General features: G+C 45.9%; 60 protein-coding genes, 3 tRNA genes and 1 pseudogene (2 of these 64 cut by a window edge). 27 read left to right on the top strand and 37 right to left on the bottom strand.

What is annotated here, in order from left to right; all coding sequences use genetic code 11:
- Together BCF55_RS03015 and BCF55_RS03020 are read right to left on the bottom strand one after the other, a co-directional pair.
- Positions 1 to 375, bottom strand: the 5' portion of a protein-coding gene (locus tag BCF55_RS03015) for a lipoate--protein ligase family protein (protein ID WP_121009801.1). 240 nt of this gene lie to the left of the window's left edge; only the first 375 of its 615 coding nucleotides appear in the window; the start codon lies at positions 373 to 375; its stop codon lies beyond the left edge, outside the window.
- 48 nt (positions 376 to 423) lie between these two features.
- Positions 424 to 1,509 carry a DEAD/DEAH box helicase gene (locus BCF55_RS03020; RefSeq protein ID WP_121009804.1) on the bottom strand — a complete coding sequence of 362 codons (1,086 nt, stop codon included), beginning with the start codon at positions 1,507 to 1,509 and terminating at the stop codon, positions 424 to 426.
- Between the two features lie 95 nt (positions 1,510 to 1,604).
- On the opposite strand from BCF55_RS03020, the gene BCF55_RS03025 reads away from it, so the two are divergent.
- A complete protein-coding gene (locus tag BCF55_RS03025; RefSeq protein ID WP_121009807.1) occupies positions 1,605 to 2,153 on the top strand; it encodes a DUF996 domain-containing protein in 549 nt (182 codons plus the stop codon).
- Here the strand turns inward: BCF55_RS03025 and mqnE are convergent.
- The gene (gene mqnE / locus BCF55_RS03030) at positions 2,150 to 3,265 is read right to left on the bottom strand and encodes an aminofutalosine synthase MqnE (RefSeq protein ID WP_121009810.1); all 1,116 of its coding nucleotides are present in this window, start codon (positions 3,263 to 3,265) and stop codon (positions 2,150 to 2,152) included. The two genes, BCF55_RS03025 and mqnE, sit on opposite strands and share 4 nt — an antisense overlap.
- 47 nt (positions 3,266 to 3,312) lie before the next feature.
- Here mqnE and BCF55_RS03035 point away from each other — a divergent pair, with 47 nt between their 5' ends.
- Positions 3,313 to 4,293 carry an ADP-ribosylglycohydrolase family protein gene (locus BCF55_RS03035; protein ID WP_170144735.1) on the top strand — a complete coding sequence of 327 codons (981 nt, stop codon included), beginning with the start codon at positions 3,313 to 3,315 and terminating at the stop codon, positions 4,291 to 4,293.
- A gap of 5 nt (positions 4,294 to 4,298) precedes the next feature.
- Positions 4,299 to 4,541: an RNA chaperone Hfq gene (hfq, locus tag BCF55_RS03040; protein ID WP_121009816.1), complete on the top strand. Its 243-nt coding sequence runs from the start codon at positions 4,299 to 4,301 to the stop codon at positions 4,539 to 4,541.
- A 10-nt stretch (positions 4,542 to 4,551) separates the two neighbouring features.
- Here the strand turns inward: hfq and BCF55_RS03045 are convergent, their stop codons facing one another.
- From BCF55_RS03045 to purE, 4 genes are all read right to left on the bottom strand, one after another.
- Entirely contained in the window at positions 4,552 to 4,884 is a 333-nt protein-coding gene (locus tag BCF55_RS03045; RefSeq protein ID WP_121009819.1) for a (2Fe-2S) ferredoxin domain-containing protein, read from the bottom strand.
- Between the two features lie 70 nt (positions 4,885 to 4,954).
- The gene (locus BCF55_RS03050) at positions 4,955 to 5,638 is read right to left on the bottom strand and encodes an N-glycosylase/DNA lyase (protein WP_121009822.1); all 684 of its coding nucleotides are present in this window, start codon (positions 5,636 to 5,638) and stop codon (positions 4,955 to 4,957) included.
- Positions 5,635 to 6,729 (bottom strand): 5-(carboxyamino)imidazole ribonucleotide synthase, encoded by a 1,095-nt coding sequence (locus BCF55_RS03055; protein WP_121009825.1) that lies wholly within the window; start codon positions 6,727 to 6,729, stop codon positions 5,635 to 5,637. The genes BCF55_RS03050 and BCF55_RS03055 overlap by 4 nt, the downstream gene beginning before the upstream one ends.
- A 1-nt stretch (position 6,730) precedes the next feature.
- Positions 6,731 to 7,213: a 5-(carboxyamino)imidazole ribonucleotide mutase gene (gene purE, locus BCF55_RS03060; protein WP_121009827.1), complete on the bottom strand. Its 483-nt coding sequence runs from the start codon at positions 7,211 to 7,213 to the stop codon at positions 6,731 to 6,733.
- Positions 7,214 to 7,228: 15 nt separating this feature from the next.
- Between purE and BCF55_RS03065 the strand changes: the two genes are divergently transcribed.
- The 10 genes from BCF55_RS03065 to hypD all read left to right on the top strand — a co-directional run bounded on the left by BCF55_RS03065 (position 7,229) and on the right by hypD (position 15,276).
- Positions 7,229 to 7,807, top strand: coding sequence for a hypothetical protein (locus BCF55_RS03065; RefSeq protein WP_121009830.1), 579 nt, complete (start codon positions 7,229 to 7,231; stop codon positions 7,805 to 7,807).
- A gap of 4 nt (positions 7,808 to 7,811) precedes the next feature.
- Entirely contained in the window at positions 7,812 to 8,699 is an 888-nt protein-coding gene (gene murB / locus BCF55_RS03070; protein ID WP_121009833.1) for a UDP-N-acetylmuramate dehydrogenase, read from the top strand.
- Complete coding sequence (locus BCF55_RS03075) at positions 8,680 to 9,531, top strand: D-alanine--D-alanine ligase (protein ID WP_245960384.1); 852 nt, start codon at positions 8,680 to 8,682, stop codon at positions 9,529 to 9,531. Before murB ends, BCF55_RS03075 begins: the two co-directional genes overlap by 20 nt.
- Positions 9,532 to 9,548: 17 nt before the next feature.
- On the top strand, positions 9,549 to 10,256 hold the full coding sequence (locus tag BCF55_RS03080; protein WP_121009839.1) for a cell division protein FtsQ/DivIB: 708 nt from the start codon (positions 9,549 to 9,551) through the stop codon (positions 10,254 to 10,256).
- A gap of 6 nt (positions 10,257 to 10,262) precedes the next feature.
- Positions 10,263 to 11,516, top strand: coding sequence for a cell division protein FtsA (gene ftsA, locus BCF55_RS03085; RefSeq protein WP_121009842.1), 1,254 nt, complete (start codon positions 10,263 to 10,265; stop codon positions 11,514 to 11,516).
- 12 nt (positions 11,517 to 11,528) lie between these two features.
- Positions 11,529 to 12,620, top strand: coding sequence for a cell division protein FtsZ (gene ftsZ / locus BCF55_RS03090; protein WP_121009844.1), 1,092 nt, complete (start codon positions 11,529 to 11,531; stop codon positions 12,618 to 12,620).
- Positions 12,621 to 12,629: 9 nt separating this feature from the next.
- Entirely contained in the window at positions 12,630 to 12,896 is a 267-nt protein-coding gene (locus BCF55_RS03095; protein WP_121009847.1) for a hypothetical protein, read from the top strand.
- Positions 12,893 to 13,825 carry an Hsp33 family molecular chaperone HslO gene (gene hslO, locus BCF55_RS03100; protein ID WP_121009850.1) on the top strand — a complete coding sequence of 311 codons (933 nt, stop codon included), beginning with the start codon at positions 12,893 to 12,895 and terminating at the stop codon, positions 13,823 to 13,825. Before BCF55_RS03095 ends, hslO begins: the two co-directional genes overlap by 4 nt.
- Before the next feature lie 61 nt (positions 13,826 to 13,886).
- Entirely contained in the window at positions 13,887 to 14,171 is a 285-nt protein-coding gene (locus BCF55_RS03105) for a HypC/HybG/HupF family hydrogenase formation chaperone (RefSeq protein WP_121009853.1), read from the top strand.
- Positions 14,128 to 15,276: a hydrogenase formation protein HypD gene (hypD, locus tag BCF55_RS03110; RefSeq protein ID WP_121009856.1), complete on the top strand. Its 1,149-nt coding sequence runs from the start codon at positions 14,128 to 14,130 to the stop codon at positions 15,274 to 15,276. Before BCF55_RS03105 ends, hypD begins: the two co-directional genes overlap by 44 nt.
- Here the strand turns inward: hypD and ligA are convergent.
- Positions 15,273 to 17,420, bottom strand: coding sequence for an NAD-dependent DNA ligase LigA (gene ligA, locus BCF55_RS03115; RefSeq protein ID WP_121009859.1), 2,148 nt, complete (start codon positions 17,418 to 17,420; stop codon positions 15,273 to 15,275). The genes hypD and ligA overlap by 4 nt on opposite strands.
- Before the next feature lie 16 nt (positions 17,421 to 17,436).
- On the opposite strand from ligA, the gene BCF55_RS03120 reads away from it, so the two are divergent.
- Positions 17,437 to 18,327, top strand: coding sequence for an FAD:protein FMN transferase (locus tag BCF55_RS03120; protein ID WP_245960385.1), 891 nt, complete (start codon positions 17,437 to 17,439; stop codon positions 18,325 to 18,327).
- A gap of 102 nt (positions 18,328 to 18,429) precedes the next feature.
- Positions 18,430 to 19,719 (top strand): DUF3373 domain-containing protein, encoded by a 1,290-nt coding sequence (locus BCF55_RS03125; protein ID WP_338033024.1) that lies wholly within the window; start codon positions 18,430 to 18,432, stop codon positions 19,717 to 19,719.
- Between the two features lie 60 nt (positions 19,720 to 19,779).
- Here the strand turns inward: BCF55_RS03125 and ahcY are convergent, their stop codons facing one another.
- The 3 genes from ahcY to BCF55_RS03140 form a co-directional block, all read right to left on the bottom strand.
- Positions 19,780 to 21,036, bottom strand: a complete 1,257-nt coding sequence (ahcY, locus tag BCF55_RS03130) for an adenosylhomocysteinase (RefSeq protein WP_121009861.1) — start codon at positions 21,034 to 21,036, stop codon at positions 19,780 to 19,782.
- Between the two features lie 28 nt (positions 21,037 to 21,064).
- Positions 21,065 to 21,142 (bottom strand) — tRNA-Asp (locus BCF55_RS03135).
- A gap of 48 nt (positions 21,143 to 21,190) precedes the next feature.
- Positions 21,191 to 22,039 carry a YicC/YloC family endoribonuclease gene (locus BCF55_RS03140; protein WP_245960386.1) on the bottom strand — a complete coding sequence of 283 codons (849 nt, stop codon included), beginning with the start codon at positions 22,037 to 22,039 and terminating at the stop codon, positions 21,191 to 21,193.
- Positions 22,040 to 22,059: 20 nt separating this feature from the next.
- Between BCF55_RS03140 and BCF55_RS03145 the strand changes: the two genes are divergently transcribed.
- Together BCF55_RS03145 and BCF55_RS03150 are read left to right on the top strand one after the other, a co-directional pair.
- A tRNA-Ser gene (locus tag BCF55_RS03145) sits at positions 22,060 to 22,150 on the top strand.
- Positions 22,151 to 22,261: 111 nt separating this feature from the next.
- A complete protein-coding gene (locus BCF55_RS03150; protein ID WP_121009867.1) occupies positions 22,262 to 23,338 on the top strand; it encodes a DUF763 domain-containing protein in 1,077 nt (358 codons plus the stop codon).
- Here BCF55_RS03150 and aroA read toward each other — a convergent pair.
- The 5 genes from aroA to moaC are packed head-to-tail and all read right to left on the bottom strand — an operon-like array spanning position 23,318 to position 27,516.
- Complete coding sequence (gene aroA / locus BCF55_RS03155; protein WP_121009870.1) at positions 23,318 to 24,625, bottom strand: 3-phosphoshikimate 1-carboxyvinyltransferase; 1,308 nt, start codon at positions 24,623 to 24,625, stop codon at positions 23,318 to 23,320. The genes BCF55_RS03150 and aroA overlap by 21 nt on opposite strands.
- The gene (locus BCF55_RS03160; protein WP_121009873.1) at positions 24,622 to 25,470 is read right to left on the bottom strand and encodes a prephenate dehydrogenase; all 849 of its coding nucleotides are present in this window, start codon (positions 25,468 to 25,470) and stop codon (positions 24,622 to 24,624) included. Before BCF55_RS03160 ends, aroA begins: the two co-directional genes overlap by 4 nt.
- Before the next feature lie 11 nt (positions 25,471 to 25,481).
- On the bottom strand, positions 25,482 to 26,186 hold the full coding sequence (locus tag BCF55_RS03165) for a FecR domain-containing protein (protein ID WP_170144736.1): 705 nt from the start codon (positions 26,184 to 26,186) through the stop codon (positions 25,482 to 25,484).
- Positions 26,183 to 26,761: a UbiX family flavin prenyltransferase gene (locus tag BCF55_RS03170; RefSeq protein ID WP_121009878.1), complete on the bottom strand. Its 579-nt coding sequence runs from the start codon at positions 26,759 to 26,761 to the stop codon at positions 26,183 to 26,185. Before BCF55_RS03170 ends, BCF55_RS03165 begins: the two co-directional genes overlap by 4 nt.
- A complete protein-coding gene (moaC, locus tag BCF55_RS03175; RefSeq protein WP_121009881.1) occupies positions 26,758 to 27,516 on the bottom strand; it encodes a cyclic pyranopterin monophosphate synthase MoaC in 759 nt (252 codons plus the stop codon). The genes BCF55_RS03170 and moaC overlap by 4 nt, the downstream gene beginning before the upstream one ends.
- A 19-nt stretch (positions 27,517 to 27,535) precedes the next feature.
- Between moaC and hypE the strand changes: the two genes are divergently transcribed.
- Positions 27,536 to 28,534 carry a hydrogenase expression/formation protein HypE gene (gene hypE, locus BCF55_RS03180; protein WP_121013133.1) on the top strand — a complete coding sequence of 333 codons (999 nt, stop codon included), beginning with the start codon at positions 27,536 to 27,538 and terminating at the stop codon, positions 28,532 to 28,534.
- 38 nt (positions 28,535 to 28,572) lie between these two features.
- Complete coding sequence (locus BCF55_RS03185) at positions 28,573 to 29,427, top strand: MBL fold metallo-hydrolase (RefSeq protein ID WP_121009885.1); 855 nt, start codon at positions 28,573 to 28,575, stop codon at positions 29,425 to 29,427.
- Here the strand turns inward: BCF55_RS03185 and BCF55_RS03190 are convergent.
- Positions 29,417 to 32,932, bottom strand: coding sequence for a valine--tRNA ligase (locus BCF55_RS03190; RefSeq protein WP_121009888.1), 3,516 nt, complete (start codon positions 32,930 to 32,932; stop codon positions 29,417 to 29,419). The genes BCF55_RS03185 and BCF55_RS03190 overlap by 11 nt on opposite strands.
- Positions 32,933 to 33,034: 102 nt before the next feature.
- Positions 33,035 to 34,135 (bottom strand): PilZ domain-containing protein, encoded by a 1,101-nt coding sequence (locus BCF55_RS03195; protein ID WP_121009891.1) that lies wholly within the window; start codon positions 34,133 to 34,135, stop codon positions 33,035 to 33,037.
- Positions 34,136 to 34,162: 27 nt separating this feature from the next.
- Here BCF55_RS03195 and rimO point away from each other — a divergent pair, with 27 nt between their 5' ends.
- Together rimO and BCF55_RS03205 are read left to right on the top strand one after the other, a co-directional pair.
- Positions 34,163 to 35,458 (top strand): 30S ribosomal protein S12 methylthiotransferase RimO, encoded by a 1,296-nt coding sequence (gene rimO / locus BCF55_RS03200; RefSeq protein WP_121009894.1) that lies wholly within the window; start codon positions 34,163 to 34,165, stop codon positions 35,456 to 35,458.
- 91 nt (positions 35,459 to 35,549) lie between these two features.
- A complete protein-coding gene (locus BCF55_RS03205; protein ID WP_121009897.1) occupies positions 35,550 to 36,860 on the top strand; it encodes an OmpP1/FadL family transporter in 1,311 nt (436 codons plus the stop codon).
- 39 nt (positions 36,861 to 36,899) lie between these two features.
- On the opposite strand, the gene BCF55_RS03210 is transcribed toward BCF55_RS03205, so the two are convergent.
- On the bottom strand, positions 36,900 to 37,313 hold the full coding sequence (locus BCF55_RS03210) for a secondary thiamine-phosphate synthase enzyme YjbQ (RefSeq protein ID WP_121009900.1): 414 nt from the start codon (positions 37,311 to 37,313) through the stop codon (positions 36,900 to 36,902).
- Positions 37,310 to 37,759: a hypothetical protein gene (locus tag BCF55_RS03215; protein WP_245960387.1), complete on the bottom strand. Its 450-nt coding sequence runs from the start codon at positions 37,757 to 37,759 to the stop codon at positions 37,310 to 37,312. The genes BCF55_RS03210 and BCF55_RS03215 overlap by 4 nt, the downstream gene beginning before the upstream one ends.
- Between BCF55_RS03215 and trpE the strand changes: the two genes are divergently transcribed.
- Positions 37,758 to 39,239: an anthranilate synthase component I gene (gene trpE, locus BCF55_RS03220; protein ID WP_121009903.1), complete on the top strand. Its 1,482-nt coding sequence runs from the start codon at positions 37,758 to 37,760 to the stop codon at positions 39,237 to 39,239. The genes BCF55_RS03215 and trpE overlap by 2 nt on opposite strands.
- On the opposite strand, the gene BCF55_RS03225 is transcribed toward trpE, so the two are convergent.
- From BCF55_RS03225 to BCF55_RS03245, 5 genes are read right to left on the bottom strand one after another with little or no spacing between them, the layout of a single operon-like run.
- Positions 39,236 to 39,778 carry a hypothetical protein gene (locus BCF55_RS03225; protein WP_121009906.1) on the bottom strand — a complete coding sequence of 181 codons (543 nt, stop codon included), beginning with the start codon at positions 39,776 to 39,778 and terminating at the stop codon, positions 39,236 to 39,238. The genes trpE and BCF55_RS03225 overlap by 4 nt on opposite strands.
- Positions 39,775 to 40,134, bottom strand: coding sequence for a holo-ACP synthase (acpS, locus tag BCF55_RS03230; protein WP_121009909.1), 360 nt, complete (start codon positions 40,132 to 40,134; stop codon positions 39,775 to 39,777). Before acpS ends, BCF55_RS03225 begins: the two co-directional genes overlap by 4 nt.
- On the bottom strand, positions 40,131 to 40,829 hold the full coding sequence (locus BCF55_RS03235; RefSeq protein WP_245960388.1) for a transglycosylase SLT domain-containing protein: 699 nt from the start codon (positions 40,827 to 40,829) through the stop codon (positions 40,131 to 40,133). Before BCF55_RS03235 ends, acpS begins: the two co-directional genes overlap by 4 nt.
- Positions 40,826 to 41,914 (bottom strand): flagellar basal body P-ring protein FlgI, encoded by a 1,089-nt coding sequence (locus BCF55_RS03240; protein WP_121009912.1) that lies wholly within the window; start codon positions 41,912 to 41,914, stop codon positions 40,826 to 40,828. Before BCF55_RS03240 ends, BCF55_RS03235 begins: the two co-directional genes overlap by 4 nt.
- Positions 41,875 to 42,534, bottom strand: a complete 660-nt coding sequence (locus tag BCF55_RS03245) for a flagellar basal body L-ring protein FlgH (protein ID WP_245960389.1) — start codon at positions 42,532 to 42,534, stop codon at positions 41,875 to 41,877. The genes BCF55_RS03240 and BCF55_RS03245 overlap by 40 nt, the downstream gene beginning before the upstream one ends.
- Positions 42,535 to 42,598: 64 nt before the next feature.
- Here BCF55_RS03245 and fabG point away from each other — a divergent pair, with 64 nt between their 5' ends.
- From fabG to rnc, 4 genes are read left to right on the top strand one after another with little or no spacing between them, the layout of a single operon-like run.
- Positions 42,599 to 43,342, top strand: coding sequence for a 3-oxoacyl-[acyl-carrier-protein] reductase (gene fabG, locus BCF55_RS03250; protein WP_121009918.1), 744 nt, complete (start codon positions 42,599 to 42,601; stop codon positions 43,340 to 43,342).
- Between the two features lie 28 nt (positions 43,343 to 43,370).
- Positions 43,371 to 43,604, top strand: a complete 234-nt coding sequence (gene acpP, locus BCF55_RS03255) for an acyl carrier protein (RefSeq protein WP_121009921.1) — start codon at positions 43,371 to 43,373, stop codon at positions 43,602 to 43,604.
- Positions 43,604 to 44,854 carry a beta-ketoacyl-ACP synthase II gene (gene fabF / locus BCF55_RS03260; protein ID WP_121009924.1) on the top strand — a complete coding sequence of 417 codons (1,251 nt, stop codon included), beginning with the start codon at positions 43,604 to 43,606 and terminating at the stop codon, positions 44,852 to 44,854. Before acpP ends, fabF begins: the two co-directional genes overlap by 1 nt.
- Entirely contained in the window at positions 44,847 to 45,515 is a 669-nt protein-coding gene (gene rnc, locus BCF55_RS03265) for a ribonuclease III (protein ID WP_121009927.1), read from the top strand. Before fabF ends, rnc begins: the two co-directional genes overlap by 8 nt.
- Here rnc and BCF55_RS03270 read toward each other — a convergent pair.
- The 11 genes and pseudogenes from BCF55_RS03270 to thiE form a co-directional block, all read right to left on the bottom strand.
- Positions 45,500 to 46,207, bottom strand: a complete 708-nt coding sequence (locus tag BCF55_RS03270) for an ATP-binding cassette domain-containing protein (protein WP_121009930.1) — start codon at positions 46,205 to 46,207, stop codon at positions 45,500 to 45,502. The genes rnc and BCF55_RS03270 overlap by 16 nt on opposite strands.
- Complete coding sequence (gene modB, locus BCF55_RS03275; protein ID WP_170144737.1) at positions 46,192 to 46,851, bottom strand: molybdate ABC transporter permease subunit; 660 nt, start codon at positions 46,849 to 46,851, stop codon at positions 46,192 to 46,194. The genes BCF55_RS03270 and modB overlap by 16 nt, the downstream gene beginning before the upstream one ends.
- The gene (gene modA / locus BCF55_RS03280) at positions 46,851 to 47,564 is read right to left on the bottom strand and encodes a molybdate ABC transporter substrate-binding protein (RefSeq protein WP_121009936.1); all 714 of its coding nucleotides are present in this window, start codon (positions 47,562 to 47,564) and stop codon (positions 46,851 to 46,853) included. Before modA ends, modB begins: the two co-directional genes overlap by 1 nt.
- 36 nt (positions 47,565 to 47,600) lie before the next feature.
- Positions 47,601 to 48,278: a RadC family protein gene (radC, locus tag BCF55_RS03285; protein ID WP_121009939.1), complete on the bottom strand. Its 678-nt coding sequence runs from the start codon at positions 48,276 to 48,278 to the stop codon at positions 47,601 to 47,603.
- Positions 48,275 to 49,507 (bottom strand): hemolysin family protein, encoded by a 1,233-nt coding sequence (locus BCF55_RS03290; RefSeq protein ID WP_121009942.1) that lies wholly within the window; start codon positions 49,505 to 49,507, stop codon positions 48,275 to 48,277. Before BCF55_RS03290 ends, radC begins: the two co-directional genes overlap by 4 nt.
- The gene (gene prmC, locus BCF55_RS03295; RefSeq protein WP_121009945.1) at positions 49,498 to 50,313 is read right to left on the bottom strand and encodes a peptide chain release factor N(5)-glutamine methyltransferase; all 816 of its coding nucleotides are present in this window, start codon (positions 50,311 to 50,313) and stop codon (positions 49,498 to 49,500) included. Before prmC ends, BCF55_RS03290 begins: the two co-directional genes overlap by 10 nt.
- A complete protein-coding gene (secG, locus tag BCF55_RS03300; RefSeq protein WP_121009948.1) occupies positions 50,219 to 50,569 on the bottom strand; it encodes a preprotein translocase subunit SecG in 351 nt (116 codons plus the stop codon). The genes prmC and secG overlap by 95 nt, the downstream gene beginning before the upstream one ends.
- Positions 50,570 to 50,614: 45 nt before the next feature.
- Positions 50,615 to 51,796, bottom strand: a complete 1,182-nt coding sequence (locus BCF55_RS09855; protein WP_425480286.1) for an LAGLIDADG family homing endonuclease — start codon at positions 51,794 to 51,796, stop codon at positions 50,615 to 50,617.
- A pseudogene (gene folE / locus BCF55_RS09745) lies at positions 51,770 to 52,207 on the bottom strand (GTP cyclohydrolase I); the annotation flags it as partial. The gene BCF55_RS09855 and the pseudogene folE, both read right to left, overlap by 27 nt.
- Before the next feature lie 43 nt (positions 52,208 to 52,250).
- Entirely contained in the window at positions 52,251 to 52,814 is a 564-nt protein-coding gene (locus BCF55_RS03315) for a TetR/AcrR family transcriptional regulator (RefSeq protein WP_121009950.1), read from the bottom strand.
- Positions 52,789 to 53,376, bottom strand: coding sequence for a thiamine phosphate synthase (thiE, locus tag BCF55_RS03320; RefSeq protein ID WP_121009953.1), 588 nt, complete (start codon positions 53,374 to 53,376; stop codon positions 52,789 to 52,791). Before thiE ends, BCF55_RS03315 begins: the two co-directional genes overlap by 26 nt.
- Positions 53,377 to 53,404: 28 nt before the next feature.
- Here thiE and BCF55_RS03325 point away from each other — a divergent pair.
- A tRNA-Leu gene (locus BCF55_RS03325) sits at positions 53,405 to 53,491 on the top strand.
- Positions 53,492 to 53,495: 4 nt separating this feature from the next.
- On the opposite strand, the gene BCF55_RS03330 is transcribed toward BCF55_RS03325, so the two are convergent.
- A protein-coding gene (locus tag BCF55_RS03330) for a hypothetical protein (RefSeq protein ID WP_121009956.1) crosses the window boundary here: on the bottom strand, positions 53,496 to 54,568 show its 3' portion. Its footprint extends 73 nt past the window's final position; only the last 1,073 of its 1,146 coding nucleotides appear in the window; the start codon falls outside the window, past its right edge; its stop codon occupies positions 53,496 to 53,498.

Genomic DNA, 54,568 nt, shown 5'->3' on the forward strand with positions numbered 1-54,568 from the left:
AGTGAGCTCTCCCAGCGTGGGAACCCAGAAGCAGAAAAAGTTGTCAATATATCTTCCCCTGAAACGCTCAAGGGTTACCTCAATTCCAAGATTGGAGAAGGAGTTTATAAAAACCTCAGCCACTTTTCTGTATATTCTTGAGGGTGTTAAACCCCACCTCTCTCTGAGGTCAACTATTGAGAAGGATACATCCCAGCCGTGGAGTAGAGCTCCGCCGCCCGTAGGTCTACGAACCGTGGGAACCGTTAAAAACGGTTTTTCCTTTTGGAAGTAACCAAGGCTCAGGCATATTCTGTCCCACTTATACAGACGTACCGAGGGTTCTCTAAAGGGTGTATGTTCAAAGGAGAGGAGGGCTTCTTCGTCCCTCCTCATATTTTCCTCCGGAGAAAGGGTTTCTACCTTAATCTCCCACACCTTGCTTTAGGCTGTTTGCTCTTTGTGCTTTTCTATTCTCCAGAGGTTCCTCTTCTCGGAGGGGGATACAAGGCTTATAGCCGTACCTTCCCTTCCAAACCTTCCGGTCCTTCCTATTCTGTGGGTGTAAACCCTTGGGTCTTCAGGTAGGTGGAAGTTAATTATTATGCTCACACCCTCAATATCCAGACCTCTTGATGCCACATCAGTAGCTACAAGCACTTTTACATTTCCGTTCCTGAAGAGCCTCATAACGGTTTCCCTTCTCTTCTGGGTCATGTCTCCGTGAAGGGCTTCTACGTTGTAGCCCTTCCTTCTGAGCTGATAAGCCAGCTCTTTGGCGTTCTTCTTCATCTTAACGAAGACTATTACCTTTTCGTCCTTGTTTTCCCTAAGAATCCTCTCCAGCTCTTCTGTCTTATGAATTTCCGAGCGTGTTCTGACAACTATCTCGTTTATTCTTGGCTTTAGCTCTTCTGACTCAATGCTCACATGTTCAAAGCCCGGCTTCATGAACTTTCTTGCTATTTCCTTTATCTCTCTGGGAACCGTTGCGGACACGAAAAAGGTCTGTCTCTCTTCAGGGAGTTTAGAGACTATCCATTCAATATCCTCTCTAAAACCCATATCCAGCATTATGTCCACTTCATCTAAAACCAGATATCTGAATGTATCAAGCTTTAAGGCACCCCTCTCTATCAGGTCCTTAACTCTTCCGGGTGTTCCCACCACAATATCCGGAATCCTCTTCTCCAGCAACGACAGGTCTCTGCCTACAGATGTCCCTCCGTAGAAAGCAAACACGCTTACCCTTGAGAACCTTGTAAGTTCCCTTAGGTGGTCTTTAATCTGGATCGCCAGTTCCCTTGTCGGTGCAAGAATAAGAGCCCTTTCTCCCCTCTGAAGTTTCTCAATTATAGGTATACCGAAGGCTCCCGTCTTACCTGTTCCCGTCCTTGCCTGAATCAAAATGTCCTTACCCTCAAGAGCTACGGGAATAGCTGACTCTTGAATGGGTGTTGGTTTCACAAATTCAATTTCCTCAAGGGCATTTTGAATCCTCTGACTGAGTTGTCTGAATGTGAACTGCATATGTTCCTCCTTTAGTTTTTATGGTGTCTTGAATTTAATTGCTTTTTTCCCTTTTGCAAGTTAGATTTTAGAATAACGTAAATAGGAGGTGAGGGATGAGTAAGCAGACTAAACAACTTGGAGGCTGGGGATTGGTTGGAGCCTTGGTTGCCTCAATACTAAGTGCAGCCATTCCCTTTATAGGGATACTCGCCCTTGTAGGTTGGATACTGGCGGTTATCGCTTATATCAAGGCTTCGGAAGAGCTTGGGGAACCTGAGATAAAGGCTAACGTCATAAAAGCGATAGTTGCAGGTGTAGTTGCTCTCGTTGTCTTCATACTTGGTGGGGGGACTATGGCTGCGGGAATGCTCTCCCAGATGCGTGAAGGTGGTGGCATGCACATGGGAGGTACAGGGTTACTGATCATGGTCGTCGCTTGGGTTATAGGTCTTGTGGCAGCATGGTTTTGGTACAAAGCCAACTCCTACATGACCGAGAAAACTCAAGTGGGTTTATTTAAAACCGGTGGACTGCTTATGTTTGTGGGTGCAGTCCTGGCAATAATCCTGATCGGAGGACTCATATCGCTGATTGGCGAGATACTGCTTATAGTCGCCTGGTTTAGTGTGCAGGAGAAGGTGGAAGAACCTCAAACCGTCTAATTGTAAACCTTAACCACCCTGTAAAAGGTGTCCCTCTCAACGGGCACCTTCCCTGCCTTTTTTATAAGAGAAACGAGCCTGTCTATGGAGTGACCGTAAGCTGCCATCGTACCTGCAGAGTGGACTATCTTCTCCTCCTCTATGGTACCATCAAGGTCATCAGCTCCAAAGTTTAAAGCTATTTGGGCCACCTTTTCTCCAAGGGTCACCCAGTAAGCCTTTATATGGGGAAAGTTATCCAAAAATATCCTTGATATAGCTATCGTCTTAAGGTCATCCACAGAGGAGGTTCTCCTTCCTCCGAGTCTGGTTCCTTCAGGCCAGTATGCTAGAGGTATGAAAACCTGAAAGCCTCCTGTCTCGTCCTGAATCTCCCTCAACCTTGCAAGGTGTTCAACTCTTTCCTCAATGGTTTCTACATGTCCGTAAAGCATCGTAGCATTGGTAGGTATTCCGAGCCTATGAGCAGTTCTGTGGACCTCCAGGTACTCCTCAGCGTTTGCCTTGTTTGGTGCTATTATACGTCTTGCCCTGTCTGAAAATATCTCAGCACCTCCCCCAGGAAGGGCTTCAAGACCAGCCTCCTTGAGCTCTCCGAGCACCTCTTCGTAGCTCTTCTTTGAAATCTTGGACATGTGATGTATCTCTATGGCAGTCCAGGCTTTCACGACCACGTCCGGAAAACTTTCCTTTATAGCTCTGATAAGCTGTATGTACCTTTCGTAGCCCCAATGGGGAGGTATACCTCCTACCATATGAACCTCTCTTCCCCCTGCCTTATAGGTTTCTTCTACCTTCCTGAGGATATCTTCAAGGCTGAGCTCGTAGGCTTTCGGGTCTGACTTCTTTACACCAAAGGCGCAGAAATCACACTGGTAAACACATACGTTCGTCGGGTTTATCTGCCTGTTTACGATAAAGTAAGCGTTCATACCGTTTTTTCTGCGGTTTACCAACTCCGCAAGGTGCCCTATTGCTGAAAGCTCGTTGCTCTCAAAGAGGTATAAGGCGTCTTCCTCGCTTATCCTCTCTTCATTGACTACCTTCTGGGCTATGTCTGATAGCCTACTGTCAGATATGGTTTTGAAAAGGTCATCTATGGTTAGTTCCATTGCTTTCCTCCTCGCAAAGGACATTATATTAGGTTTAAATTATAAATATGATAAAAAACAAATTTAAAGGAGCCATACTTGGTGCAGCTCTCGGGGACGCTATAGGTAAATGTGTTGAAGACATAGTTGAAGAAGAAGTGTATGAATTTTACGGAGGCAGGGTGGAAGGGTTTGTCCCCCCTCATCCCTCAAGTCCGGCTCACGGTCAGCTTCCGGAAGAGACTTCGGACGAAACCACTATTATGGCTCTCCTACTTGAAAGTGTTGTTGCTAAGAAGGAGATAGACGTAAGAGACTTTCTCAACAGATTGATTCTCTGGTATGAGGATGAAGCTAAGCACAGGTATCCTGACCCATCCTTGCTAACAGCCATAGACCTTCTATCTCAGGGTATCAACCCGTCAACCCATGGACTATCCTCAAGCTCCATAGAAGGTATCCTTAGAAGCATAGTGGTTGGTCTTTATCACTACAACAACCCTGACCTGGCTGCGGAAGGCTCTAAGCTTGTATCTCTTCTTACCCACAGGAGCGATGCCGTATCAAATGCTGCTGCTGTCTTGGGTGCTGCCATATCCTACTTAGTTCTTGAAGAGTTTGACCTTAGAGATTTCAACGAGAGGATACGTTTTATAAACTCCCTCAAGCGTTTCTTGACTGACAAGAAATACGAAAAGCCTCTTGACCTTGTACAGGAACTACTTTATGAACAGGCAGACCTTAGTATGGCTATAAGAAACATAGGGAACGGCTCTTACGTGTTTGAGGCGCTACCCCTTGCTCTGTTTATATTCCTGTCAAACATTGAGACCCCTATGGAGGGTTTTTGGTGGGCAGTGAATTCCTATGGAGATTACGGCGGAGATACAGATGCCATAGCCTTCCTCGTGGGTGCTTTTGTGGGTGCTTACTTTGGAGACTCGGTTTTTCCACCGCACTTGCTTGAAGAGCTTGAAGGTTCAAGAAAGTATGAGGGATTGGCAGAAAAACTGTATGATATTACAGAAAAAATGATAACGAGGAGGTAAAAATAATGCCTTACAAATTGCAGGAGAGCTTTTTAAATACGGCGAGGAAGAGGAAAGTAAAGGTTTCCATTTACCTTGTAAACGGAGTAAGGCTTCAGGGAAAGGTCAGGTCTTTTGATATGTTTACAATACTTTTGGAAGATGGCAAGCAGCAGACTTTAGTTTACAAGCACGCTATAACCACAATAATACCCCACGAGAGGCTTGATATAGAGTTTGAAGAGGAAGGTATACCGGGGCAAGCTTAGCCCCGTTTTTTTAAAGCATCCCAGGAGGTTTACCTTTAGATATTACGAGCCTGTCTACAGGTTTACCTCCTTTAAGGTGTTCGTTTATTATCTCTTCCACATCCTCTACCTTAACATTGCCGTACCACACACCCTCCGGGTAAACGACTATGGTTGGACCCATCATGCACGGTCCCAGGCAACCTGTAGGTGTAACAGCAGTCGTCATAAAGAGTTCCGGATCCATCTGAAGCTTTTCCATGAAAGCTTGATAGACCTCTCTTGAGCCCTTCTCTGCACAGGAACCTTGAGGATGTCCGGGTGGTCTCTGGTTTACGCATATAAACACGTGCTTGAATTCCATTCTTTGCACCTCCGCTCTTTTTTCGTAATTTTAACAGCCTTCCGTGATATAACCCTATGAGTTTTATCAACTACTTCAGAACCTTCTTAGTCTTTATGTAAAAGATGTAAAGGTCAAGCTCTGCCTGCGTTATACCGAGTTCTCTGCAGACATCGTGGAGCACCTCCTCAGCCTCCAGATACCTTTTGGGGGTCAGTGTCTTTACCTCCGGAAAGAGTCCGTTCTCAGTAAGGAACCTGTAAACGTGTCTGTCTATTATCGCTATATCCTCCGCACCTATATTTCTGAGGAAATGGGACGCCTCTTTGTATCCAAAGCCTTTTATCTTGTGTTCAGATCTTGGGTCTGCCAGAAGCTCACGCACCTTTTTTCTGTCTTCTTCCTCTCTTATCAAATTGTTAATAAGGTCCCACCTCTCCCTTACCTCAACGATCCTCTCAGCCCTTTGCTCTGGAAATCTGTGCCCGTGACTTCTTATGGTCTGTGCAAGCTCATTGTAGCTAAGCCTCATAAATCCTTCATCTCCTAAGGAAGCCTGAATCCTTATACCCATAGCTGCCGAGGAGTTTGCCGTAAGTATGCAAAAACACAGCTCGGAGAATAACCCCGACCTATAATCAATGTCCAGAAAAGGTCTGAAATCAAAGTGGGTTATTCCCTCATCACCCAGTCTTTTAAATTCTCCAATCCTCTGTTTCACATACTTAGAAACCTCTGGGATAACCTCTCTAACCTTCTCAACCGCTATCCTCATCTTAGGCTGGGCTCTCCCTGATAGATTATCCTCAGGAGCTTCTCTAACTTCTCTTCGGTCTGTGACTCGTTCCTTGAAACCACGTTTATGTGCCCAACCTTCCTCCTGGGTTTCTTTTCCTTACCGTACCAGTAAATCTTTGTACCTTCTATCCTGAGTATCTCCTCAATCGGAAGCTCATCCAGAGACATACCGAGTATGTTTACCATACCCGCAGAAGCCTTCAATTTGGTGGAGCCTAAGGGTAACCCTGTTATAGCTCTGAGCAAGTTCTCAAATTGAGAAGTGTAGCATCCATCAAGGGTGTAATGTCCTGTGTTGTGAGGTCTTGGAGCGAACTCATTTATTAGAACTTTATGCTCTTTTGTTACAAAGAACTCCACTGCGAGCAGACCAACTATTTTAAGGTCCTCCAGGAGCTGGGAAACTATACTGACTATCTCCTTCTCGCAAGTTAGTCTCTCGGCGGTTCTGTTGTACAGCAGTATCCCCTCATCGTGGATGTTTTCTGTTATCGGAAATACCTTGATGTTACCCTCCGAATCCCTTACACCGACTGCAGAAACTTCCCCTTGAAAATCAATAAACTCTTCAACCACAAAACTTTCTTCTTCCGAGTGGTTTTCCAGGATAACCTCTATGTCTTCCTCTCTAAAAACCCTGTACTGACCCTTACCATCGTAACCCAACTTCTCACACTTCACTACGGCTGGGAAACCTATCTCCTGTAACAACCCTTTTAATTGAGAGAGCTTACCCCTTCTAAAGTTTGCAACCGGATACCCATGCTTATATAAAAAGTTCTTCTCCTCACCTCTGTTCTGCTTCAATCTTAAAGCTGTCAGATTGGGAACAGTTTTTCCCTCAGCCCTTTGCAGGATTTCCTCCTCTATGTGTTCAAACTCGTAAGTTATAACGTCGCACAACCTTACGAACTCATCAACCTCCTCTGGCGAGAACCATCTGTCTGCTATCCTGCTCGCTGGAGCATGAGGGTCACTGTCCAGAACAAAAAAGTTGAGTCCAAGTTTTCTTCCCTCAAGGATAGTCATCCAGCCAAGCTGACCACCTCCGAGGATTCCAACCTTCATATCATCCCTCTATCTTCATGTTTAGAACCTTTTCTTTAAGTTTCTCTCTATACTCTCTGAGCTTGCTTGCCAACTCGGGGTACTTTATTGATAGTATCCTTACCGCCAAAAGCCCTGCGTTGGTGGAGTTTCCTATGGCTACCGTTGCAACTGGAATTCCCGCCGGCATCTGAACTATAGAGTACAGGGAGTCAATCCCTGACATATGTTTGGACGGCACGGGTACACCTATCACTGGAAGGGTTGTGAGAGAGGCAACCATACCAGGAAGGTGGGCAGCACCACCGGCACCTGCGATTATAATTTCAATTCCCCTCTCTTCCGCGGTCTTTGCATACTCGTACATGAGCTCTGGTGTTCTATGGGCTGAAACGACTCTGTTTTCATGGGGTATGCCAAACTCCCTCAGTATATCGGAAGCCCCCTTCATATGTTCCCAGTCCGATATGCTTCCCATTATCACACCGACGAGTGGTTTTTCCATAGGAAAATTATATCTGTGAAGTTTGAAGAATTTAGGAGAGAACTGAAAAACCTAGAAAAGTTTGCACAGGGGTGGAGAGGCGTCATATACACTGGAGAATGGGAGGGTAGAAGGGTCAGTGTAAAGGTAGCGAAGAGCAAAGATGTCTTGAAAGCCATAAATAAGGAGGCACAGATACTTGAAAAACTCAAGGGCATCCCAGGTTTTCCCCAGATACTGACCAAGGGAGAAGACTTCTTTGTTTACGAATTTATAGAGGGGAAGCCCTTAGGTAAGGTTGACCTAACTCCTGAACAGGAGAAGAAGGTGCTGAGAACTCTATTGACCTTTGCCTACATGTTGGACAACCTTGGCATAAACAGGGATGAATTCGCACAGGTTTATAAAAACGCTCTACTGGATAACGAAGGGAAAGTTTATCTCCTGGACTTTGAAAGGGGTAAGTTTAGTAAAAGACCTTCCAATGTACCTCAGTTTTTGCAGCTTTTATACAGAAAGGGGTATCTGAACATAGATGAGGCGGTTGAGCTGGGCAGGAGATATATGAGGGACAGGGAAGGTGTCTTTACGGAGCTTATGGCTAAGTTAGAATAAAAAAATGAACCTTTTAAAGAACTATAACCTTTCAAAACTCACAACCATAAGGATAGGTGGGAAAGCTAAGTTTTTTGCTCAGCCAGCTGACTTTAATGAATTGAGGGAGCTTATCTTATTCTCTAGGGAGAAAGATATACCCATTTACGTGCTTGGAGGTGGTTCAAATACCATATTTGGGGACATAGGAGGGCTCGTGATAAGCCTGAGAAAACTGACGGGTATGAAAGTAGAAAGAAAAGGTGAAGTTTTCCTTATAGAATCCTTGGCGGGGACACCCCTCCGGGAAATAGTAAGTCTCTCAGTGAAAGAGAACCTGGATGGTCTTTACAGGCTGGTGGGCTTTCCGGCTACACTTGGAGGCGCCATAGCTATGAATGCAGGTGCCTTTGGTGTTGAAATTTCCAGCTTCGTCAGAAGGGTTATCTTTGTTGACTGGAACGGGGAAATAAAGGAAAAAAACTCTGAAGAGATAGAGTTTTCCTACAGGAGCTCTCCCTTTCCCCGAGAAGGGTTGGTCTTGTCCTGCCTCCTTGAGCTTCCCAGAAGTGATACTCCTGTGGAAGGCGAGTTTAAAAGAATAAGGGAGAAGAGGAAGAGAACCCAGCCTATTGACAAGCCAACAAGCGGGTCAACCTTTAAGAACCCGTATCCCCTGTATGCAGGTGAACTACTTGAAAGGGTGGGTATGAAGTCCTACAGAATCGGTGACGTATCCTTTTCAGAGAAGCACTCCAACTTCCTGATAAACCATGGTGAGGGGAGATATGGGGATGTCCTCAAGCTTGTGAACGAAGCTAAAAGGCGGGTTTACGAGGAGTTCGGTGTCAGGCTTGAAGAGGAGGTGAGGTTTATTGAGGATAGTGGTGTTGATGGGTGGAAGGTCCTCTGAAAGAGAGGTCTCCCTAAAAACCGGCAGTGCTGTGGCTACCGCGCTTAGAGAGCTTGGACATGAAGTTTTTGAGCTTGACCTTACACCAGACCTACCGTGTAAACTCCTTGAACTCAAGCCAGACAAGGTGTTTATAGCCTTACATGGTCCTTACGGCGAAGATGGTAGGGTTCAGGGACTCCTTGATATTATGGGTATACCTTACACAGGCTCCGGGGTTTTGGGTAGCGCTATAGCCATGGATAAGGAGATAACAAAGAGACTCCTGAGTTCCGAAGGCATACCAACACCTCCGTGGACTTGCGTGAAGAGAGGCGGAAGTGTACCAAACTGGAGTCTGTTTCCGGCGGTTGTTAAGCCCGCAGACCAGGGGTCAAGTGTTGGACTCTCGGTAGTTTATACACAAGATGAACTGGAAAAAGCTGTTAAAGAACTCTTTGAACTTACCGATAAAGTGCTTGTAGAGTCTTTTGTTGAGGGTAGGGATATGACCGTGGGCATACTTAAGGATAAAGCTCTACCGGTTATTGAGATTAGACCCAAGAAGGGTATCTATGACTATGAAAGTAAATACACAAAGGGAGCTACAGAGTATGTGTTTCTGGAGGATGAGGCACTTTCAGAGGAGCTACAGGATATGGCTCTGAGGGTGCATAACTTACTTCAGTTGAGAGACTTTTCGCGTGTAGATTTCAGGGTTGATAGAGAGGGTAAGCCATACGTACTTGAAGTCAATACCGTCCCCGGAATGACGGAACTGAGCCTGTTCCCAATGGCGTGCAAAAGAGCAGGCATAGACTTTAAAGAGATGTTGGTTATAATACTTAGCTAAGCTTTTTGGAGGGAGTTGTGAAAAAAAAACATAACGCTAAGAGAAAGGCTCAGAAGCTGTTTTCTCTTATTCTCTTTACCTCCTGGATAAGTTTTATGGCCTTTGCAGGTTTCTTTGCTCCTTCCTTTTTAGCCCAGTTACCATTCTTTAAAGTAAAACAGATAGAACTCAATGGGAATGAAAAGATATCCTTTGAGGAAATAAAGAGCATAGTTGAGGAGCTTAGCACAAACCTTGTGAAGTTGAATGAAGAGAACATAACGGATGCCCTCAATGCCAGATTCAAAAACAGAGTTAAGAGGGTTTATATGACAAAGAGCCTTGGTCTTGATGGTATGAGAATCAAGGTGAAGGTGGTGGAGAGGAAACCGGTGGCAAAACTAAAGTTCGGGCAGAATTATCTCCTCATAGATAAGGAAGGTTCTCTCTTCCCACCCCTTGAAGGGGAAGATAAAGGGCTCATTGAGATTCAGGCATACGATATGGATTTGCTTAAAGCTCACTTTGAGAAGCTCTACAGTGAGGTAATATCTATGAACCTGCCGATAAAACATATATACATAAGGCGAGACAGTGTCATTCTGAACTTGGTTTCAAAGCAGATTATACTCCCACCTCTTGAACTCTTGCCCGATAACATATCTGGCCGCCTGAAAATGATTTATAATTTTCAAGAGGAAACAGTTGATTTAAGGTATGGCAGGTTTATCTTAGTAAGAAATTGAGGTGGGATGAAAACGGTTGCTTCAATAGACATAGGGACTGACAAGATTGTCGCCCTCATAGGGGAGGTTGACACTTACGGAGACCTTCATATAGTGGGCGTAGGGGAATCCAAGGCGAGGGGTGTGGATAAAGGTACCATAACCAGACTTGAAGTTGCAGCCAGAGCGATAGCAACCGCTGTCAGAGAAGCTGAGGAGATGTCAGGGCAGAAGGTGTCGGAAGTCGTTATAAACGTCTCCGGCTCCACAATCAAGAGTCAGAACGAGAAGGACACTATAAACATATCTCCAAGCCCTGTAGAGGTTGAAAATGAACACATACAGAGGCTGGTTGAAAGGAGCATCGCAAGGGGTAAGGAGGACGGGTACGAGATAATCCATGCGATACCAAGAAGATATATGCTTGATGACCAAGAGGGGATAGAAGACCCGGTTGGGCTTATAGGTTCTAAGCTAACAGCGCAGGTACATATCGTTAAAGTGGGAACTACCGTCAGCAGGAACATTGAGAAGGCTGTGGTTTCCGCCGGCTTTCAACCTGCAATGAGAGTGGCAAGTGCGATAGCCTCTGCGAAAGCAGTTCTCTCCGATGAGGAGAAGGAAGAGGGTGTCCTGCTTATAGACATGGGAGCCAGTCTGACTGACTTTGTTCTGTACCTTGAAGGATACCCTGTAATAACAGGGAGTCTACCCCTTGCGGGTAACGCTATAACCAAAGACATAAGCTCCTATATGAAGATAGACCCCGAACATGCGGAAAAGATAAAGAGGGAACAGGGTGTTGCCCTTGTAAACCTCGTGAAGGAAGGAGAGATAATAAAAATCAAACCGAGAGGAGAGGATAGGGATATATCAATAGAGAAAACTACCCTTGCAGAGGTCATACAGATAAGGCTTGAGGAGATAATAGAGAAGATAGTAGAGAAGATAGATAGCTCGGGATATAAGATAGATATTGCTAACGCCGGGGTCGTCATAACAGGTGGGTGTGCAAATCTAAAGGGGATTAAAGAGTTCGTTGAAAGGTTTACGGACCTTCCAGCTCGTATAGGAGTGCCTTCCGGGATAATAGGGTTGAAGGAAAAAATTGAAGACGCGAAATATGCAACTGCGGTTGGTCTGCTCAAGTTCCGTGTTTCCCCGGAGGGTATAATACCCGGAGGACTCAGAATGGAATTACACAGCAACGGTCCTGGCAAGGGCATTAACTTTGGAGGAATGGTTGAGAAGTTTAAGAACTTCCTCAGGGAAATTATGTAAGGAGGGAAGGCTATGGAGAGTCTGAACCCAACAAGGATAAAGGTTATCGGTGTTGGAGGTGGGGGCTGTAACGCTGTTAACAGGATGTTCATTGACGGGATAGAGGATGTGGAGACATACGCCGTCAATACGGATGTCCAGCACCTCAGTTCACTCTCCGTACCCCACAAGATACAGATAGGAGAAAAGGTTACCAGGGGGCTCGGTGCAGGTGCAAGACCCGAGATAGGAGAGCAGGCGGCTTTGGAGGACCTTGATAAAATCAAGGATATACTCAAAGATACAGATATGCTTTTTATAGCGGTTGGTCTCGGAGGAGGGACCGGAACAGGTGCCGCTCCCGTTATAGCCCAAACCGCCAGAGAGATGGGTATACTTACTGTTGGTGTAGCAACCCTACCTTTCAAGTTTGAAGGACCCCGCAGGATGCAGGCTGCCCTTGCAGGTCTGGACAGGCTCAAAGACAACGTTGATACCTACATAGTTATCCACAACCAGAAGCTCCAGGAGATAGCTAATAAAGTTCTCACTGTCAAGGATGCCTTCAGGGAGGTTGACAATGTCCTTTCTAAAGCTGTCAGGGGTATAACAAACATAATTTCAACCTCTGCCATGATAAACGTTGACTTTGCAGATGTAAGAACGGTTATGGAGAGTGGCGGACTTGCCCTTATAGGTATGGGAGAGGGAAGAGGCGAAGGAAAGATAGACCTCGCCGTAGAGCAGGCTATAACCAGTCCTCTGCTTGAGGGTAACACGATAGAAGGGGCAAAGAGGCTCCTCGTTACGCTGTGGGTGAGTGAAGATATACCCTTCAACGAGGTTGAGCAGGCTATAAGTGGTATTATGGCAAGAACCCATAACGAACCTCTTATAATCTTTGGAGCGGTTCTTGAAGAGAACGTTGAAAACTTCCTCAGGGTTGCGGTGGTCGCCACGGATTTTGAGAAGGCTCAGAGTGAAAGCTCAAGGGAAGAGAACCTCTTCAGGGTAATAAAGAGGGAACCACCTCCCGTGAAAAGGGCAGTTCCAGAGGAAGGCATAAGTCCCGTTGAACCCGAAGAGGAAGTCCCGGCTTACCTCAGGAGGAAGAGGAAGATATAATTTAATTACGTGAAGCCTATAAACCCCAAAAAGAGCAAGGTCTTTTCCTTTCTTATAGGTCTCATATACGGGTACAGAACTGCGGATATGGAGCTGAAAGTTCTATCCCTTGAAGAGTTTAATCCGCGTAATCACGAGGGATTTGATATTTACTTCCTTGACAAGGAAAAGGATAGGGTGAGCAAGAACGAGCCGATTGATAATCCGACTCATATAGTTGCTTTACTTGAAGACTTTGAAGTTAAAAGGGTGAGGCTCTATATTTATAAGTCATGATTCAGAGAGAGCTGAGTAAGGAAACCAGAGAAGACCTAAAAAATTATTTCGCAGACAGAGACTATATGGTCATAGCCGTTCCCAGGAAAGAACCTGCAAGGGTTTACGTTGTTAAAGCAACAAACGCTGTTGAAACAGCAAGGAGAATTCACAATCTCTCTCCTGGTGCCACAGTGGCTCTTGGAAGGGCGCTGGTTGGTGTTCTACTGCTTACATCCCTTGTCAAGCACGCCACGGACCAGAAGGTTCTTCTTAAAATAGAGGGGGATGGTCCAATAGGGACTATTTACGCTGAGGCAGACGGAAAAGGCAGGGTAAGAGGTTTTGTTGAGAACCCGCAGGTTGATACCTTTACCAAGGAAGTCAATGGAAAGAAAAAGTTTGACGTCTCAAGGATAGTAGGCAGAAACGGGAACCTGACCGTTGTGAAGGAATTGAGAATGGGAACCCCCTATACCAGCATAGTACCTCTGGTTTCAGGGGAGATAGCTCAGGACCTCGCTTACTACTTTTCCCAGTCAGAGCAGATACCTTCTGCCGTTGGGATCGGTGTTCTGGTAAATGAAGATGGAAGCGTAAAACATGCCGGAGGTTTCCTTGTTCAAACCTTGGGAGGGATAAGCGATAAGGTCGTTGACCTCCTTGAACACAGAGTGAATGAGCTACCGCCTCTCACGGAACTGATGGAGGAAGGCAAGCGCCCCGAGGATATAGCAATCATGCTTCTTGATGGACTTGAACCTCAGCTGATAGGTCTAAAAGAGGTAGAGTATTACTGCCCCTGTGATGAAGAGATAGCGAGATCAAGCCTCTTACTCCTTACCGAAGGCGAACTTAACGAGCTCCTTGAAGAAGGTCCCGCCGAAGTTGTTTGTAAGTTTTGCGGTAGGGTATATAGGTTTACAAGGGAGGACCTGCAGAGGAGATAAACCGTTGAAGTTTCCCAGGATATAACTATATTAATGAATAGTTATTCATTGGGAGGTGGACATGTGTCTTGCTATTCCCTCCAAGATTGTTGAACTTCACGAAGATGGGACCGCTACAGTTGATACGATGGGTGTCAAGAGGAAGATATCCCTTGAACTCATGGCTGAGGATGTCGGTGTAGGTGATTACGTCCTTGTACATGTTGGTTTTGCCATTCAGAAGTTGAATGAGGAAGAAGCCCTTAAAAGTTTAGAGCTCTTTGAAGAGATTCTCTCAGAACTTGAGGAAGAGGAGCAGCTCTATGGAGAGTTTGGAGAGCCAGATAGACCTCAGGAGAGAGTTTAGAGACTCCAAGAGGATAAAACAGCTCGTAGAAAGTATAAAGAGGAAGTCTGAAGGTTTAGACCTTCCAATTCGTATTATGGAATTCTGCGGGGGACACACCCATGCAATAATGAAGTTTGGAATAGACCAGTTGCTTGAAGATGTGGTCCGTTTCGTCCATGGACCGGGCTGTCCCGTCTGCGTAATGCCTATGGGGAGGATAGATCTTGCCCTTGAGCTGGCTCGGAGAGGTGTGATCCTGTGTTCTTACGGGGACCTCCTCAGGGTTCCAGGCTCTCGCAGGAAAAGCCTTCTGAGCTTAAGGGCGGAAGGGGCTGATGTTCGTATGGTTTACTCCTGTATGGATACCCTTAAGATTGCTAAGGAAAACCCAAGTAGGGAGGTTGTATTTTTTGCCATAGGTTTTGAAACCACCACTCCTCAAACGGCGGTTCTGATAAAGAAAGCCCAGGAGCTTGGACTCAACAATCTCTCTGTGGTGTCAAACCACGTAATTACTCCAGCCGCCATTCAGCACATACTTAACGCTCCTGAGATAAGGGAGATAGGGAAGGTGAGAATAGACGCCTTTATAGGACCAGGGCACGTCAGTGTGATAATAGGGACAAAACCTTACCACTACTTCGCTGAGGAATTTCAAAAACCTGTTGTTATATCCGGTTTTGAGCCTGTTGACGTTCTACAGTCGGTTCTGCTTATAATCAATCAGCTTAAGAACCGTGAGGCAAAGGTTCAGAACCAGTACGGAAGATTTGTTACTTATGAAGGAAATAAGAAAGCCCAGAATCTTGTTGCGGATGTGTTTGAACTCAGGAAGGAGTTTGAATGGAGAGGACTTGGGAACGTTCCTTACAGCGCCCTTAAGATAAATGCAAAGTACCGTGCCTTTGATGCAGAAAGACGTTTCAGTGTAACCCTACCAGAACCCAGGGAGCACCCTGCATGTATATGTGGAAAGGTTATAAGGGGTGTGTCCGTACCTACGGACTGTAAGCTATTCGGAACGGTCTGCACGCCTTCAAATCCCCTCGGCTCCTGTATGGTTTCTTCAGAGGGAGCTTGCGCAGCCTACTTCAAGTACAGAAAGGAGTTTATTAAGTCCTAAAAGAGACGACCCTCTCTTCTCTCTTCCCTCTTCAGTTCTTCTATATTTACGTAGTCCTTTATCATGTTCAGGAAGTCTTCTTCGCCTATGGTTTTAATTCCAAGCTGTTTAGCCCTGTTGAGCTTGGTCCTACCCGGTTCTTCTCCTACAACCAGGTAAGTGGTTTTAGAGGTCACGGTGTTTGAGAAAATCCCACCCAAACTCTCAACAATCTCTCCAGCCTTCTCTCTTGAACAACAGCTAAGAGTCCCGGTAAAAACAAAGACCTTTCCCTTCAGGGGACCTTCCTTTTCAAGCTTTGTTCTCCTCAGCTTTACACCAGCCTTGTCCAGTTTTTCTATGACTTTAAGGTTCTCCTCCCTTGAGAAGAATTCCTTTATGCTCCTTGCAACAACAAACCCTATACCTTCTATGGACTCAAGCCTCTCAAGAGGCATATCTTTAAGCTCCCATATGTCATCTATTACCTGTGAAAGTTTCTTGGCAGTTGTAAGACCTACATATCTTATTCCAAGACCGTAAAGGACTCTGTCCAGCCCCCTGCCCTTTGATTCTTGAATGGCGTTGTACAGATTTGTAGCTGCCTTTTCGGCAAAACCCGGCAGTTTTATGAGGTCTGTAACCTTTAGATAATACAGGTCTCCAACGTCCTTTACGAGCCCTTTATTGTAGAGCGCCTTGGCGGTGGCATCCCCTAATCCCCTTATGTCCATAGCTTCTCTGCTGCCCCAGTGCTTGAGCCTAAGAACAACCTGTGCAGGGCAGGCTATGTTGATACACCTCCAGGCAACCTCTCCAGGTAGCTTTACAAGCTTAGAACCACAAGAAGGGCATTCTTTGGGAAACTCTATAGGTTCCTCATCACCGTCTCTGGCTTCCTTGATAACTTCTACTACGTACGGGATTACGTCCCCCGCTCTCTCAACCAAGACCATATCGCCTATCCGTATATCTTTTTCCTTTATAAAGTCTTCGTTGAAGAGAGACACCGAAGACACAGTAACACCGCCTATTTCAACAGGTTCAAGCTTTCCTACCGGAGTGATTGTTCCGACTCTACCAACCTGAAACACAACACTCACGAGTTTAGTGGTAGCCTGCTTTGGTTTAAACTTGAAAGCTATAGCCCACCTAGGGTGATGGGAGGTGAACCCTAAGACTTCGTAATACTCCTTCCTGTTTACCTTTATAACCATGCCATCTATCTCGTAAGGATAAAGGTCTCTCTTCTCTTCCCACTCCCTGCAGTAAGCTATAACCTCATCTATTCCCTGACACACCTTCATATCAGGAAAGGGGGTTTTAAAACCCAAAAGATGGAGCATCCTTATAGCTTCATAGTGAAGCTCTATGTGTTTGGACTCTGGTTCAACATACGATACCTGATAGACCACTGCGTCCAGCTTTCTCTTTGCCACCTCTGCAGGATTTTGCAGTCTTATTGAGCCAGCCGCTGCGTTCCTCGGGTTGGCAAAGGGAGGTAACCCCTCCTCAAGCCTCTCTTCGTTCATCCTCTTAAACTCTTCCTTGTTTATGAGAACCTCCCCCCTAAGCTCTACCAAGCTTATACCGAATCTGCTGAAATCAGCTCTCAAAGGTATGGTTCTTATAGTTTTAAGGTTGTTCGTTATATCCTCTCCAGTTTCTCCATCCCCCCTCGTAGCTCCTCTGACAAAAAGGTCGTTTCTGTAAACCAATGCTATACCTGCTCCATCGTACTTAGGCTCAACGCTGTACTCAACAACTTCAAGACCTGTTAGCTCCCTTACCCTTCTATCAAAATCTCTGAGCTCTTCCTCCGAGTAGGCGTTGTCAAGGGAAAGCATGGGCGTGTAATGTTTTACCGTTGGGAAGGCTCCCGTGATTTCACTTGCCACCCTTTGGGTTGGAGAATCTGGGGTTATTAACTCAGGATACTTCTTTTCCAGGTCTCTGAGGGTTCTGAACAGCATGTCGTATTCATAGTCGGAGATCACGGGTGAAGCCTGGACATAGTACTTATAGTCGTGATAGTTTATAACTTCTCTTAGGCTTTTGGTGTATTCCTTAGCCTTCTCAAGGTCTGACCTCTTTATCTCTTCAAGCTCCTGCAAGAGTTTCCTTGTTAATTCTATGAGCTCCCTTTCCCTCTCCGGTGTATACATACTTAAATTTTAAGCCGTGAGAGTTCTGATTGCCTACTTGTTGTTTTCCCTTTCTTTCTCCTTTGGTGTGGAGAAACTCTTTTACATTATGGGGACTTACGCTCACGTGGAACTACCTTCTGAGAGGGAAGTTTATAAGGCTTACAGGGTTATGCACTCGCTGGAGCGTAAATTATCTGACTATATTGGGGATTCTGAAGTTTCTGAGGTAAACAGAAAGGCAGGCATAAGCCCCGTGGTTGTTTCACCTGAGACGCTGGAAGTTGTCCGTTTAGCCCTTGAGGTATCCAAGAGAACTTACGGATACTTTGATATAACAATCGGAGCTGTTACGGTGAACCATAAAAGGCTCGGGCTTATCCCCTTAAACGAAGCTCAAAAGCTTGTGAACTTCCGCAATGTTGTGATCGGTAAGAACACCCTGTTTTTGAAAGATAAAGGTATGGCTATAGACCTGGGTGGTATAGGTAAGGGGTACGCCCTTGACGTTGCCTACAGGACGTTAGATTCTCCCTGGGGTTTTATCGGTATAGCCGGAGACATGAAGGTGTGGGGTACGGAGAAGGTTCTGGCTGTTAAGGACCCTCTATCAGGTGGCTCCTTACTTCAAGGTGTAAACCGCGGAGACCTCTGTATATCCACATCGGGTAACTATGTAAAGAGGCACATAGATAACAGGGATAGGGAACTGGTTCAAGTAACCGTCGTTCATGATATATGCACCTTTGCTGATGCTTACGCCACAGCTCTGTTTTCTATGCCCAGAAGCTTGCGTAAAAACTTTCTGAAGGAGAATCCCGAAGTGGGGGTACTGGAGCTTTACTCTGACGGCTCCCTTTATATGAACGACTCCTTCAGAAAACGCTTTCGCCTCCTTATACTAAAAACTGATATGCAGTCTCAATAATAAACTCTGTACATGCATTTAAGTCTGTATTAATGACTTACGTCATAGTATATGATATTGAGATTTGGTTTCATTTTCTTAAACTTACAGGAGGTAGTAAAGATGTTGAAGAGAGCTTCTTTGTACTCTCTGCTTCTGGCAGGTTCCATCTTTGCCCAGCCTTCAGATGAACTAAAGCAACTCAGAGAGGAGGTGGAAGTCCTCAAAGAGGAGCTTAGAAAGCTCAGGCTGGAGATATCAATTCCCCAGATAACTACCTATCAGAGCTACTCGGGTCTCGGTCCTGCTGCTTCAAAGGCACTGATAAATCCGAAGGGGGTCTCCGTTGGAGGATATGGAGAAGTTCACTTCTATAAGAGCAATAAGGATATAAGGGGCGGCACAAAAAGTTATACAGACTTGACCAGGCTAATCCTATATATAGGGTATGCCTTTACAGAAAAGCTGAAGTTCACCTCGGAACTTGAACTTGAGCACGCATCAACAAACTCTGGGCATGGAACGGGAGGAGGATACTTTAAAGCGGAACTTGCTATTCTGGACTACAACTTTAAACCTCAGTTTGGTGTAAGAGGCGGTCTTTTACTCATACCTGTTGGTATTATTAACGAGGTTCATGAACCTCCCACCTTTTATACCGTGGATAGACCTTATCTAGAGAGAAATATAATCCCAACAACGTGGGAGGAGATAGGTGTTGGAGCTTATGGAACCATCGGTATGGTGGACTATCGTGTGTATGTAACAAACGCACTAATGTTAAAGGGTGGAGGAGGTTACTCTCCTTCTGCTCCGCTCAAAACTGCTAGGCAGAGGGGTGCAAGGGCTGTATCGGAGCGCTTTGGCTTAACAGGAAGAGTTGATTTAAACCTGCCCTACAACCTTAAGTTAGGCGGATCCTTCTGGACAGGAGATGTTCAATCTAAAGGTGGGAGTGATAGTAACCTCGGTTTAAGGAGAGGAGAGAAGGTGGGTTCGGTAACTCTTTTCTCACCTCACCTGTGGTGGCAGTGGGCTGGTTTTGATGTGAGGGTTGTGGGAGCTTATGTAAAGGTGAACGATGCAGATAAGATAGGTAACGATTTGGGCGTTACGAATTACCCTTCTAAGATGCAGGGCTTTTATACCCAGGTCGCCTACAACGTTCTCAGGTTAACCGATATTGAGCAGGAGCTTTATATCTTCGGAATGTACGAGAACTACGACACCCACGCAAGCGTTCCATCGGGTTACTCCAAGCCTGCAGGACACAAGGTTCAGATATTCAACGTGGGTCTGTCTTACAAACCCCACCCGCTCGTAGCTCTTAAGGCAGACTATGTAAAGGAGGATTACAGCGACGGCAACGATGACAGAAACCTGTATAGGGCAGCTATAAGCTGGATGTTCTAAGCACCTCCTCAGGTAGCTCTTCTTCTCATGGTTGGGGCAAAAGCCCCTGCCTCCTCTCTTTTAAGTTCCAAACTCCCATGAAGAGAGATACTTAACCTGCTCTGGAGTCAACTCATCTATACGGATACCCATTGCGTTCAACTTGAGCTTGGCAACTTCCCTGTCTATTTCATCGGGGACTTTGTAAACATCCTTTTTGAGCTCTGTTGAGTGAAATTTTATGTATTCGGCTGAGAGAGCCTGGTTTGCAAAGGACATATCCATAACGGAAGCCGGGTGTCCCTCCGCGGCTGCAAGGTTGACAAGTCTTCCCTGGGATAGGACGTATATCCTCCTCCCATCTTGAAGTTTATACTCCTCAACCTCTTTTCTTATCTCCCTCTTTGATACACTGAGGCTTTCAAGAGCTTCAAGGTCTATCTCAACGTTGAAGTGCCCTGAGTTTGAGACTATAGCTCCGTCTTTCATAACTTTAAAATGCTCCCCCCTAATTACGGATGTGTTTCCTGTAACGGTAACGAAGAAATCTCCGAGTTTAGCAGCCTCTTCCATTGGCATAACAAGGAAGCCATCCATCCTAGCTTCAAGAGCCTTTATTGGGTCAACCTCAGTGACTATAACAGTGGCTCCCATGCCCCTTGCTCTCTGGGCGACTCCTTTACCACACCACCCGTATCCGGCGACAACGAAGTAGGAACCTGCTATAAGCCTGTTAGTAGCCCTCAGAATCCCATCTATCGTTGACTGCCCGGTGCCGTATCTGTTGTCAAACATGTGTTTTGTGTATGCATCGTTAACAGCTATTATTGGGAACTTTAAAACACCATCCTTGGCCATTGCCTTTAGCCTTATTACACCGGTCGTTGTTTCCTCCATACCTCCGAGAACTTTCTCGGACAGCTCAGGATACTCCTTATGTATAGTAGAGATGAGGTCTGCCCCGTCATCTATAACTATGTGAGGCTCTCTTTCTATTACAGCTTTAAGATGGGAGTAGTAGGTATCTCTATCCTCACCCCTTATGGCAAAAACAGGGATGTTGTAGTGTTTTACAAGAGCTGCTGCCACATCGTCCTGGGTTGATAGCGGATTTGAAGCGGTAAGGAATACCTCCGCTCCACCTTCTTTCAGGGTAAGTATAAGGTTTGCAGTTTCTGTTGTTACATGAAGACAGGCAGATATTCTTACACCCTTAAGGGGTTTTTCCACCGAGAACCTCTCCCTTATACTTCTGAGAACAGGCATGTCCATCTCAGCCCATTCAATTCTGTTCTTTCCCTGGTCTGCTAAGGATAGGTCTTTCACGTGGTAGTCCATTGAAACCTCCGTTCTTGTGTTTGTTGAATGGCGGAGCCGACGGGATTTGAACCCGCGCCCTCCGGCTTGACAGGCCGGCGTTCTGACCGGGCTGAACTACGGCTCCAACCGAGTTTAATATTATATTCCCTATTCACTCTCTTTTCAAAGGAACCTATTCTACATTGGCAGCTTGCTGTTTTATTCTGTCAATTTCCGTCTTTATCTCCACAACGTACTCCGAAAGATCTGGTATTTTATTGCCGAGGGTGGTTATCTCTCTGTGCATCTCCTGACCAAGAAACTCCAGCTTTTTCCCAACCTCAACACCTTCATCAAGCAAAGTTCTGAAGACCTTTATGTGAGTTTTGAGTCTTGTGATTTCCTCTTCAATATCCATTTTCTCAAGTAGGAATAGGAGTTCATTCATCACGGTTGGATGTTCCTCTGGTAGTTCCAGTCTTTTTGCCTTCTCAAGTATTTTCTCCTTAACCCTTTCCATTATCTGGTCTTTCTTCTCAACTATCTGATTTAAGAGGGACTCTATTCTATCCACCCTCTGCGAGAGGTCCTCTTTAAGGGCTTCTCCTTCTCTCTTTCTACTCGCTATTAACTCTCTGAGTGCGTTTTCCACACCCTGAAGCACAGTGTTCTCAAGCTCCTCATCAACCTCAGTAATAGCTTTTTCCGAATATTTCCAGGCGTACTCAAATACAGTATCATCTTTCACAGAGAGCTCAAGCTTTCTGGAGATATCCCGAACAAGTTCAACATTCTGTGTAAGCTTGTTTATATCAACGGGTGGGAGTACCGTCTTTGATTCAACATCTATCATCACATTAACTGTGCCTCTTCTGAGTTTGGACTTGACCGCTTCCTTAATTTTCGGTTCAACCGATAATAGGAAGGAAGGCATTCTGACTGATATATCCAAACCTTTACCGTTCAAAGAGCGAATGATAACGTTTGCTTTCCAGTGCTCACCCTCTGCCCCTCCCTTTCCAAAACCAGTCATACTCAGCATGTCTATAATTTTAAGGGTTAGGCGGGGTGGCGGAGCGGACGAACGCGGGGGATTCGAAATCCCTTGCAGGGTGGTTTAGCCCTGCCGTGGGTTCAAATCCCACCCCCGCCGTATAAATCTTTCACAATAGAGGGCAGTGAAATCCAGCCTGGAAGTGGGCTGTTGCTAATCCTTTTGTGGACAGTTCTACACTTTTGCCAGATCAGGAGATATATTCTCATTATGAGAAGAGGGATAGCTAATCTTCCACTACACTACGGTAAGGCACCACCCTGGCTTTTCAAAAGGATGGTAGAGCTCTCAAAGAGTATAGTTGAGCTTATCGTAATAGAGCATGGTAGGAGAACCTTTTTAGAGCGTCTCTCCGACCCATACTGGTTCCAGGCTTTTGGGTGTGTGCTTGGCTTTGATTGGCACTCAAGTGGCTTAACCACAACAGTGTGTGGTGCTCTCAAAGAATCTCTGAAAGGTCTGGACAGAGAGCTTGGTCTTTACGTGGCTGGGGGTAAAGGTAAGAGCGCCTTGAAAACCCCTGAAGAGCTTGAGAGAATAGGAGAAACTGTGGGGATAAATACGGAAACGCTTAAAGACATCAGTCGTCTTGTAGCCAAGGTAGACAATACCCTTTTGCAAGATGGCTATCAGCTTTACCATCACACCATTATCTTCACCGAAGAAGGGCTTTGGGCTGTAGTTCAACAGGGTATGAATACAAACAACAGATATGCAAGGAGGTACCATTGGTTTGGAGGGGGGCTGAAGAGCTTTGTTGAGGAGCCTCATAGCGGTATCTCTGCTCAGAAAGTCCATGAGAGGATAACCTTAAATATGACAGCTAAGGAGTCACGGGACTCCAGGGAGTCCATAACGGAACTCCTCAAGAATAAGGACATACTGCTTAGAGAAATAGAGAGTATAGAGACCCTCAACCTACCCAGAAGACACGATGTGAGGAGAGAAGATGTTGACCTAAAGAAACTCAGAGAAACTGTCAAAAAGGTCAGGGAGGAGGATATAAAAGAGTTTGAGGACGTGCTCAGACAGAGAGGAATGGGTCCTAAAACTATTAGAGCTCTCGCTCTGGTGAGCGAGCTTATATACGGAGCAAAACCTTCCTTCAAAGACCCGGCAAGATACTCCTTTGCCCACGGAGGAAAGGACGGTTATCCCTTTCCAGTACAGAAGGAGTTGTACGATGGGACTATAGATACTTTAAAGAGAGCGATAGCAAAGGCGAAGGTTGGAGATAGAGAGAAAGTGGATGCCATCAAAAAACTATCAAAGATACTCAATGACTGACTCAAGGTCTTTGAAGAACTCTGGATAGGAAACCTTTACACACTCAGGATCGTCTATTACAGTTTCTCCTTCTGCAAGAAGCCCTGCTATGGTAAATGCCATAGCGATACGGTGGTCACCGTAGGTTTTTATATAGGCTCCTTTCAATTTTCCTCTACCTTCCACTTCAAAACCATCTTCATACTCTTCAACCTTCACACCCATAGCTCTCAGATTTTCAACTATAGCTCTTATCCTGTCGCTTTCCTTCACTCTAAGCTCTTTCGCTCCTTTTACCGTTGACCTTCCTTCCGCCAAAGCCATGACAACGGCGAGAATTGGTATTTCATCAATCATAGAGGGAACCTCCTCGGGATGAACCTTTACACCCTTCAGACCACCACCGCCCCTTACGAGTATATCCGCCACAGGCTCACCGGACACCTCCCTTTCGTTTTCATAACTCACCAGGGCACCCATATCACGAAGTTTTCTGTAAAATCCGTCCCTTGTAGGATTGATAAGGACGTCCTTCAAGAGGAGCTCACTTTGCTCTGTTAATACTGCGAGTGCACACGCAAAAGCTGCAGAGGACGGGTCAGCCGGGCAGTATACATCTGTTCCCCTTAACTCCTGTCCGCCCTTTATCTTTATCAGATGTCCCCTCTCTTCCGGAACGCTTATAACCTCAGCACCGAAAACCCCTAACATTCTTTCCGTATGGTCCCTTGACATAACGGGTTCCACAACTTCGGTCATGTCTTCAGCCCTCAAACCTGCGAGCAGAAGGGAGGATTTTACCTGAGCAGAGGCTCTCTTGTTAAAGAAGGCTATCCCTTTGAGCTTACCTCCCCTGATGGCGATGGGGAGCTTGTTTCCTGACTCACGTCCGTCAAGGGTTGCTCCCATATCCCTGAGAGGTTCAACGACCCTGAGCATAGGTCTCTGCCTTAAGCTCTCATCTCCTGTCAGGACGCTAAAGAAAGGTTGGGTAGAAAGGACACCCAGCATCAATCTTGCCGTTGTCCCAGAGTTTTTTGCATCAAGAACGCCCTTCGGCTCTTCAAAGGAATAACCCGTACCCCTTATCTCAATGGAGTCCTTCCGTTCTTTAACTTCTGTGCCGAGAGCTTTGAGAATGTTAAGAGTTGCCAGGGTGTCTTCAGACTTCAGCCAGTTGTGTACTACGGTTATTTCCGTAGCAAGTGCTCCCAGTATGACCGCTCTGTGGGATATGGATTTGTCGGAGGGCACTCTTAACTCACCCTTGACATTCACGACCCTTTTCTTAATTCTTAGCTCTTTCATTCCAGACTCATCCTCCTTTGTTTTGCTTCTCTCAAATACTCGGTTAAAGCTGACTCCTCTTCCCTTTCAATGAGGTTCCTTAGCTTCTGAAGTGAATTGGAATACATATCTATAGCTCTTAAAATGTTGTCCTTGTTTTCCAAAAAGATGTCTCTCCACATCACAGGGTCACTGGCGGCGATTCGTGTGAAGTCTTTGAAACCACCCCCTGGATACTTGAAGAGGTCAACCTCATTGGACATCTCTATCAGGGCGTCTATAAGGGCAAAAGCCACCGCATGGGGAAGGTGAGAAACTGCGCCAAACACCCAGTCATGGAGCATCGGATCCATAAACTCTACCTTACCTCCTGTGAGCTCCCATAGTTTTACAACTTCGTCCAGAGCCCCTTTCTCGGTTCTTTCCGTAGGGGTGATGACTACTTTTTTGTTCTCAAAGAGTTCCGGAAAACTGTGCTCCACTCCAGACTTTTCCGTTCCAGCGATAGGATGGCTACCCACGAACCTGCCCCCTAAGATTCCCTCAAGGTCAAAGACGAGTTTCCCCTTTACACTGCCCAAGTCCGTAACTACGGTTTCTCTTCTTATGTAACCTTTTATCTCCCCTGCTATCTGCCTGAAGGTTCTCACGGGGGATGAGAAGATTACGTAGTCAGGGGAGAACCTTTTAGTTAGACTGAGCTCTGTTCCCCCCTCGTCTATGACTCCTAGCTCCTTCGCTCTATCTATTGTGACCGAGTTTATGTCTATGCCGTATATACTTCCTTGAAAACCTCCCCTGCGAAGGGCTAAGGCAAAGGACCCCCCCATGAATCCAACGCCCACGATTAGGAGAGATTTATCCATAGGAGAGAATATTAAAACATATCAAGGAGTTTGAACTCCTCGTCCACCTCCGGGGGTATCTCCACGTCCCTAACTTCGTTTCCTTCTATTATTACCGCACTTCCGGGCTCTAACTCAAACTCCTTTACAAACTCCCGGAACTCTTTCTCTGTTTCCTCTTTGAACTTTTCGTACTCCTTCCTCTCCTCCTTTATGCCCTCCTCTATACCCCTCTTGAACTCTTCGTACTCTTCCTCTTCTCTCTTCTTATACCTTATAAACTCTCCTACCGCATTCCTTACCGTTAAGCGCCCGTCTTTCAGGAATATCCCTATAGTGTCTCCTTTGGCATCCACTAAAAACCTTGTGCCCTTTATGCCTATAATTACGGACCTTACCCTCACCTTGAGCCCTTCGCTTTCTCCCCTTTTCCTTATCTGAAATACGACCCTCCCTTTATCAAAGCTCAATCTGTCTATCCCCTCTATATAGAGAACACTGTCCTCAAGTAGAGCTATCTTGTCTATTCCCAGGAGCTTTACGAACGCCATTGAACCAAAATCTGTCTTCAGTATATCCTTTACGAAGAGCTCCCTGGGTAACTCCGTTATCACCTCTCCCCTTGGATTTCCTTCCTTGAAGAGCTGAACCCTACCCTGCTTTTTGACCACCTCTCCCGCCTTCTCCTGTGAGAAAGCGCTCAAAACTAACACTAAAAGGACAAGAAGCGCTCTCATTTCCCTCCTCCTTTCCATCTTTTATAAAGTGAGTGCTCAACACCAAGCTGGTCTAGAACTTTGCCAACCACGAAATCTACCATCTCTTCAACTGAACGTGGTCTGTGGTAAAATCCTGGGCTCGCAGGAAGAACAATCGCACCTGCATCCGTCACCTTAAGCATGTTCTCTAAGTGAACCCTTGAGTAAGGCATCTCCCTGACCACCATAACAAGTTTAACCCTCTCTTTTAAGGCTACTTCACATATTCTGTGTATCAAGTTATTATTCACACCGTTTGCCACATTTCCGAGAGTGCTCATTGAACAGGGAATTACGACCACACCTCTGTACTTTACGAGGCTTGACCCGCTTGCCACAGGTGCCGTGAGCTCTCCCTCCCCATAAAAGTTGACAGAGGGAAACTCCTTCAGGAATTCCTCCCTTGATTTTCCCAGCTCCTCTTTAATGACTGTAAAGCCTGCACTTGATATGACTGCGTCAACCTGAGCTGCCTCTGACAAAACCTGTAAAGCCCTGTAACCGTATACCGACCCGCTCGCACCCGTTATACACAGAACGAACCTCTCACTCATAAGAGGCTCCCGATTATGCCTCCGAAGGTTTCAAAGAATAGCCTTACCTTTTCTTCCCTGCCTGGCAGAAGAATTACCAGCGTACCTTTATCGTCTCTACCTACCTTTATCTCCTCCCCAATTAGGTTTGGGCTGTTCCTAAAATCGTACAGGGCTATGACACATTCAAGGGCTTTAAGCTCCTCCTCTATATTGAAAGGTTCCCCTATAACAACCAACACTTGAGCATCCTTGGACTCTTGAGCTCCCAGTTCTATAAGGTAGGAAAGAGCCAGTTTTTTAAGTTCTTCCTTCTGGGATAGCACGTTTACCTTTACACCTGAAAGGTCTCTCTTCCAGTCAGATTTTCCACCGCTCTTCTCAGTCAACCTTATCTCTTCAATTACCATGCTGTCGTCCACGCCCTTGCACATATCATATACGTTTAGGAGTGCGGTTGATACTGCGGTTAGAGCTTCCATCTCGTAGCCCGTCCTTGCTATACCACTCACCGTTGAGAAAACCTCAATACTGTTGTCGTTCACCTTAACACCAACCTCTACAAAGTCAAGGGAGATAGGGTGGCAAAAAGGTAAAATCTCTCCCGTTCTCTTTGCTCCGAATATCCCTGTCAGCTTTGTAGCCTCTATCAAGTCACCCTTCGGAAGCTTCTTATCCCTTATAAGCTTAATGGTATCGGGACTTAGTCTTATCCTACCGTAGGCGGAAGCCCGTCTTAGGGTATCAAATTTTCCTCCCACATCTATCGTTCTCATGAGCTTTAATATAACTCAGATGAGACGTGTGCTGCTTTCCCACGGCTCCGGTGGTGAGGAAACCCAGAGACTTATAAAAGAGCTTTTCCTGAAATACCTATCAAATCCCATACTTGAAAGGATGGAGGATGCGGCTATCTTGGAGGTTGGGTCAAAGCTTGCCTTCACGACAGATTCCTTTACCGTTTCCCCTCCCTTCTTCAAGGGTGGAGATATAGGTAAGCTTGCCGTTGCAGGAACTGTAAACGACCTTGCGGTTATGGGGGCAAGACCCCTTTACATGTCCGCAGGCTTCATAATTGAAGAGGGCTTTAGCCTTGAAGAGCTTGAGAAGGTTGTCAAGAGTATGGGTGAGGAGGCAAGGCGCGCTGGTGTTTATATAGTTACGGGTGATACGAAGGTCGTCCCAAAGGGGCAAGTAGACAAACTTTTTATAAATACCTCGGGGATAGGAGAGGTTGTGTACGAGGGTTTGTCCGCCCACAACCTTCAGCCCGGTGACGTGGTCATAGTCTCAGGTACTGTTGGAGATCACGGAGCCTGCATCCTCGCCGAGAGGGAGGGTATGGAGTTTGAGCTTCCCCTGGAAAGCGATTGCAGGAGTCTATGGAATATGATTGAGAGGGTTCTGGAAACAGGAGCACAGATACACGCTATGAGGGATGCAACGAGGGGAGGTTTGGCTGCTGTCTTAAACGAGTGGGCTCAGCAGTCTGAGGTTGAGATTGAGGTTGACGAGGAAAGTATACCGGTCAAGGAGGCTGTTCAAGGACTCTGTGAACTCTTAGGTTTTGAACCCACTCACCTCGCTAACGAGGGTATGGTTGTGTTCGCTGTGGCAGAAAAGGATGCAGGTAAAGTTCTGGAAACCCTCAGAGAGCACCCATACGGTAAAGAGGCTGAACTTATAGGCTCCGTGACTGGCAAGGAAAAGGCAAGGGTTGTTCTAAAGACACCTTACGGTGTTAAGAGAATCATGGAGCCTCCATCAGGGGAGTTGCTCCCAAGGATATGCTGAGTCATTGTTTTTCTCTCCAGACTTAAAAGATTAAGTTTATGGCTTCTTTAAAGAAAAGGCTTTCTTGCAATACACCGGGTGAGTTCTTTGTGGACAGAAGTTGCATTGACTGTTCCGTTTGCAGGGAGATAGCCCCTTCACTTTTCGGGGATGGCAGAGAAAGTGCCTGTGTTGTGAAGCAACCGGAGAGTGAAGAAGAGGAGCTTTTAGCCTTTCAGGCTCTCGTGTCCTGCCCAGTTTCCGCTATTGGAACTGTCTCTAAGAGACCACCTCCTCAGGTATTTGAGAGATTCCCTATTCTTATAGAGGACGATGTCTATCTCTGCGGGTACGCCTCTAAGGGTTCTTACGGGGCTCTGAGCTATTTTATAAAACACGCAGAGGGTAACTGGCTGGTGGACTCACCGCGCTTTAGCCCTCAGCTGGTAAAGAGGTTGTGGGATATGGGCGGATTGAGTTACATACTCCTTACCCATGAGGATGACGTTGGAGATTGTGATAGGTACGCAGAGGAGTTCGGGGCTAAGAGGATAATTCACAGGTATGACTCCCGTGCGGTTCCAAAGGCTGAAATCCTTTTACAGAGTTTTGAGCCTTTCCCCTTTGGCAGGGACTTTCTTGTAATCCCAACCCCAGGCCACACCAAAGGGCACGTTGTCCTCCTTTACAAGGAAAAGTTCCTCTTTACAGGAGACCACCTCTCCTGGAGCAGGAGGAGAAATGGACTTGTTGCCTATAAAGATTACTGCTGGTATTCTTGGAATGAGTTAAAGTCCTCAATGGAGAAACTTCTTGATTACCCCTTTGAGTGGATTCTGCCAGGGCACGGCTACAGGAGGAAGGTAAGCCGTAGGGAGTTTGAGGAGTTTGTACGCCAGCTTCTCAGCTCTTGAGAACTCCTAATATCCTTTCTACCTTCTTGAGGTCCTCTTCAAGCTCTTCCTTTATCCTCTTTTCTTTCTCTACCACATCAGGAGGTGCCTTTCTCACGAAGTTCTCGTTGGAGAGTTTTCCTTTGACCCGTTCAAGCTCTGCGAGAAGTTTCTCCTTTTTCCTTTCGTAGCTTTCCGTAAGTTTGTCTATATCAACGTGCCCTTCAATGGAGATGTATATCTCTACATCCTTTGAGAAGGTGGCAACCGTGTTCTCTGGTCTCTCAGAAACCTCGGTAAACTCCTCAAGCCTTGCGAGATTAAGTATGTGGTTCTTAAACTCTCCTACAACTTCCCTTGAGAGGTCTTTCCCAGCCTTGTAAAAGGCTCTCAATCTCTTGGAAGGCTCTATCTGTAAGTCTGACCTGAGGGAGCGAATAGCGCTTATTATCTCCTTCAGCCTCTCTATTCTTTCTGTTTCTTCTGGGAACAATTCCTCCTGTTTTTTCTCTGGGAAATCCTTTAAGGAGATACTTTCCCCATCGCTTGCAGGAAGTTTGTGCCATAGCTCCTCCGTTATGTAAGGCATAAAAGGGTGGAGAATTCGTAGGGCTTTCTCAAGAACGTAGTGGAGTGTATACAGAGCTGTGGTTCTTTCCGATATTACCTTTGCCTTCTCTTTCTTGGTATCTTCATCTTCCCCTTCTGGAGTTTCTCTGTATATCCTCTCCTTGGTAAACTCAATGTACCAATCACAGAAGTCCGACCAGAAGAAGTCATATATTGACTGGGCTGCCTGTGAAAAGTCGTAATTTTCCAAAGCTTTGCTAACCTTGTCCGCAGTCTCATTTAGAAGTGTCATTATCCACTTATCCTCAGGTTTAAGGGGAGCCATGTAGGGGAGTGTGCTTATGAAGTCTTCAGGTGTATTCATGAGAACGAAACGGGAAGCGTTCCATATCTTGTTGGCAAAATGTTTATAACCCTCAAACCTCTTCTCTGAAAGCTTTATATCTCTTCCTTGAACTGTAAGTATCGCCAGGGTAAACCTTAGAGCATCAGCCCCGTACTTATCTATTATCTCAAGCGGGTCTATGACGTTCCCTTTCGTTTTGGACATCTTCTGTCCCTTCTCGTCCCTCACAAGTGCATGGACGTAAACATCATGAAAGGGTATGTCTTCCATAAAGTAGGTTCCCATCATTATCATCCTGGCTACCCAGAAGAAGATGATGTCAAAGCCTGTAACTAGGAGGTCTGTGGGGTAAAGGTTCTTGAGGTCTTCCGAACTTTCGGGCCAACCGAACACACCAAAGGGCCAGAGGGCTGAGGAGAACCATGTGTCAAGAACGTCCTCTTCCTGTTTCAGATTTTCAGACCTGCACTTCTTGCACTTTAGAACCATTCTCCACTTCTTGGACTTAGAGTCGTACCTGTATAGCCCCCTCGTGGAAACTCCTGGGGTAAGCATAGCCATAGGGTTGGCTTCCTGTGTGAAGAAGAGCCTGAGGGAGTTGGCATCTACGTTCGTTGAATGGTATCTGTGAAAGACAAACTTCTTGTAGAAATCCAAAACGGTCATCTCGGGATGGACAAAGTCCGGGGAATGCAGTATCCCCTCAATCTCTTCAGGGGTAAACTCTGTGCCAACCTTACCGTCCGCTATGAGGTTGAATATCAGCTTATCGTAAACTCTGTCAAAGTCATCATCAGTGAATACGTTAGCTTCTCCACATTCCTGACAGTACCATACAGGTATCCTGTGTCCCCACCATATCTGACGGGATATACACCAGTCCCTTAGGTTGTGCATCCAGTCCAGGTAGAATTTTCTCCACTGTTCCGGTATAAACTTTACCTGCCTTTTGTGGACTTCCCTTCTCTTTTCCCTCTCAACCTTAACCCTTATAGACTTCTGGACAGGTTCAAGTCTTGCCTGTCCGCTCTCCAGCATCTGAAGGTACTCATAGCCTTCCGTTCCCCATCTGTAAAGGTTCAGTCTGTTTCCTTCAGAGGCGATGAGGTACCTACCTCTCTCTACTCTGCTTTCAATACCCTGCTTTATAACCGAAATCTCTCCGTCAACACCTATCAGAAACTCAAGCCCATAAGGCTTCTTCATAAACTCGTAAGCCAACTCTTTAGCTTTACTGATGACCTCCTCTCTGCCTGAAGGGTAGTAGACATAGGCTAACTCTCCTTCTCTAACACCCGCGAGGAATTCAATACCCTCGCTCAGTATGACCACAGACCTGGTTCCCCCACTTATTTCATCGTTTACGGGTATGGTTATAGATAAACCTTCAACCTCTGCAAGCTGGAGGAATACCTCCTTTTCCTCCTCCTCTTCAATACCTTCTTCCACAACCTTTATAGATATGTCCTTTATGGCAGGGTCGGAAACCTTCACAAACCATTGCTCAGAAACCATGGGTTCAACCACTGTTTTACATCTGTAACACTTGCCTACGGCATGGACATGGTCTTCTTCCTTCTCCAGGAAGCCCTCCTCCTTAAGCCTTTCAAGTATTCTCTTCCTTGCTTCATACCTATCCAGACCTGCGAAATCTCCTGCGTTCTCGTTCATGTGAGCTCTTTCGTCCATAACCCTCACAAAGGGAAGAGCGTGGGCTTTTCCTATCTCAAAGTCGTTGGGGTCGTGGGCGGGGGTAACTTTTACAGCTCCCGTCCCGAACTCGGGTTTTACTCTCTCATCGGCTATTATCGGTATGAGCTCGTCTATCTCTTCACCCGTAAGGGTCTTTCTCTTCCATCTGACAAGGGGAAGCCTTAGCCTCTTACCTATAAGGTTCTTGTACCTTTCGTCTTCTGGATTGACAGCTACCGCCGTATCTCCCAGCATGGTCTCTGGTCTTGTAGTTGCAACCGTAACGTAACCAGAACCGTCCTCAAGGGGATACTTTATATACCAGAGCTTACCCTTTTCCTCTTCGTGTTCTACCTCCAGGTCGGATAGGGCGGTAAGGTCCTTGGGACACCAGTTTATAATGTACTCGCTCCTGTATATGAGACCCCTTTCATAGAGCTCTCTGAAGGCTTTTCTCACCGCCCTTGAGAAACCCTCATCAAGGGTGAACCGCTCCCTCTTCCAGTCAACGGAAACACCGAGCTTCTCAAGCTGTGTCCTTATGGCGTTTCTTGATTTGGGAACCCACTCCCATACCTTCTTTAAAAACTCCTGTCTTCCAAGCTCAAGCCGGCTTTTCCCTTCTTCCTGAAGTTGTTTGTCCACAACGTACTGGGTGGCTATCCCCGCGTGGTCAAAGCCAGGAACCCAGACAACTTGCCTCCCCTTCATCCTCTGCCATCTTGCAATTATGTCCTGGAGTGTAGAGTTCAGGGCGTGACCCATGTGCAGTGAGCCGGTTACGTTCGGAGGGGGTATCACTACCGAGAATTTCTTTCTCTTGTCCGGTTTCTCAACGTGATATATAGCCTTCTCTATCCAAAACCTTGACCACTTCTCCTCAATCTCTTTAGGGTTGTACTCCTTAAGCTCTTTCATGGGAGGATTATTATAACTTGGCACAGACCCAGTTATGTCTCCCTTACTAGCAATTGCACCTTTCCCTTTTAAAACTTCCCTATACCCAGGTAGCCCACCAAATCAATCTTTTATACCCCTGAGCTCCTTTAATATCTCAAACTGCCTCTCCATTACATAATCGCTAACTATCTCCTCTTCCCTTATACCTAAGGAGTACTGGATACCTGCCCTGAAGCCCTCACCATAGGGGATAACGTAGCAAACCTGTCCCTTTGCCTCTACCCTTCCCTTCGGTAAGATGAACTTAACACTAACCATGTCTCCTCCCTTCAGATCGCCCATCTCGCTAAGGTAAACACCTACACCACCGATTGAAACGTCCGCCATCCTGCCGACTATTTCTCTGCTCTCTTTGACTATCTCAACGGGTATCGGCTCTTTTGGAGCCACCCTCACGTACCTTCTCCTCTCCTGTGGGAGTTCCACGAAGGTCAGAACTTCAAGAAGCAGCTCTTCCTTCGGCACATCAACCTCTATTATCCTGGTTGCAACAGTCTGAGGAATGTGTCTGTGCTTTAGGTATATCTCCATTTCAGGCTTAAAGATGTTTATGTGGCATGTCCTCACCCTGAGTTTATCCTCCTCAAGTTTTAAAATCTTTGAACGGCAAACTATGGGAACCTCTTTGTAGTAAGTGAGGAGTTCTATCTCCCTTTCCCTCTCCTCCTGTAACTTCTCAAGGAACTCTAAAAGAAGCCTTCTCTCCTTCTCCTCAGCTTCCCTTCTTTCTTCCTCAACTTTACTTCTCAACTCCTCTATATACTTAGAAGTAGCGTCTTCAACGATTGAGAGATAGACGTCCATCAGCTCTATAAGGCTGTTTATCCTGTGGTAATCCCTCTCGGAACGGACGATGTAATCAACGTAATCTCTAACAAGCTGTAAGGAAGCCTTCAACAAAGCCTTCTTCAGGTCTATCTCAAGCTGGGAGAGCTTGTAGGCTAATGAAAATAGCTCTTCCTTTGGGTCTTTCTGAAAGGAGAAGAGAAGAAGGTAAAGGCGGTCAACGAGAGCCCCCATGCCGGGTGTGCTCAACACTTTGGGCTTGCTTTCCCTTAAAGCCTCAAGGAAGTTTTCTCTGAAGCTCTCCTTCTGGGAAATGAAGAACTCAAAATCCTCTACGAGGTCCTCCCATATGTGCTCAATTCTGTCCTTCTCCATGTTTAAAATCTATATTATTATTCTTCCATGAAAATCGGAGTTATAAGTCTCGGTTGCTCTAAGAACCTTGTGGATTCAGAGATACTCCTCGGCAAGTTAAAAAGTGCCGGAGTGGAGCTAACATCAGACATAAATTCGGCAGACTACGTGGTCATAAACACCTGTGGTTTCATAGAGGATGCGAAGAGCGAATCAATAGACACAATACTTGAGGTTGTTGACTCAGGCAAAAGGGTTCTCGTGATGGGCTGCCTTGTGGAGAGATATAAAAAAGAGCTTGAGAGAGAAATTCCCGAGGTGGAGGCTTACTTTGGAACCCAGAGCTGGGATGAGATACTTGCACATCTCAAGCTTAAGCCCAAGTACAGCAGGTCTCACAGAGTTCTCACAACCCCTGGGGCTTACGCTTACCTGAAGATAGCTGAAGGATGCAACCGCCTCTGCTCTTTCTGCGCTATTCCGAGAATAAGGGGGAGGCACGTATCAAGACCCATAGAAGACGTGATTTCTGAGGTAAAAGACCTCGCGGAGCGAGGTGTTAAAGAGATAAATGTAGTTTCCCAAGATACCACCTACTACGGCAAGGACCTTTACAGGGACTTCAAACTGATAGACCTGCTGCGGGAGATTGAAAAGGTGGAGGGTATTGAATGGGTTAGACTCCTGTACCTGTATCCAACCGAGGTGAGCGATGACCTGCTCTCTCATATAAAAGACTCCGAGAAGGTTGTTCCTTACTTTGATATGCCAATTCAGCACATTTCGGACAGCGTTTTAAGGAGTATGAGGAGGGGCTACGGAGAGAGATTTGTAAGGGAGCTTATTGAGAAGATAAGAAAGAGCATACCCGATGCTGTTCTCAGGACTACGCTTATAGTGGGGTATCCTGAAGAGAGAGAGGAGGACTTTAACAGACTCAGGAATTTTATGGAGGAAGGGCACTTCCACTGGTTAGGAGTCTTCACCTACTCTCCCGAGGAGGATACCCATGCCTTTCACCTCGGGGACCCAGTACCGAGGGAACTAAAGGAGGAGAGGAAAACCGCACTTATGGAAGTGCAAAGAAACGTGACCTATCAAAAGAACAAAGGGTTTGTGGGGAAGAGGTTAAAGGTTCTCGTTGACGGCTTTTCCGAGGAATTTTCCTTTGTTCCCAGAGGCAGGGTGTACTTTCAGGCTCCTGAGGTTGACGGTGTAATTTACATAGAGACCGAGAAACCCGTGAAGGTGGGAGACCTCGTTGAGGTTGAGGTTACCCAGGCGGCGGACTACGACCTTGGTGGCACAGTTATAAGAAATTCAGAATATATTGATATAACTTAACGTTCGTTTCGTATAAGAAATTGAAAAGCATCAGCGATACAGTTCCGGGGTTAAAATTCTTACGTAAGTAATCTTTTAGGGAGGTAGGAATATGAGAAAGGCTTTGCTAATAGGTGCTCTCTTTTCAACGGCAACGTTAACCTTTGCAACCAGTGGGGATAACATGATAGGGGTTACCCCAGCGTCAAGGGGTATGGGTGGATTAGGTGTCGGTATGCCCGTTGGACCCGTTGACTCCATATTCAGAAACCCTGCTTGGATGGGCGTTATGGAGAACAAGTTCACCGTCCAGTTCGGTGGAATTCTGTTTATGCCGAAGGTGAAAGCGAGAAATAAAGGCTATGTAGATAGCAATCCTGGAAACAATGCCTCAGATCCTATGCCTTATGACACAGGGTATGTTAAAAGCAGAGCAGACACGTTTGTTGTACCTGAGATTGGGATAGTCCACAAGATAAGTGACAGACTTGTTTTCGGTCTTGGGGCTTTTGGTGTTTCAGGTATGGGTGTTGATTATAGAGACAAAGATGGTGCTCTTGCTCAGATGCATACCACTTTTCAGTTTATGAGAATAATTCCGGCGATAGCTTTCAAAGTTAACGAAATGATAACTGTGTCTGGTGCACTTCATGGAGCATGGGGTTCACTTGATATGGGAGCTGTCATGTGTGGAGATCCGACTGATGATTCTACATGTTGGAATGCAAGCGGAGGACAGTCTCAGGCTTTAGGTATAGGGTTTCAAGTTGGAGCTTCACTTAACTTTGGAGACTTCCTATATGCAGGTATAACCTATCAATCCCCGGTTTCAATGACTTATAAGAACGTGTTTGATGCTGATAATCAGATGGTTGACCCTAACAATATATATGAAGACTTGAAACTCCAGCAACCACAGGAAGTTGCCCTGGGTATCGGTGCTGCTCCACTCAATGGTTTAAAAGTTGGTCTTGATGTGAGGTGGATAAATTGGAAAGATGCTGATGGATACGGGGACTTCAAGTGGGACGACCAGTGGGTATACGCGTTAGGTGCAGAGTATAGACCTATAAGCAATCTTGCTCTTAGGATTGGTTATAACTATGGAAAGAGTCCTATAGATGGAGGGAGCAAAAATCTGACAAGACCTTCTTCACCAAATATACCTAATCTAAATGCTCCTTTCTCGGAGTATGATATAGCATGGTTTAACTTGATAGGTTTCCCCGCAATTACAGAACAGCACTTAACTTTAGGTGTTGGTTATGAATTCTCCAAAACCTTTGGCATAGATGTATCTTATGTCCGTGCCTTTGAGAAGAAAGTTGAAGCTAAAGCTACTATGATGTCTCCAGACGATTTAACCGTCGGAGCCAAAAACGCCCAGGATTCCATCTCTGTAGGTCTGAACTGGAAGTTCTAAAAACCTGTGGGTCCCCTTCCGGTCGGGAGGGGGTCCCCTTTACTCTCCTATTATCTTTATAATTACCCGCTTGGGTCTCTGACCATCAAACTCGGCGTAAAAGATCTCCTGCCAGGGTCCTAAATCAAGCTTTCCTTCGGTTATAGGTAAGACTACCTGAAGGTGAACGAGAAGATTCTTCAGATGGGCATCAGCGTTGTCCTCCCCTGTAAGGTGATGTTTGTAGTTTTCCCTAAAGGGCGCAAGCCTCTCAAGCCACTCCCATATATCGTCGTGAAGTCCCTCCTCGTCGTCCTGAACTATAACCGCCGCCGTCAGGTGCATGGCGGAAACCAGACATAAACCTTCCTTTACGCCCGATTCTTCAACAGCTTCTTTCACTGTGTCTGTGATCCTTATAAGCTCTCTTCTCTTCTCAGTCTTAAAGGTTAGATACTTTGTGTAGGCTTTCAATCTACCTTGAGCTCCTCAAGTTTACCTTTTATCTCCCCGAGCTTATTTTCAAGCTCTTTGACTCTCTCAAGGGTTTTTTGGCAGTAAAATACCTCTCCCTTTGAAATATACTTTGCCCTTCTCTTTAGCTCTTTAACCCTCCTGTTTATTCTCCTGAGGTCCCGGAGATAGAACCACCTTGCTACAGAGCTTGCCGTTTTTAAAAGGTCTCTCCCGTTAGCCCTGAGCTCTCTTTTGAGCCTCCTTCTCTCCTTTTGCCCTGCATGGAAAGAAAGGAGCTCAACGGTTTTCTTCCCTTTAGCTTCCTTTACTATGCTCTCCATAACGCTCCTGAAAGAGCCTTGAAACTTCTTGTTCGTCCTTCCTATCTTTACCCAGAGCTCCATCTCCTCTACCTCCTCGGAGAGAGTGCATATTATATCACATTGGTTTATCATACAATTCATGGAGCTCAATCTTTCTAAGGAACAGGTAAAGAAGCTTTCACAGAATTACAACGTCATACCTCTGTACACTGAAATACTTGCAGATGTGGAAACGCCTCTGTCTATATTTTTGAAACTCCAGAGGAGCGACCGCTTTAACTTTCTCCTTGAGAGTGCTGAGGGAGGGGAGAAGTGGGGAAGGTTCTCCTTCGTGATAACTGGCTCTTCCTTTTATGTGAGAACAAGGGGAAGGTACGGAGAGATATATAACAGGGGTAGAGTTGAGTTCTTTGAGAGTGAGGACCCTTTAGGGGTTATAGACAGGATAATACGTGAGTACAAGCCCTACAACGACCCTGAGCTTCCCCGATTTTGGGGCGGGCTTGTGGGTTACTTTGCCTATGATATTGTAAAGTTCTATGAACCTATAGAGGATAATAACCCCGACCCCATAGGGACCTATGACCTATACACAGTTCTTACCGACGTTGTTGTGATACACGATAATCTTAGGGGAAAGATAAAGGTTGTTTACCCGCTCCTAACAGACAGAGGGGTGGAGGAGGAATATGACAGGGCTGTAAACTGTATAGAGGAGACGGTAAGCAGACTTGAGGAGCTGAAGGCGGAACCTATAAGCTTCTCAGAAGCAGAGCCAGACCTTACCCTGTGGGAGTCCAACTTCACAAAGGAAGAGTTTGAGAAGGTCGTGGAGAAGGCAAAGGAATATATAGCCAGGGGGGACATAATACAGGTGGTTCTCTCCCAACGTTTTAGGAGGCTCTTTGATGGCTATCCGGAGAACATATACAGAGTCCTGAGATACCTGAATCCTTCTCCCTACATGTACTATCTTGATTTCAGAGAGCTAAAGGTTATAGGTTCTTCGCCGGAGGTTCTTGTCAGGGTTGAAGGCAGAAGGATAGAGACAAGACCGATAGCGGGTACACGCCCTAGAGGAAGGACTACTGAAGAGGATAAGAGACTTGAGGAGGAACTCCTCGGGGATGAAAAGGAAAGGGCTGAACACCTTATGCTTGTTGACCTTGCAAGGAATGACCTTGGGCGTGTTTCTGAAACCGGAAGTGTGAGGGTTGAGGATTTTATGAGGGTGGAGAGATACTCCCACGTGATGCATATTGTAAGTGACGTGGTGGGAACGCTCAAAGAAGGATTGTCTGCCCTTGATGTTCTGAGAGCTGCCTTCCCTGCGGGGACGGTTTCGGGTGCACCCAAGGTTAGGGCTATGCAGATAATAGAAGAGCTTGAGAAGGAGAGGAGAGGTATATACGCTGGAAGCGTTGGATACGTTTCCTTTCAGGGGAACATGGACATGGCTATAACTATAAGAACTGCGGTTGTCAGAGACAGAGAAGTCTTCGTTCAAGCCGGAGCAGGTATAGTGGCTGATTCAGTGCCGGAGAGAGAGTGGGAGGAGACAGTCAACAAGGCAAAGGCTCTCATCAAAGCTGTAGATATAGCCGATAGATTTGCTCCCTAATCTACGTAGAGTGAGAGTGGAGGTATTTTGAACTTCTTTTGCAGCTCTCTCTTTACAAGCTCTGCGAACACCTCTTTATTGTCCCTAAACTCTCTGTATTTACGTCCAATGCTGTCCCTCTCTTCCTTGCTTAGCTGTTTCCAGAGTTCCTTCATTATTCTGCTCTCTATCTCTTTTAGAACCTTCTGGGCGTCCTCTTCGCTTTCTGGCTTTTTTATTTCAAAATTCACAAGCTCTTTAACCTTCTTTACTTTTTCTTCAAACCTGTGCTCCCAGTCTATACGGACCTTTTGGGCTTCAATCCTTAGAAAATTCTCATAAACATCCATAATGCTCCTGTAGCATAGGAAGACCGGGTGTTTGCTTCTTCTCCTTGGGTTTAAAGCTGTGTAGCACTTTTCAATTCCTTCCTTTACGATGCTCTCAGGTATGCCAAGCTCCTCAAGGAAGTTAAGGAAGAGTTTTTCTCTCGGTGACAGGAAGAAAACACCACCTTTGAACCTGAGTATAAACTCTTCAAGCGCCCTGGAGTAACTCATTTTATGCAGGCAACCGCAACTGAGTAATCCCTTTCGTGGGATAGAGAAACGAGAAGCTCTCTCCCTTTGAGAAATTCTTTGGCTTCCTCCCTGTGTATGATAACCCTTGCGGGTTTTCCTCTGTCACCCAGAACTTCAATCTCCTTAAACCTAAGCAGAACTCCAAACTCCATATAGAAGGCTTTCAGCACAGCTTCCTTGCACGCCCACCTTGCTGCAAGACAGGGTACCCTTGCCTCTTGAGAGTTGCAGTAATCAAGCTCTTTATCGGTGTATATCCTGACCAGAAACCGCTCTCCAAACTTTTCAATAGCTTTTTCAATTCTTTCGTTCTTAACTATATCTACACCTATCATTTACCAGCGGACAATTTTATCACCTTCAGGAGTTTATCTACATAAGTGCGGGTCTCTTCCGGTAAAAGGTTAAGGTCTTGCAAAACTTTTCCCGCTCCGAGCCTGTCCAGGTTCCCCTCTCCCCAGTTGTAAGCTATAAGTACAAGAATCCAGTTCTTATATTTACCGTAAAGATTCTTCAGGTGTCTCACTGCGGCACGCGTTGATTTTAAGGGATCAAACCTCTCATCAACATCTTTATCCACCTTCAACCCAAGCTCCTTTGCAGTTTCGGGCATAAGTTGCCACATACCCGCTGCCCCTTTTGGAGATACAGCCTTAACTTCGTAGGAGCTTTCTATCTCTGGAATCACTGAGAGCCACCCTGGAAGTCCCTCCTCCTTTAAGACCCTTTTAACCATGAGTCTCAGCTCCTCTTTGCTCTCAGGTTGGCGGGCGTTCTTCTCGTAAGTTTCTACGATAAACTTCGCTATTCCAACACCTCCAGCTTCCGCGAGTTTTTTGCTGACCCCCTCCAGAAACATGTCGTGATAGAACCTCTGGTATATGCTCTTGTCTTTGAGAACAGACCTGAAGGCTTCCTTCAAAACTTGCTTTATAAGTATGGATTCAAACTCCTTTGCAACGCTCTTGAGGTCCTTTTTTACTAATTCTCTGTAGTTATAAGAAGGCTCTGAGAATGTAACCCTGTTCATAACACTTCCAATTTAGCCTTTAGAGCCCCGGCTTCTTTTATAGCTTGAAGGACAGATATTATTTCCCTGGGTGTGGCACCTATCTTGTTAAGAGAGTTTACCAGCTCCTGGACGGTTGCTCCCTTTATAGGGACAAGCCTTCTGTCCTCCTCAACCACCTCTATCTCGGTTCTCGGGACAACCTTTGTCTCACCCCCTGAAAAGGGAGGTGGTTGGGATACTTCCGGCATTTCCTTGACCTTCACGACCAGACTCCCAACTGCCACTGCAACAGGGTTTATTCTGACTCCTCCCCCGAGCACTATCGTTCCGGACCTGCTGTCTATAACAACCTTTGCAACTTGAGATGTGCTTACCTCAAGGTTCTCAACTTCAGCAAGGAAATCAACCGGATTTAAACCCTCGGGCACGTTTACCTTTACTGTCGCGCTGTCAACAGCTGTAGCTATGGGTGCGCCAAACCTCTTGTTTATGACATCCTGTACCCTTTTGGCTGTCGTAAAATCAGGTATATCAAGGATTATGTTTATCTCTGTTACCTTCATATCAAAGGGGAGGTCCCTTTCAAGTACTGCCCCGTTCGGTATTCTTCCAACGGTTGGCACGTTTTTAACCTGTGTTGCCCCCCTTCCCCTCGCTTCATACCCTCCGACTATCAACTGCCCCTGAGCAAGGGCGTATATGTTACCATCAGGTCCTCTCAAAGGAGTCAGAAGTAGCGTTCCTCCTTCCAGACTCTTGGCATCACCAATTGAGGATACGTCCACATCAACCCTCATGCCAGCCTTGGCGTAAGGGGGGAGTTTTGCGGTGACCATTACCGCTGCTACGTTCTTTACAGTTATTCTGTTAGGGTCAACAACTATGCCCATCTTCTGAAGGGCGTTTGCCAAGCTCTTTACTGTAAACTGAGTTGCCTTTCCGTCTCCGGTTCCCCTGAGTCCCACTACCAACCCGTAGCCTTGGAGGTAGTTAATCCTGTTGCCCTCTATGGTTGCTATATCCTTTATCCTCTCGGAAAAGGTAACGGATATAAGGAGCAGTATCAGAAGGGGAATATTAAGGCAAATATCCTTGCAAGCCATCCGGGCTTACCTCCCTCAGCCATGTAACCCTTACCGTCTAAAAAGACCTCCATGTTGGCAATTTTCTCGCTGGTTACCGTATTATTGCTGTCTATATCCTCCGGTCTTATTATGCCCCTCAGGACAAACTCTCTCTTCATACCGTTCACCACTATATACTTCTTCGCTTCTATTAACATCGTCCTGTTCGGGTAAACTTTTACCACTCTGCCTGCGAGTCTTGTAGTCAGTACACCCTGCTGTTGCACCTTGCTTGAAGCTTTAGTATCAAACTTACCCTCTGCCTGGCTACCTAAGTTGGCAAGTGTGTTCTGGGGCACACCAAAGAAGGAGCTAATAGCGTTGGAGAACGCTGTAGACCTACCTGCCTGATTGGATAAACTCTCCACGGCGTTCATACTCTCCACCACGTATATAAAAATGAGGTCTCCCGGTTTTGCTGCCCTGTTTTCCCCGTAGAGGTCAACCCATCCTCCCTTTGAAAGCAAGCTACCGCGCATCTGTTTCTCCTTATACTCTTCTTGAGGGAAGGGGTTTTCCCGTTCATAGGTTGCCAGGTCCCTTGGTTTTTCAGAGCAGGATAAAAGGAGGGTTGTGAAAACCACAATAAATGAAGCCAAAAAAGCCCCCATTATCACTAATATAGCAATTGGGAGTTAAATCTGCTATAATTTGTAGCCAATTATGATAAGTCTCTCTGGGAAAATAGCTCTTGTTACGGGTTCAACTCGCGGTATAGGCAAGGCTACAGCCTACAAACTCGCTGAGGCTGGAGCTACCGTAATAGTTACGGGTAGGAGTGAGGATAGGGCTAAGGAGGTTGCTAAAGAGATTGCAGGGAACACAAAGGCTAACACCTACGGGGTAGGCTTAGATATAGGTTCAAAGGAATCCATAGAAGAGGCTTTAAGGAAGATAAACGAAGAGGTTGGGAGCGTTGATATCCTTGTGAACAACGCAGGAGTTAACAGAGACACGCTCTTTATAAGGATGAAGTATGAAGACTGGGACGAGATAATAAGGGTTAACCTTACGGGCACCTTTCTCGTGACTCAGTTAGTGGTAAAGGGTATGCTCAAGAAGAGGTGGGGCAGGGTCATAAACATGTCCTCGGTGGTTGCCTTCATAGGCAACGTTGGCCAGGCAAACTATTCAGCGGCAAAGGCAGGACTTGTTGGCTTCACCAAAACCCTTGCAAAGGAGCTTGCTCCAAGGAATATAACCGTGAATGCGATAGCACCGGGGTTCATAGAGACAGACATGACCGAGAACCTGCCTGAGGAGATAAAGCAGGGTTTTCTCAGCCAGATACCTATGAACAGGTTCGGTACAGCTGAGGACGTTGCCAACGTTGTTCTTTTTATAGCTTCGGACCTGTCCAGTTACATGACGGGTGAGGTAATACATGTCAATGGCGGTCTTTTTTAAATAAAAATCCTGAATGGAGGTGAAAGAAATGGCTATTGAGGAGAGAATCAAGGAGATCATAGCTGACCAGCTTGGCGTTGAGCAGGAGAAGATAGTTCCCGAGGCTAAGTTCGTTGAGGACCTCGGAGCCGACTCCCTTGACGTTGTGGAGCTCATAATGGCTTTTGAAGAGGAGTTCGGTATAGAGATACCCGATGAAGATGCTGAGAAGATACAGACGGTGGGGGACGTGATTAACTACCTTAAAGAAAAGGTGGGTTAATGAGAAGGAGAGTAGTCGTAACCGGACTCGGTGCTGTTACCCCTATAGGTACGGGCGTTGATAAGTTCTGGACTAACCTTGTGAAAGGGGTAAGTGGGATAGACCACATAAAGAGTTTTGACCCGGCTGAGTTTGGCTTGAACGTAACCATAGCCGGAGAGGTCAAGGACTTTGACCCTATGAACTTCCTTGATAAAAAAGAGGCGAGCAGGCTTTCCATATTTGTCCATTACGCTGTCGCTGCGGCGGAAGAAGCCATACTGGATAGCGGAATAAAGGAAGCTGGCTATGACCCACTTAAGATAGGTGTAATAATCGGTACAGGAATAGGAGGACTCAGAGACATAGAGAGGGAACATACGGTTATCACCCAGAAGGGGGCAAGAAGGGTGTCCCCCTTCTTCATACCTTACGGGATATCCAATATGGGAGCCGGATACGTAGCCATAAGACATGGCTTTAAAGGACCTAACTACTGTGTCGTGTCCGCCTGTGCCACGGGAAACCACTCAATAGGTGATGCCTTCCGTATGATACAGGCAGGTGATATTGATGCCGCTATAGCCGGTGGAACGGAGGCGGCTATAACCCCCCTTGGAGTAGCAGGTTTTGCCGTCATGCGAGCACTCTCCACGCGGAACGATGAGCCTCAAAAGGCTTCAAGACCTTTTGATAGGGACAGGGACGGATTCGTTATGGGAGAAGGGGCAGGGATTCTCGTGCTTGAAGAGTATGAGCGTGCAAAAGCCAGGGGTGCCAAGATATACGCCGAACTCGTTGGCTACGGTGCAACCGATGATGCCTACCACATAACAGCACCTCATGAGTGCGGAGAGGGTGCCTATGAATGTATGAGACTTGCCCTTGAAGACGCAGGTCTGAATCCGGATGAGATAGACTACATCAACGCCCATGGTACTTCTACGCCGTTGAACGATAAGATAGAAACTCTCGCGATAAAACAGCTCTTCAAAGAGCACGCTTACAAACTCAAGATAAGCTCCAACAAGTCTATGATAGGACACCTGTTGGGGGCTGCCGGAGCCGTTGAAGCGGTTGCTTCGGTCAAAACCATTGAGACAGGACTGATACCGCCCACCATAAATCTGGAAAACCCAGACCCAGAGTGCGACCTTGACTACGTTCCGAACGAAGCCGTTAAAGCTAACGTCAGGACGGTCCTTTCCAACTCCTTTGGTTTCGGTGGGACCAACGCCTGCCTCATATTCAAGAAATGCGAGGATGTTTGAAGAGATTGAAGAGCGTATAGGTTACACCTTCAAAAACAAGGAGCTCTTACAGCAAGCCTTCACCCATGTTTCCTACGCCCGCGATACAGGTTTACCCCATTACGAAACCCTTGAATTCCTTGGGGATGCCCTTCTGAATTTTATAGTGGTTGATATGCTTGTAAGAGAGTTTCCAAGAAAGAGGGAGGGGACGCTCGCTTCCCTTAAAGCCTATTTAATAAGCGAAGAGTTCTTTAACGAGCTTGCCAACGAACTTGAGCTTCCAAAGTACATACTCATAAGCAGAGGGAAGAAGAACGTATCAATAGTTGGGGACGTTTTTGAAGCTCTGTGGGCAGCGGTGTATGTGGACAGCGGGAGGGACTGCGGTCTCGTGAAGGAGCTTTTTAACAGGCTTTTCAGAGATAGGATTGTAGAAACGGTTAAGAGACAGAAGATAAAGAAGGATTACAAAACAATGCTCCAGGAGATAACCCAGAAGATGTGGAGGGAGAGACCAACCTATAGGGTTGTGAGCGTTGAGGGACCTGAGCACGCTAAGACCTTCACCGTTGAAAGTTCAATAAAAGGTTTGAGTGCCATAGGGCACGGTAAGAGCAAAAAAGAAGCTGAACAGGAAGCTGCAAAGAAGCTCATGGAAAAGCTTCAGAACGAAGGTTGAGCTCCTGATAGTTTTAGGAGTTCAGAGAATACACCCTCTACAAGTTCACGCCCACCTTCGCATACCTTCCTACCCTTTTCCATGATAAAAACCTTGTCGGCAAGAAATAGAGTCTCAAAGGGGTCATGGGTAACTATAACCACAGGGATGTTAAATTTTAACCCTTTCAGGAATTCCATAATGCTCATCTTCCTCCTGAAATCCAGGGAAGAGAAAGGCTCGTCCATGAGAAGCGCTCTTGGGTTGGAAGCCAACGCTCTGACTATGGCTACCCTCTGTTTTTCTCCTCCGGAAAGCTCCTTGGGTTTCTTATCCTTGAGTGCTTCAAGTCCGAAGTGCTCTATAAGCTCATCAATATTCTCCACTTTGCCCCCTGCCTTTCTGGTAGCAAACTCTATATTCTCTTTAACGCTCAGATGTGGGAGAAGGTTATCCTCCTGAAACACGACCCCCAACCTCCTCTTCTGAGGAGGCAGATAGATGTCCTTCCGTGTGTCAAGGAATACTTCCTCACAGCATCTTATAAACCCTTCATCGGGATTCTCCAAACCGCATATTATGCGGAAGGTTGTTGTCTTTCCACATCCGGAGGGTCCAAGTATAACGTTGAAACCCCGCTCAAATTCAAACTCCCCCTCAATTCTAATACGCGGAAACTCTTTCCTGAAACTCACTATCAGCTTAGCGTCCATCTCTTCCTCAAAAAGGATACTATGCTCAAAGAGATAAAGGATACCAAGAGAAGCACTAACGAAGCCCTGTGCGCCTCCAGGTAGTTTAGCGATTGAACTTCATCGTATATATAGATTGACAGCGTCTGGGTTTCCCCAGGGATGTTACCTCCCACCATGAGAACAACCCCAAACTCTCCCATCGTGTGGGCAAAGACAAGCGCACAGGCTGTAAGAATACCACCCCAACTCTGTGGCAGTATCACCCTCATGAGGGTCTCGTACTTTGAATACCCAAAAACGTAAGCTATCTCTATGTGTCTTCTGTGGATACTCTGAAACGCGTCTCTTATAGGAAAAACCCCGAACGGCAGGGAGTAAACCAGGGAAGCTACAAGTAATCCTTCAAAGGAAAAGAGAAGAGATTTTCCAAAAAGAGTTTCAATAAGACTTCCAATAGGAGACTCCCTGTTAAATATGGAAAGCAGATAAAAACCGAGTACTGTGGGTGGTAATATTATAGGGAGTAAGACCAGAACTTCCACGACACCCTTGCCGGGGAAAGATAGGAAGGCAAGGGCATAGGCTATTCCAAAGGAGATGAAGAGTAGAAAAAGGGTTGTCAGAAGGGACAGTTTTAAACTCAGCAGGAGTGCGTCTTCCATCACGGCACCTCAAAGCCGAACTCTTTAAGGAGCTCTTTAACCCTATCTGAGGTTAAGAAACTTAAAAACCTCTCTGAGAGTTCATTCTTGCTGCCCTTATCGGTTATGACCGCCACATGCAACACCGGGCTGTAAGTGTTTTCAGGGACTAAATAGTAACTTCCCCTGCCGTAAGCAAGTACAAGAGATAGGGGAACTATTCCGGCATCTGCTCCACCGGAAACCACGAACTGAAAAGCCTGTGCTATGTTTGAACCGTACACAAGCTTACCTTTAAACCTGTCGTACAAGCCTGTGTTTTGGAGGAACTCAATGGCTGCCCTTCCGTAAGGGGCGTATTTTGGATTTGCTACAGCAATATTTTTAGCCAATTCAAGGCTTTCTATATCCTTAACTTCAAATTTTAAACTTATAAGAACCAACTTACCCTTTGCAAAGATGACAGGATTAAAAGCTTTACCAGCTTCTGAGAGCTTTTTGGGGTACAACTCGTTTGCCGATATAAACACATCGTAGGGTGCTCCTGCCAGAATCTTCCTGTATAAATTTCCCGAAGAACCGTATGATAGTTTAAGTTCTACGCCAGGGTTTTCAATCTTGAAGAAGTCGGCTACCCTCTCCAAGAAGTGCATCATACTGGAAGCTGCGGCTATATGGAGAGTTTGGGACAAACCAAGGGAAGTCCATATAAGTAGCGTTATTAGGAGTCTCATCCTGACCACTATTATATGACATTTATGTCATATAAATCAATCCAACAACCCCTTTTCTCTAAAAGATAGGTAACCCTCCGGGCTAAATATTATGTGGTCAACAAGCTCAAATCCAAGTATTTCGCAGGCTTTGCTCACCCTTTCAGTGAACAGTAGGTCCTCCTTTGAGGGTTCGGGGTTTCCCTGGGGATGATTATGAGCTACGAGAATTCCATAAGCTGAGAGTTCTACCGCTGGTCTGAGAATCTCCTTGGGATCTGCGTAAACTCTATTCACAGACCCAATTGCCACGGTTTCTATATGCCTCACCCTGTGGCTTACATCAAGGTAAAGAGCTACGAGAACCTCCTTTCTATTGTCAAAATATCCCCTGAGTAACCTGTAGGCGTCCTCCGGACTCAAAACTTGCACGCTGCCCATGGGTTCCCTTATCCTCTTGGAAAGCTCTATAAGAGCCTTTATCTGAGCTGCCTTCACTAGACCTAAGCCTTTTAGCTTAGTTAACTCGGAGAATTCAACTTCTTCAAGTCTTTTCCATCCCTGCTTAAGGACATTCCTTGCCAGAGTTAACACGTCCATGCCCTGGCTTCCGGCTCCGAATATGACCGCCAGCAACTCCTCATCGGAAAGGCTTTGGGCTCCGTGCTTTCTGAGTTTTTCCCTTGGTCTATACTCTTGGGGAATCTCCTTTATAGAGCGATACCTGTACCTCATTTTTCCTCTTTGCTGAGTTTCTCAACGAGAACCTTCTTCACCTTCCTGTTATCTTTTGATACAACCTTGAACATAAAGTTTTCCACCTTGAAGGTTTCCCCCTCTTTAGGAATCCTACCAGCGAGGTAAGAGAGGAAACCTCCGAGGGTGCTGTAATTCCCCTCCGGAATCTTCACACCCGTTATCCTTGCAAGTTCGTTGAGCTCCAATTTGCCGTCTGCAATCCAGACATCTTTTGATATCTCTCTGATAAGCTCCTCTTCCCCTTTGTCTGTCTGTATACTTCCAACTATCTCTCTTAGTATATCTTCAAGAGTTACTATGCCTATAATTACCCCTCTTTCATCAACCACAACCCCTATGTGTTCCTTTCTCTTCTTGAATTCACTTATAACCTCTGGGAGAGGAGTGTATTCAGAAAATACAAGGATTTTGCGAATATAACCCCTCAAAGGCTCTTCCGGCTGGGCGTCCAGCAGGTCGTAGGCGCTTACGTATCCTACGATGTCATCAACCCTCACCCTGTAAACGGGTATCCTTGAATATCCGCTCTCCTTAATCTTCTCAACAGCCTGAGCCACATTTGTATTCTCGGCTATCATCACTATTTCATACAGGGGTTTCACTATTTCGCCAACTCTTCTGTCTTTGAAGGATAGGATGTTTGAGACTACCAGACCTTCGTACTCGGCAAAGGTCTTTTTCTCCCTTAAAAGCTCTATTATGTCCTCTCTTCTCACACTCACATGGGTTCTTGCAAATCTGCTTGATATGGCTCTACTTATCACCTTAGCAAGAACTAAAAAGGGTTTGAGGGGAATCCTGAATTTGTCCAGGACAAACAAACTTGGGATTACTAGCTTGTTGGCGTAGTGCTGGAAGAAGCTTTTAGGGATTATCTCACCGAATATTATTGTGAATATAACAAGGGTTTCAGCCAAAAGTACCTCGTATCCGGATATACCCGGCAGATACTTGGTGGCGGACATCAGAGCCAGTGTGTAAAGGGTTGCAGCAAACACTATGCTTACCGTATAGCCAAGCATGGTCAGGGTTATGTACTCCTCCGGGTTTTCAAGAAAGTGGGCTACAAAACTGTATCTCTTCTTTCTCAAAACGGCTCTGAGGGCACCCTTGTCCGCGCTCAAAAGGGCTATCTCCGAACCTGCGAAGAAACCCTCAAGGGCTATGAAGAAAGCAACGCCTATAAAGAAACCTATCAGCTCCATCCTACGGCTACCCTGTCCTGTCCGGAAAAGTCTTTATATATGATAACCTCTTTAAACCCAGCCTCCTTTAAAAGCTTGAACACAATTTCCCCCTGGTCATGTCCTATCTCAAGGGCTACAAAGCCCTTATCTTTAAGATAGTTCCCAACCTCTTTGGCGAACTTCTCATAAAACTCGTACCCTTTCTCGCCACCTATCAGAGCTTCTCTTCCTTCCCTTTTTACTTCACTGGGGAGGCTCTCCCACATACTTTCTGGTATGTAAGGGGGATTTGAAACCACGAAGTCAAACTTCCTCCCCCTTACCGGTTCAAACATATCACCCCTAAGTATCTCAAGTCTATCCTGCACACCGTGCAACCTCGCATTCTCCTTCATAAGCTCAACCGCCTCTGAATTGATATCGTCTACGGTCATTCTCAGTAGAGGTCTTTCAAGGAGGAGCGTTATTGATATACATCCTGTCCCGCCGCCAACCTCAAAACCCTCCATCTTCCCATTCTCAGGTATAAGTTCAAGGACTTTTTCCACCAGGAGCTCCGTTTCCGGTCTCGGGACGAGAATACCACCCTTAACCTTAAAGGTCCTTCCGTAAAAGTCCCATTCCCCTATGATATGTGCTACCGAAACACCTTCCTGCCTTATTTTTATAAGCTCCGTGAATTTCCTCTCTATATCCGGAGGTGTTTCTTCCTCAAATATTAGGGGAAGTTCACCTGGCTTTCTCTTGAGAAGGTGTGCCAGTATCAGTTCCCCGTCTCTCCTGAGCTCCACCGGAAGGCTTAGCAGGAGCTGTCTTACCTTCATTTAACTCCTTTTCCAGGATAGAACCCTTCTCACCCTTAGGTACTATGGAAAGCAGTACGGCTAGGACAAGGAATATTCCACCAAGCCAGTAAGTCGCCTTAGTGAGTATGGTATCCACACCGCCGGCTCCGAATATGGATTGTCCCATGCCTCCGCCGAAGGCTGCTCCAACGTCACCCCTTCCCTTCTGAAGAAGGGCAAGGATTATCAGCAGCACCGCAACTATCACAAAGAGCGTTAGAAGGGCATAATACATGGCTATAATTCTACCTTTTTATAAGAACCTTAGCAAGGTTATGGTTTATCTTACAAGCTTGAGAAACTCCTCCCTCGTTTTCATATCCTTAAGAAACACACCCCTGAGGGCGGAGGTGACTGTCTGGTGTCCGGGAGACATCGCACCCCTCATAGACATGCAGTTTCCCGATATGGCGGTTCTTCCTTCCCTTCTCACTAAGATGAATCCTGAAGGCACGGTTACAGAGTAAATATAGCCTTCGTAAGGTTCTTTCAAAGATTCCCTCACTTTAGAATAAAACTTATACCTGCCTTGTTTATCACCTCTTGTTTCCAGTCTGTAATAAACTTGGTCATTTGTATAGCTTTCATAAACCGTAGTACTTATACCTATGGTAACTAATAGAGCTTGTATATCATCCATGAGTTTTTTAGACTTGCTTACAAGGTGCAATTTACCGTTGGGTTTTATATAACCATCTCCTAAGGAATAGTATTGTAAGAATAGAAGTTTTTGATCTGGTGAAAGGTTAAAGATTTCCTTTGGTAATCTTTTATCTTTTGACTTACCTAACGGTGACAGGAAATTGCACAGAGCTTTTGAATTTATGAAAAATTCAACAACACCGTTCGTTCTCCTGTGCTTAAATACCTTAAAGGGCATCTCTCTTAGCACGCTTTCCATCAATTCTGCTTTATATCCCTCTTTCTGGACTATCCTGACCTTGTGCATCCTATAATTTGGATTTTCATATACACAACCTTCTGCAAGGTACATACCAAGGAATTTTAAAAATGTATTAGCATTTACTTTTAAAGCTCGGGTCTTTAAAGCTGTGTTTCCGTAGTAGCTCACGCTATCTTCACTTTCTATTTCAAAATATTCCTTCTCTTTACCTTTCATAATGCCAGCCTGAGGTACTATAATAGTCCGACCTAACAGCTTGTCTGCTCTTTCGGTGAGCCATACATTTTCTCTTCTGGATTTAGAGAATATCCAGTCTGTTGAAAATAACATTTTGTGGTCAGGGGATACCAGCAGATTTAAAGATTTGTTCCTGAAGTTTATCATGTAGCCCTTATACGGATATCTATGGTACATAACAGGCTCTGTAAACTCTATTTCCAGTGTATCCGGATACACCTGAGCAACTTTCTCGGTACCGTTGAGCTCTTTAAATAGCTTCCATCCTTGATCCGTTAAGATTTCTGTATCTTCTGAATAGCAAAGATGTTCCGCCGACATGACCACAGCCACCCCTTTAGGTTTCAGTTCACCCTCCAGGAAGTCGGCTATCTCCTCCGTGAGCCTCTCCTGAACCTGAGGGCGTAGGGCGAAGGCTCTGACTGTTCTCACGAGTTTGGAAAGTCCGCAGATGACCCCGTCAGGTATGTAGGCTATGTGAACTTTTCCAAAGAAGGGAAGGAGGTGATGCTCACACAGGGAGTAAAAGGTTATATCCTTGACCAGTACCATCTCATTATACTCGCCGAACTCTTCAAAGAGCTTCATGTCAAAGGAACGCATGCTTTCAAATTCTTCCCACATACGGGCTATCCTATCGGGAGTTTCCCTTAAACCTTCCCTGTCGGGGTCTTCCCCTATTCCCTCAAGGAAAAGTCTGATAGCCTGTTTTATCTTCTCCTTGTCTACCATAAGCTCCTCCGCTGGACAGGATACAACAGCCTATCCTTATTTTTTATGACCTCTCGCATTCAACGAGGGCGTTCCACAGCAGGCTGGCTGTTTTCTCTTTCACTTCCTTCTTACTATCTTTGAGGATGCCCATACTTCTGTACAGAAAGACCCTTTCCAGCGTTCCGGTGAGCATGGCAAGAGCATACTCAGGCTCTACTTTAAGGATTTTCCCCTTATGAAGCTCCAAAACCAACTCCCTAAGCAGGGCAAAGGGTATCTTCTTGAACTTCTTCACTTCCTTACCCCTCAAGTAATGGAAGATATTCATATACCTGAAAGCGTCGGGCTTCTTAAAGGCAAAGTCTAAAAATACTCCCACCATCTTCTTGAATCTCTCCTCTGTACCTGTGTGCTTTTCCAGGACTTTTTTAAGGCTTTCATAGAGTTCATCGGAATATCTCTCAAAGAGCTCGTAAACTATCTGGTCTTTGCTTTCAAAGTGCCTGTATATAGCCCCTTCGGTTATGCCTACAGCTTTGGCTATATCCCTTATTGTGGTTTCCTTTATACCCTTTTCGGAAAAGAGTTTAAGTGCTTCATCAAGTATCTGCTCTCTCGTCCCCATCCTGTAAAAACATTGTAATACCGGCAACCCCATAAGCGCCGTTTTTGTAACATTGCTTTATCCTTTCCCATGTTACACCACCAAGTGCGTATATGGGAATGTTCACTTGCTCAGAAACCTCCTTCAACTTCAAAGTCCCCAAAGGTTTAGCCTCAGGATGGGATTGGGTCTTGAAAATAGGACCAAAGGTTACGAAATCTGCCCCTTCTTCCTCAGCGTACTTTACTCCCTCCAGTGAATGGGCAGAGTAGCCGACCAATAACTCTGGGAAGAGTCTTTTGATGATGCCTGGTGGAAAACTCTCCTCTGGCAGATGAACACCGTCAGCTTCAACAGCAACTGCGATGTCAAATCGCTCATTTATTAAGAGTAGGGAGTTGTACTTTTTAGTTATTTCTCTCGTTTTAAGAGCCAGCTCGTAGAGTTCTCTTCCCTTCAAGTCCTTCTCCCTAAGCTGGATCATCTTTATCCCCTTCTTAAGAAGGGTTTCTACCGTTTCCAGGAAGTTAGCTCCGTACCTTCTTCTATCCGTTATAGCGTAGAGTCTTGGCAGTGTTCTCATCGTGGTATATAATATAAACTTCCTCAAAGCCGGAGTGGCGGAACTGGCAGACGCGCTGTCTTGAGGGGACAGTGCCCTTCGGGGCGTGCGGGTTCGACTCCCGCCTCCGGCACCAAAAACTAAGCTTTCAGAAACTTGTAAGATAACCGTAAAGAGGGTAACAGGAATAGCATGATACCCAAGGCATAGGTGATAGAGAAGAATATTTGAACGATACCCTTAAGGAATAAACTGCCAACCATACCAAACAGGGAGAAGGATATTAAAAGGAGGCTAATCTCCAGAAACTTTTCGGGGAAAAGCTCCTTCAGTGTGGGCACCTTTTCCTTTCCAAGCTTTGGAGCGAACCCCTTCCACCAGAGCATGAAGGGAATTATGTGATAGCTTGCGCCGAGAGTAAGAATCGGAAAGAAGCCGTAAAGCAGGACGTCAGAGTGTAGTTTTAGAATTGAAAAGTCCTGACTTCCCGCAGAAAGGACACCAACGACAAGAGCCGTTGTAAGCATTATTAGACTAAGAAGGAAGGCTCTTATTGATGGGTCAAGACCCTTGAGCGGACTCTCTCTCCTTGAAAGGGTTTTGTAAAGGATAAAGAGATGGAATAAAAGAGTAGCCAGGATGAGAAGTCCGGAGATGTATATGTGCTGGAAGGAAAACCTCTTCCAACTTATAAGGAAGTCTATGGTGAAGAAGGTATGAAAGGAAAGGTGAAGCCAGATGTTATTGGAGAAGTAGAGTCTTTCCAGCTGGAGCATGGGGAGTAGCAGGTATATACCTCCGAAGGAGACGGTGAGTAGAAAACCCACCGCAAGGGTATGTTTAACCAGGAATTGGTTTGTTTCACCTACCAGAATAAAGTAAGAAGCCAGCAGATAGAAGACAGACCCTACCAGAAAGAAAAGCTGAACTTGCCCGCTGTATCTCCGTGTATTGAAGAGAATGTACACCATGTAAATCAAGGAGGATAAAAAGTAGGGCACTCCAAAGCTGAGTTCAAGAATATACAGGCAGAAGGAGGATAGAAATAGGAGAAGGTGAAGGTAAGTGAGGGCTTGAAGCTTAGAAGGTATCCCCTGGAGAACAGGGTACAGCTGGAATAAGACTCCAACAACCACAGAAGGAACGCTGAAGTAGAGCACGGTAGCCGTGTAATCCCCCCAGCCTATACCCCTCTGGGTCAAGGACAGGAGCA

The sequence above is a fragment of the Hydrogenivirga caldilitoris genome (assembly GCF_003664005.1).
Lineage (GTDB): Bacteria > Aquificota > Aquificia > Aquificales > Aquificaceae > Hydrogenivirga > Hydrogenivirga caldilitoris.

Bases quoted from the DNA above. Each gene is read 5' to 3' on its own strand.
- BCF55_RS03020 (WP_121009804.1), bottom strand. From the start codon at position 1,509: ATGCAGTTCACATTCAGACAACTCAGTCAGAGGATTCAAAATGCCCTT.
- BCF55_RS03025 (WP_121009807.1), top strand. From the start codon at position 1,605: ATGAGTAAGCAGACTAAACAACTTGGAGGCTGGGGATTGGTTGGAGCC.
- mqnE (WP_121009810.1), bottom strand. From the start codon at position 3,265: ATGGAACTAACCATAGATGACCTTTTCAAAACCATATCTGACAGTAGG.
- BCF55_RS03035 (WP_170144735.1), top strand. From the start codon at position 3,313: ATGATAAAAAACAAATTTAAAGGAGCCATACTTGGTGCAGCTCTCGGG.
- hfq (WP_121009816.1), top strand. From the start codon at position 4,299: ATGCCTTACAAATTGCAGGAGAGCTTTTTAAATACGGCGAGGAAGAGG.
- BCF55_RS03045 (WP_121009819.1), bottom strand. From the start codon at position 4,884: ATGGAATTCAAGCACGTGTTTATATGCGTAAACCAGAGACCACCCGGA.
- BCF55_RS03050 (WP_121009822.1), bottom strand. From the start codon at position 5,638: ATGAGGATAGCGGTTGAGAAGGTTAGAGAGGTTATCCCAGAGGTTTCT.
- BCF55_RS03055 (WP_121009825.1), bottom strand. From the start codon at position 6,729: ATGAAGGTTGGAATCCTCGGAGGTGGTCAGCTTGGCTGGATGACTATC.
- purE (WP_121009827.1), bottom strand. From the start codon at position 7,213: ATGGAAAAACCACTCGTCGGTGTGATAATGGGAAGCATATCGGACTGG.
- murB (WP_121009833.1), top strand. From the start codon at position 7,812: ATGAACCTTTTAAAGAACTATAACCTTTCAAAACTCACAACCATAAGG.
- BCF55_RS03075 (WP_245960384.1), top strand. From the start codon at position 8,680: ATGGGTGGAAGGTCCTCTGAAAGAGAGGTCTCCCTAAAAACCGGCAGT.
- ftsA (WP_121009842.1), top strand. From the start codon at position 10,263: ATGAAAACGGTTGCTTCAATAGACATAGGGACTGACAAGATTGTCGCC.
- ftsZ (WP_121009844.1), top strand. From the start codon at position 11,529: ATGGAGAGTCTGAACCCAACAAGGATAAAGGTTATCGGTGTTGGAGGT.
- hslO (WP_121009850.1), top strand. From the start codon at position 12,893: ATGATTCAGAGAGAGCTGAGTAAGGAAACCAGAGAAGACCTAAAAAAT.
- BCF55_RS03105 (WP_121009853.1), top strand. From the start codon at position 13,887: ATGTGTCTTGCTATTCCCTCCAAGATTGTTGAACTTCACGAAGATGGG.
- hypD (WP_121009856.1), top strand. From the start codon at position 14,128: ATGGAGAGTTTGGAGAGCCAGATAGACCTCAGGAGAGAGTTTAGAGAC.
- ligA (WP_121009859.1), bottom strand. From the start codon at position 17,420: ATGTATACACCGGAGAGGGAAAGGGAGCTCATAGAATTAACAAGGAAA.
- BCF55_RS03125 (WP_338033024.1), top strand. From the start codon at position 18,430: ATGTTGAAGAGAGCTTCTTTGTACTCTCTGCTTCTGGCAGGTTCCATC.
- ahcY (WP_121009861.1), bottom strand. From the start codon at position 21,036: ATGGACTACCACGTGAAAGACCTATCCTTAGCAGACCAGGGAAAGAAC.
- BCF55_RS03140 (WP_245960386.1), bottom strand. From the start codon at position 22,039: ATGCTGAGTATGACTGGTTTTGGAAAGGGAGGGGCAGAGGGTGAGCAC.
- BCF55_RS03150 (WP_121009867.1), top strand. From the start codon at position 22,262: ATGAGAAGAGGGATAGCTAATCTTCCACTACACTACGGTAAGGCACCA.
- aroA (WP_121009870.1), bottom strand. From the start codon at position 24,625: ATGAAAGAGCTAAGAATTAAGAAAAGGGTCGTGAATGTCAAGGGTGAG.
- BCF55_RS03160 (WP_121009873.1), bottom strand. From the start codon at position 25,470: ATGGATAAATCTCTCCTAATCGTGGGCGTTGGATTCATGGGGGGGTCC.
- BCF55_RS03165 (WP_170144736.1), bottom strand. From the start codon at position 26,186: ATGAGAGCGCTTCTTGTCCTTTTAGTGTTAGTTTTGAGCGCTTTCTCA.
- BCF55_RS03170 (WP_121009878.1), bottom strand. From the start codon at position 26,761: ATGAGTGAGAGGTTCGTTCTGTGTATAACGGGTGCGAGCGGGTCGGTA.
- moaC (WP_121009881.1), bottom strand. From the start codon at position 27,516: ATGAGAACGATAGATGTGGGAGGAAAATTTGATACCCTAAGACGGGCT.
- hypE (WP_121013133.1), top strand. From the start codon at position 27,536: ATGAGACGTGTGCTGCTTTCCCACGGCTCCGGTGGTGAGGAAACCCAG.
- BCF55_RS03185 (WP_121009885.1), top strand. From the start codon at position 28,573: ATGGCTTCTTTAAAGAAAAGGCTTTCTTGCAATACACCGGGTGAGTTC.
- BCF55_RS03190 (WP_121009888.1), bottom strand. From the start codon at position 32,932: ATGAAAGAGCTTAAGGAGTACAACCCTAAAGAGATTGAGGAGAAGTGG.
- BCF55_RS03195 (WP_121009891.1), bottom strand. From the start codon at position 34,135: ATGGAGAAGGACAGAATTGAGCACATATGGGAGGACCTCGTAGAGGAT.
- rimO (WP_121009894.1), top strand. From the start codon at position 34,163: ATGAAAATCGGAGTTATAAGTCTCGGTTGCTCTAAGAACCTTGTGGAT.
- BCF55_RS03205 (WP_121009897.1), top strand. From the start codon at position 35,550: ATGAGAAAGGCTTTGCTAATAGGTGCTCTCTTTTCAACGGCAACGTTA.
- trpE (WP_121009903.1), top strand. From the start codon at position 37,758: ATGGAGCTCAATCTTTCTAAGGAACAGGTAAAGAAGCTTTCACAGAAT.
- BCF55_RS03215 (WP_245960387.1), bottom strand. From the start codon at position 37,759: ATGAATTGTATGATAAACCAATGTGATATAATATGCACTCTCTCCGAG.
- BCF55_RS03225 (WP_121009906.1), bottom strand. From the start codon at position 39,778: ATGAGTTACTCCAGGGCGCTTGAAGAGTTTATACTCAGGTTCAAAGGT.
- acpS (WP_121009909.1), bottom strand. From the start codon at position 40,134: ATGATAGGTGTAGATATAGTTAAGAACGAAAGAATTGAAAAAGCTATT.
- BCF55_RS03235 (WP_245960388.1), bottom strand. From the start codon at position 40,829: ATGAACAGGGTTACATTCTCAGAGCCTTCTTATAACTACAGAGAATTA.
- BCF55_RS03240 (WP_121009912.1), bottom strand. From the start codon at position 41,914: ATGGCTTGCAAGGATATTTGCCTTAATATTCCCCTTCTGATACTGCTC.
- fabG (WP_121009918.1), top strand. From the start codon at position 42,599: ATGATAAGTCTCTCTGGGAAAATAGCTCTTGTTACGGGTTCAACTCGC.
- acpP (WP_121009921.1), top strand. From the start codon at position 43,371: ATGGCTATTGAGGAGAGAATCAAGGAGATCATAGCTGACCAGCTTGGC.
- fabF (WP_121009924.1), top strand. From the start codon at position 43,604: ATGAGAAGGAGAGTAGTCGTAACCGGACTCGGTGCTGTTACCCCTATA.
- rnc (WP_121009927.1), top strand. From the start codon at position 44,847: ATGTTTGAAGAGATTGAAGAGCGTATAGGTTACACCTTCAAAAACAAG.
- BCF55_RS03270 (WP_121009930.1), bottom strand. From the start codon at position 46,207: ATGGACGCTAAGCTGATAGTGAGTTTCAGGAAAGAGTTTCCGCGTATT.
- modB (WP_170144737.1), bottom strand. From the start codon at position 46,851: ATGGAAGACGCACTCCTGCTGAGTTTAAAACTGTCCCTTCTGACAACC.
- modA (WP_121009936.1), bottom strand. From the start codon at position 47,564: ATGAGACTCCTAATAACGCTACTTATATGGACTTCCCTTGGTTTGTCC.
- radC (WP_121009939.1), bottom strand. From the start codon at position 48,278: ATGAGGTACAGGTATCGCTCTATAAAGGAGATTCCCCAAGAGTATAGA.
- BCF55_RS03290 (WP_121009942.1), bottom strand. From the start codon at position 49,507: ATGGAGCTGATAGGTTTCTTTATAGGCGTTGCTTTCTTCATAGCCCTT.
- prmC (WP_121009945.1), bottom strand. From the start codon at position 50,313: ATGAAGGTAAGACAGCTCCTGCTAAGCCTTCCGGTGGAGCTCAGGAGA.
- secG (WP_121009948.1), bottom strand. From the start codon at position 50,569: ATGTATTATGCCCTTCTAACGCTCTTTGTGATAGTTGCGGTGCTGCTG.
- BCF55_RS09855 (WP_425480286.1), bottom strand. From the start codon at position 51,796: ATGTCGGCGGAACATCTTTGCTATTCAGAAGATACAGAAATCTTAACG.
- BCF55_RS03315 (WP_121009950.1), bottom strand. From the start codon at position 52,814: ATGGGGACGAGAGAGCAGATACTTGATGAAGCACTTAAACTCTTTTCC.
- thiE (WP_121009953.1), bottom strand. From the start codon at position 53,376: ATGAGAACACTGCCAAGACTCTACGCTATAACGGATAGAAGAAGGTAC.